The 56,998-nt window shown below is 74.3% G+C and carries 50 protein-coding genes (2 of these 50 running past the window's edge); 20 read left to right on the top strand and 30 right to left on the bottom strand.

Translation table 11 applies throughout. The features are described from left to right. The 5 genes from hisG to RMN57_RS08145 all read left to right on the top strand — a co-directional run. Positions 1–602: the 3' portion of an ATP phosphoribosyltransferase gene (gene hisG, locus RMN57_RS08165; RefSeq protein ID WP_313762719.1), read on the top strand. 247 nt of this gene lie to the left of the window's left edge; the window shows 602 of its 849 coding nt (coding positions 248–849); its start codon lies off the left edge, out of view; it ends in the stop codon at positions 600–602. Positions 603–763: 161 nt separating this feature from the next. Continuing rightward, on the top strand, positions 764–1,198 hold the full coding sequence (locus RMN57_RS08160) for a PH domain-containing protein (RefSeq protein WP_313762718.1): 435 nt from the start codon (positions 764–766) through the stop codon (positions 1,196–1,198). Positions 1,199–1,464: 266 nt separating this feature from the next. Next, the gene (locus tag RMN57_RS08155) at positions 1,465–2,808 is read left to right on the top strand and encodes a hemolysin family protein (RefSeq protein ID WP_313762717.1); all 1,344 of its coding nucleotides are present in this window, start codon (positions 1,465–1,467) and stop codon (positions 2,806–2,808) included. Beyond that, the gene (locus RMN57_RS08150; protein WP_313762716.1) at positions 2,805–3,851 is read left to right on the top strand and encodes a hemolysin family protein; all 1,047 of its coding nucleotides are present in this window, start codon (positions 2,805–2,807) and stop codon (positions 3,849–3,851) included. Before RMN57_RS08155 ends, RMN57_RS08150 begins: the two co-directional genes overlap by 4 nt. A 163-nt stretch (positions 3,852–4,014) precedes the next feature. Continuing rightward, positions 4,015–4,998 carry an NAD-dependent epimerase/dehydratase family protein gene (locus RMN57_RS08145; protein WP_313762715.1) on the top strand — a complete coding sequence of 328 codons (984 nt, stop codon included), beginning with the start codon at positions 4,015–4,017 and terminating at the stop codon, positions 4,996–4,998. 66 nt (positions 4,999–5,064) lie between these two features. On the opposite strand, the gene RMN57_RS08140 is transcribed toward RMN57_RS08145, so the two are convergent. Then, a complete protein-coding gene (locus RMN57_RS08140; protein ID WP_380233757.1) occupies positions 5,065–7,176 on the bottom strand; it encodes an AAA family ATPase in 2,112 nt (703 codons plus the stop codon). A gap of 371 nt (positions 7,177–7,547) precedes the next feature. Next, entirely contained in the window at positions 7,548–8,126 is a 579-nt protein-coding gene (locus RMN57_RS08135; protein ID WP_313767743.1) for a hypothetical protein, read from the bottom strand. Between the two features lie 321 nt (positions 8,127–8,447). Between RMN57_RS08135 and RMN57_RS08130 the strand changes: the two genes are divergently transcribed. Beyond that, positions 8,448–9,611 (top strand): acyl-CoA dehydrogenase family protein, encoded by a 1,164-nt coding sequence (locus tag RMN57_RS08130; protein WP_313762714.1) that lies wholly within the window; start codon positions 8,448–8,450, stop codon positions 9,609–9,611. Positions 9,612–9,881: 270 nt separating this feature from the next. On the opposite strand, the gene RMN57_RS08125 is transcribed toward RMN57_RS08130, so the two are convergent. Further along, positions 9,882–10,019, bottom strand: a complete 138-nt coding sequence (locus tag RMN57_RS08125) for a hypothetical protein (RefSeq protein ID WP_313762713.1) — start codon at positions 10,017–10,019, stop codon at positions 9,882–9,884. 658 nt (positions 10,020–10,677) lie between these two features. Here RMN57_RS08125 and RMN57_RS08120 point away from each other — a divergent pair. The 6 genes from RMN57_RS08120 to RMN57_RS08095 all read left to right on the top strand — a co-directional run bounded on the left by RMN57_RS08120 (position 10,678) and on the right by RMN57_RS08095 (position 19,954). After that, positions 10,678–11,496, top strand: a complete 819-nt coding sequence (locus RMN57_RS08120) for a methyltransferase domain-containing protein (protein ID WP_313762712.1) — start codon at positions 10,678–10,680, stop codon at positions 11,494–11,496. A 151-nt stretch (positions 11,497–11,647) separates the two neighbouring features. Then, the gene (locus RMN57_RS08115) at positions 11,648–13,489 is read left to right on the top strand and encodes an ABC transporter ATP-binding protein (RefSeq protein WP_313762711.1); all 1,842 of its coding nucleotides are present in this window, start codon (positions 11,648–11,650) and stop codon (positions 13,487–13,489) included. Then, positions 13,473–15,323, top strand: a complete 1,851-nt coding sequence (locus RMN57_RS08110; protein ID WP_313762710.1) for an ABC transporter ATP-binding protein — start codon at positions 13,473–13,475, stop codon at positions 15,321–15,323. Before RMN57_RS08115 ends, RMN57_RS08110 begins: the two co-directional genes overlap by 17 nt. Continuing rightward, on the top strand, positions 15,323–16,246 hold the full coding sequence (locus RMN57_RS08105; RefSeq protein WP_313762709.1) for a hypothetical protein: 924 nt from the start codon (positions 15,323–15,325) through the stop codon (positions 16,244–16,246). Before RMN57_RS08110 ends, RMN57_RS08105 begins: the two co-directional genes overlap by 1 nt. Before the next feature lie 132 nt (positions 16,247–16,378). Further along, positions 16,379–18,931, top strand: a complete 2,553-nt coding sequence (locus RMN57_RS08100; protein WP_313762708.1) for a beta-ketoacyl synthase N-terminal-like domain-containing protein — start codon at positions 16,379–16,381, stop codon at positions 18,929–18,931. A 78-nt stretch (positions 18,932–19,009) separates the two neighbouring features. Next, a complete protein-coding gene (locus tag RMN57_RS08095; protein WP_313762707.1) occupies positions 19,010–19,954 on the top strand; it encodes a transglutaminase domain-containing protein in 945 nt (314 codons plus the stop codon). A 104-nt stretch (positions 19,955–20,058) separates the two neighbouring features. Here RMN57_RS08095 and RMN57_RS08090 read toward each other — a convergent pair whose 3' ends face one another. The 18 genes from RMN57_RS08090 to RMN57_RS08005 form a co-directional block, all read right to left on the bottom strand. Next, positions 20,059–20,568, bottom strand: coding sequence for a chorismate pyruvate-lyase family protein (locus RMN57_RS08090; RefSeq protein ID WP_313762706.1), 510 nt, complete (start codon positions 20,566–20,568; stop codon positions 20,059–20,061). After that, positions 20,565–21,977: a class I adenylate-forming enzyme family protein gene (locus tag RMN57_RS08085; protein ID WP_313762705.1), complete on the bottom strand. Its 1,413-nt coding sequence runs from the start codon at positions 21,975–21,977 to the stop codon at positions 20,565–20,567. Before RMN57_RS08085 ends, RMN57_RS08090 begins: the two co-directional genes overlap by 4 nt. Then, on the bottom strand, positions 21,974–22,657 hold the full coding sequence (locus RMN57_RS08080; protein WP_313762704.1) for an HAD family hydrolase: 684 nt from the start codon (positions 22,655–22,657) through the stop codon (positions 21,974–21,976). Before RMN57_RS08080 ends, RMN57_RS08085 begins: the two co-directional genes overlap by 4 nt. After that, a complete protein-coding gene (locus tag RMN57_RS08075; protein ID WP_313762703.1) occupies positions 22,654–23,721 on the bottom strand; it encodes a nicotinate-nucleotide--dimethylbenzimidazole phosphoribosyltransferase in 1,068 nt (355 codons plus the stop codon). Before RMN57_RS08075 ends, RMN57_RS08080 begins: the two co-directional genes overlap by 4 nt. Then, a complete protein-coding gene (locus RMN57_RS08070; protein ID WP_313762702.1) occupies positions 23,714–25,015 on the bottom strand; it encodes a glycosyltransferase family 4 protein in 1,302 nt (433 codons plus the stop codon). The genes RMN57_RS08075 and RMN57_RS08070 overlap by 8 nt, the downstream gene beginning before the upstream one ends. Continuing rightward, positions 25,012–26,169, bottom strand: a complete 1,158-nt coding sequence (rfbG, locus tag RMN57_RS08065; protein WP_313762701.1) for a CDP-glucose 4,6-dehydratase — start codon at positions 26,167–26,169, stop codon at positions 25,012–25,014. The genes RMN57_RS08070 and rfbG overlap by 4 nt, the downstream gene beginning before the upstream one ends. Continuing rightward, a complete protein-coding gene (locus RMN57_RS08060) occupies positions 26,145–26,930 on the bottom strand; it encodes a sugar phosphate nucleotidyltransferase (RefSeq protein WP_313762700.1) in 786 nt (261 codons plus the stop codon). The genes rfbG and RMN57_RS08060 overlap by 25 nt, the downstream gene beginning before the upstream one ends. After that, complete coding sequence (locus RMN57_RS08055) at positions 26,927–28,573, bottom strand: carbamoyltransferase C-terminal domain-containing protein (RefSeq protein WP_313762699.1); 1,647 nt, start codon at positions 28,571–28,573, stop codon at positions 26,927–26,929. The genes RMN57_RS08060 and RMN57_RS08055 overlap by 4 nt, the downstream gene beginning before the upstream one ends. 101 nt (positions 28,574–28,674) lie before the next feature. Further along, positions 28,675–29,691: a 3-oxoacyl-[acyl-carrier-protein] synthase III C-terminal domain-containing protein gene (locus RMN57_RS08050; protein WP_313762698.1), complete on the bottom strand. Its 1,017-nt coding sequence runs from the start codon at positions 29,689–29,691 to the stop codon at positions 28,675–28,677. Then, on the bottom strand, positions 29,688–30,689 hold the full coding sequence (locus tag RMN57_RS08045; protein WP_313762697.1) for a 2OG-Fe(II) oxygenase family protein: 1,002 nt from the start codon (positions 30,687–30,689) through the stop codon (positions 29,688–29,690). The genes RMN57_RS08050 and RMN57_RS08045 overlap by 4 nt, the downstream gene beginning before the upstream one ends. A 47-nt stretch (positions 30,690–30,736) precedes the next feature. Continuing rightward, complete coding sequence (locus RMN57_RS08040; protein ID WP_313762696.1) at positions 30,737–31,984, bottom strand: cytochrome P450; 1,248 nt, start codon at positions 31,982–31,984, stop codon at positions 30,737–30,739. Next, complete coding sequence (gene mpaD / locus RMN57_RS08035) at positions 31,981–33,264, bottom strand: daptide-type RiPP biosynthesis aminotransferase (RefSeq protein WP_313762695.1); 1,284 nt, start codon at positions 33,262–33,264, stop codon at positions 31,981–31,983. Before mpaD ends, RMN57_RS08040 begins: the two co-directional genes overlap by 4 nt. 120 nt (positions 33,265–33,384) lie before the next feature. Continuing rightward, positions 33,385–34,482 (bottom strand): MupA/Atu3671 family FMN-dependent luciferase-like monooxygenase, encoded by a 1,098-nt coding sequence (locus tag RMN57_RS08030; RefSeq protein WP_313762694.1) that lies wholly within the window; start codon positions 34,480–34,482, stop codon positions 33,385–33,387. Positions 34,483–34,485: 3 nt separating this feature from the next. Further along, positions 34,486–34,842, bottom strand: a complete 357-nt coding sequence (locus RMN57_RS08025; protein WP_313762693.1) for a phosphopantetheine-binding protein — start codon at positions 34,840–34,842, stop codon at positions 34,486–34,488. 21 nt (positions 34,843–34,863) lie between these two features. Then, the gene (locus tag RMN57_RS08020; protein ID WP_313762692.1) at positions 34,864–36,117 is read right to left on the bottom strand and encodes an aminotransferase class I/II-fold pyridoxal phosphate-dependent enzyme; all 1,254 of its coding nucleotides are present in this window, start codon (positions 36,115–36,117) and stop codon (positions 34,864–34,866) included. Further along, positions 36,114–37,703 (bottom strand): AMP-binding protein, encoded by a 1,590-nt coding sequence (locus RMN57_RS08015; protein ID WP_313762691.1) that lies wholly within the window; start codon positions 37,701–37,703, stop codon positions 36,114–36,116. The genes RMN57_RS08020 and RMN57_RS08015 overlap by 4 nt, the downstream gene beginning before the upstream one ends. A gap of 52 nt (positions 37,704–37,755) precedes the next feature. Beyond that, positions 37,756–38,007 (bottom strand): acyl carrier protein, encoded by a 252-nt coding sequence (locus RMN57_RS08010; protein WP_313762690.1) that lies wholly within the window; start codon positions 38,005–38,007, stop codon positions 37,756–37,758. Between the two features lie 991 nt (positions 38,008–38,998). Beyond that, positions 38,999–39,457, bottom strand: coding sequence for a hypothetical protein (locus tag RMN57_RS08005; RefSeq protein ID WP_313762689.1), 459 nt, complete (start codon positions 39,455–39,457; stop codon positions 38,999–39,001). A gap of 229 nt (positions 39,458–39,686) precedes the next feature. Here RMN57_RS08005 and RMN57_RS08000 point away from each other — a divergent pair, with 229 nt between their 5' ends. The 5 genes from RMN57_RS08000 (at position 39,687) to fxsA (ending at position 44,789) form a co-directional block, all read left to right on the top strand. Further along, on the top strand, positions 39,687–40,127 hold the full coding sequence (locus RMN57_RS08000; RefSeq protein WP_313762688.1) for an Lrp/AsnC family transcriptional regulator: 441 nt from the start codon (positions 39,687–39,689) through the stop codon (positions 40,125–40,127). 29 nt (positions 40,128–40,156) lie between these two features. After that, positions 40,157–41,803, top strand: coding sequence for an amidohydrolase (locus RMN57_RS07995; protein WP_313762687.1), 1,647 nt, complete (start codon positions 40,157–40,159; stop codon positions 41,801–41,803). A 129-nt stretch (positions 41,804–41,932) separates the two neighbouring features. Further along, positions 41,933–42,388, top strand: a complete 456-nt coding sequence (locus RMN57_RS07990) for an N-acetyltransferase (RefSeq protein ID WP_313762686.1) — start codon at positions 41,933–41,935, stop codon at positions 42,386–42,388. Positions 42,389–42,505: 117 nt separating this feature from the next. Next, positions 42,506–44,155: an apolipoprotein N-acyltransferase gene (lnt, locus tag RMN57_RS07985; protein WP_380233774.1), complete on the top strand. Its 1,650-nt coding sequence runs from the start codon at positions 42,506–42,508 to the stop codon at positions 44,153–44,155. Between the two features lie 55 nt (positions 44,156–44,210). Further along, on the top strand, positions 44,211–44,789 hold the full coding sequence (gene fxsA / locus RMN57_RS07980; protein WP_313762685.1) for an FxsA family membrane protein: 579 nt from the start codon (positions 44,211–44,213) through the stop codon (positions 44,787–44,789). A 217-nt stretch (positions 44,790–45,006) separates the two neighbouring features. On the opposite strand, the gene RMN57_RS07975 is transcribed toward fxsA, so the two are convergent. From RMN57_RS07975 to RMN57_RS07965, 3 genes are all read right to left on the bottom strand, one after another. Continuing rightward, positions 45,007–45,381: an RNA polymerase-binding protein RbpA gene (locus tag RMN57_RS07975; protein WP_030396357.1), complete on the bottom strand. Its 375-nt coding sequence runs from the start codon at positions 45,379–45,381 to the stop codon at positions 45,007–45,009. Positions 45,382–45,659: 278 nt separating this feature from the next. After that, positions 45,660–47,303 (bottom strand): hypothetical protein, encoded by a 1,644-nt coding sequence (locus RMN57_RS07970; RefSeq protein WP_313762684.1) that lies wholly within the window; start codon positions 47,301–47,303, stop codon positions 45,660–45,662. Positions 47,304–47,451: 148 nt separating this feature from the next. Continuing rightward, positions 47,452–47,646: a hypothetical protein gene (locus tag RMN57_RS07965; protein WP_238861855.1), complete on the bottom strand. Its 195-nt coding sequence runs from the start codon at positions 47,644–47,646 to the stop codon at positions 47,452–47,454. A gap of 401 nt (positions 47,647–48,047) precedes the next feature. On the opposite strand from RMN57_RS07965, the gene RMN57_RS07960 reads away from it, so the two are divergent. The 3 genes from RMN57_RS07960 to RMN57_RS07950 all read left to right on the top strand — a co-directional run bounded on the left by RMN57_RS07960 (position 48,048) and on the right by RMN57_RS07950 (position 50,277). After that, a complete protein-coding gene (locus RMN57_RS07960) occupies positions 48,048–48,464 on the top strand; it encodes an ankyrin repeat domain-containing protein (protein ID WP_313762683.1) in 417 nt (138 codons plus the stop codon). A gap of 96 nt (positions 48,465–48,560) precedes the next feature. Next, positions 48,561–49,049, top strand: coding sequence for a GNAT family N-acetyltransferase (locus RMN57_RS07955; RefSeq protein ID WP_313767741.1), 489 nt, complete (start codon positions 48,561–48,563; stop codon positions 49,047–49,049). Positions 49,050–49,107: 58 nt separating this feature from the next. Next, entirely contained in the window at positions 49,108–50,277 is a 1,170-nt protein-coding gene (locus RMN57_RS07950) for a serine hydrolase domain-containing protein (protein ID WP_313762682.1), read from the top strand. A gap of 68 nt (positions 50,278–50,345) precedes the next feature. On the opposite strand, the gene RMN57_RS07945 is transcribed toward RMN57_RS07950, so the two are convergent. The 6 genes from RMN57_RS07945 to RMN57_RS07920 all read right to left on the bottom strand — a co-directional run. Next, positions 50,346–51,017, bottom strand: coding sequence for a vitamin K epoxide reductase family protein (locus tag RMN57_RS07945; RefSeq protein ID WP_313762681.1), 672 nt, complete (start codon positions 51,015–51,017; stop codon positions 50,346–50,348). A gap of 64 nt (positions 51,018–51,081) precedes the next feature. After that, positions 51,082–51,945 carry a thioredoxin domain-containing protein gene (locus tag RMN57_RS07940; RefSeq protein ID WP_313762680.1) on the bottom strand — a complete coding sequence of 288 codons (864 nt, stop codon included), beginning with the start codon at positions 51,943–51,945 and terminating at the stop codon, positions 51,082–51,084. Between the two features lie 221 nt (positions 51,946–52,166). Beyond that, positions 52,167–52,844, bottom strand: coding sequence for a hypothetical protein (locus RMN57_RS07935; protein ID WP_313762679.1), 678 nt, complete (start codon positions 52,842–52,844; stop codon positions 52,167–52,169). A gap of 262 nt (positions 52,845–53,106) precedes the next feature. After that, a complete protein-coding gene (locus tag RMN57_RS07930) occupies positions 53,107–53,313 on the bottom strand; it encodes a hypothetical protein (RefSeq protein ID WP_313762678.1) in 207 nt (68 codons plus the stop codon). Between the two features lie 248 nt (positions 53,314–53,561). After that, the gene (locus RMN57_RS07925) at positions 53,562–54,023 is read right to left on the bottom strand and encodes a hypothetical protein (RefSeq protein WP_313762677.1); all 462 of its coding nucleotides are present in this window, start codon (positions 54,021–54,023) and stop codon (positions 53,562–53,564) included. Between the two features lie 60 nt (positions 54,024–54,083). Further along, a protein-coding gene (locus RMN57_RS07920; RefSeq protein ID WP_313762676.1) for an RHS repeat-associated core domain-containing protein crosses the window boundary here: on the bottom strand, positions 54,084–56,998 show its 3' portion. It continues 4,189 nt past the right edge of the window; only the last 2,915 of its 7,104 coding nucleotides appear in the window; its start codon lies off the right edge, out of view — the gene reads right to left on this strand; the stop codon is at positions 54,084–54,086.

The raw sequence follows: 56,998 nt of genomic DNA, 5'->3' as shown, positions 1-56,998 counted from the left end.
TGGCCCTCGGTTTCGGCGGCTCCACCTTCCGGTTCGCCCGCCCGGAGGGCGTGGACGTCAAGGACGTGCAGGGCCTGGAGGGGCTGCGGATCGCGACCTCCTACACCGGCCTGGTCGAGCAGCACCTCGCCGACCACGGGGTGAAGGCCACCGTCACCAAGCTGGACGGCGCGGTGGAGACCGCGGTGCAGCTCGGCGTCGCCGACGTGATCGCCGACGTGGTGGAGACCGGCACCAGCCTGCGCAACGCCGGCCTGGAGGTGTTCGGCGAGCCGATCCTGGTCTCCGACGCCGTGGTGATCCGGCCCAAGGGCGCGGGCGAGGACCCGGCCGTCGACCAGTTCCTGCGCCGCCTGCAGGGCGTCCTGGTGGCCCGCCGCTACGTGCTGATGGACTACGACATCCGGGCCGAGAACGTCGGCGCGGCCGTCGCGCTCACCCCCGGTCTGGAGTCGCCGACCGTCTCGCCGCTGCACACCGAGGGCTGGGTGGCGGTCCGGGCGATGGTGCTCCGCAAGGAGGCCCAGCGGATCATGGACGACCTGTGGGGCATCGGCGCCCGGGCCATCCTGGTCACCAACATCCACGCCTGCCGCCTCTGACCCTCCCGCCTCTGACCCTCCCGCCTCTGAGCCTCCCGCCGGGAGCCGCCCGCCGATCCCGGAGGGCGGGCGGCAGCCGGGAGGTAAGCACCGGTTCAATGGGGCGGGGCCGCCGACTCCGGCGCCCCGCCCCCTTCCCTGAACGACCCCGGAGAACCCACGTGACCACCCCCGCCGAGCTCCCCGTCACCTGGGCCCCGCGCCGCACCCGTGCCGTGCTGCTGCCGGTCTGCGGCCTGCTGGTGGTGATGTTCGCGGTGATCGCCGTGGCGCTGCCGGCGAACTGGCAGCTCAACGACCGGATCATGATGGTGCTCAGCGGGCTGCTGTTCGCGGCCGCCGGCGTCATGCTGGCCCGCCCGCGGGTCAGCGCCGACGCCGAGGGAGTCACCGTCGTGAACTTCGTCCGCAGCCGCCGGCTGGCCTGGGCCGAGATCGTCCGGGTCAACTTCCGCCAGGGCGACCCGTGGGCGACCCTCGACCTCGCCGACGGCACCTCGCTCGCTGCCGTGGGCATCCAGTCCGGCGTCGGCAAGGCCCAGGCGATCGCGGACGCCCGGGCGCTGCGCGACCTGGTCGAGGGCCACGGCCGCTGAGCCGCCGAGCCGCCGGACCCCGCCGCCGGACCCTGCCGCCGAGCCCCGCCGCCGAGCCCGGCCGGCGGCCCCGCCCCGGTGGGTCCGAACACCGGGCCGACGGCCGTACGGGTATCGTCTACGCTGGTAAAAGCAGGGCAAAGGCGCCCACCCGGGCTGCGCCCTGCCCGAGAACGACCTGAGGAGTGACTCCCCCCGTCCATGGACGATCCGTCCGGTAGTACCTACGCCGCCCCACTTCCGGCCACCGGAAGGCAGGCGGCACTGTGATCACCGCCTGGCTGCTGCTGTTCGCGGCCTTCCTGCTCATCCTCGCCAACGGCCTCTTCGTGGCCGCCGAGTTCGCCTTCGTGACCGTCGAGCGCGGGGCCGTCGAACGCTCCGCCGCGGCCGGCGACGCCAAGTCCGCCCGGGTCTCCAGGGCCCTGCGGCACCTCTCCTTCGAGCTCTCCGGCGCCCAGCTCGGCATCACCGTCACCTCGCTGGTGGTCGGCATGCTCGCCGAGCCGGCGCTCTCCGTCATCCTGGGCCCGGTCTTCACCGGGATCGGCCTCTCCGAGGGTGCCGCCCGCGGTGCCGCGGTGATCGTCGGCATGGTGATGGCCACCGTCGTGCAGATGGTGATCGGCGAGCTGGTCCCGAAGAACTGGGCGATCTCCCGGCCGCTCCAGGTGGCCCGCTCGGTGGCCGCCCCGCACATGGCCTTCTCCTACGTCTGCCGCCCACTGATCAGCTTCCTGAACGGCTCGGCCGACCGCACCGTGCGCGCCTTCGGCATCGAGCCGCAGGAGGAGCTGGGCCACGCCCGCACCCCCGCCGAGCTGGTCTCGCTGGCCCGGCACTCGGCCAGGGCCGGCGCGATAGACGAGGAGTCGGCCACGCTGTTCGTGCGGACCCTCGGCCTGAGCGAGCTCACCGCCGAGTCCGTGATGACCCCGCGGGTCGACGTCGCCGCCCTCCAGCGCGACGCCAGCGCCGCCGACGTGGTCAACCTGACCCGGGCCACCGGCCTCTCCCGCTTCCCGGTCTACGCCGACAGCCTGGACGAGGTCACCGGCACCGTCACGCTCAAGGACGCCCTCGCCGTGCCGCCCGCCGACCGCGCCTCGGTGCGGGTCGTCGACCTCGCCGTGCCGCCGCTGCTGGTGCCCGAGACGCTCCCGGCCGAGCGGCTGCTCGACCAGCTGCGCCGGCTCCAGCCGATGGCCATCGTGGTCGACGAGTACGGCGGCACCGCCGGCGTCGTCACCGTCGAGGACATCGTCGAGGAGATCGTCGGCGCGGTGCAGGACGAGCACGACCCCGCCGACACCCCCGACCTGGTCCCGCTGCCGCCCGTCGACGGGCGGCCCGTCTGGGCGGCCGACGGCCGGGCCCGGATCGACCAGCTGGAGGGCATCGGCCTGCACGCCCCCGACGGGCCGTACGAGACGCTGGCCGGCCTGGTCGCCGACCTGCTCGGCAAGCTGCCGGCCCCCGGCGAGCAGGCCGAGCTGCCCGGCTGGCGCTTCACCGTCGAGGCGGTCGACCGCCACCGCACCAGCCGGGTCCGGGTCGAACGCACCGGCGAGCAGCACCGCACCGGCAAGGACGAGGACGGCACCCGATGACCGCGCTCCAACTGGCCGTCGCCATCCTGCTGCTGCTCGGCAACGCCTTCTTCGTCGGCGCCGAGTTCGCCGTCGTCTCGGTCCGCCGCAGCCAGATCGAACCGCTGGCCGAGGCCGGCAACCGGCGTGCCCGCACGGTGCTGCACGCGCTCTCCAACGTCTCCGCCATGCTCGCCGCCGCCCAGCTCGGCATCACCGTCTGCTCGCTGGGCCTCGGTGCCCTCGCCGAGCCGACCATCGCCCACCTGCTGGAGGGGCCGTTCCACGCGTTCGGCGTCCCGTCCGGCCTGATGCACCCGCTCTCCTACGGCATCTCGCTGGCGGTGGTGGTCTTCCTGCACATGGTGATGGGCGAGATGGTGCCGAAGAACATGGCGATGGCCGGACCGGAGAAGGCCGCGCTCTGGCTCGGCCCGCCGCTGGACCGGCTCGCCCGCTGGCTCGCGCCGGTCATCCGGGCCCTGAACGCCTTCGCCAACGGCGTGCTCAGGCTGTTCCGGGTCGACGCCAAGGACGAGGTCGAGTCGGTCTTCACCACCGAGCAGCTGATGTACCTGCTGGTCGACTCCCGGGACGCCGGCCTGCTCGACGAGGACCGCCAGGAGCGCCTGGAGGACGCCCTGGAGCTGGGCCGCCGCCCGGTGACCGACGTGCTGCTCAAGCCGGAGCAGCTGGTCACGGTGGACACCAAGGTCACCGCGGCGCAGGTCGAGGAGCTGGCGCTGCGCACCGGCTTCTCGCGCTTCCCGGTCACCGACGGCGACCCGGCCGGCCACGGCTACCTGGGGTACGTGCACCTCAAGGACGTCCTGGACGTCGAGGACCGGTCGGCCCCGGTCCCGGCCCGCCTCTGGCGGCCGATCACCGTGCTGCGCGGGTCGCTCCCGCTGGACGACGCGCTCGGCGCGATGCGCCGGGCCACCTGCCACCTGGCCGCCGTGCTCGACCAGGACGGGCGGACCCTCGGCGTGGCGATGCTGGAGGACGTGCTGGAGGAGCTGGTCGGCGAGATGCACGACCCGGACCACCGCACGATGGCCTGACCGGCGCTCCGTTCCCGGCCGCCCCCACGTGGGGTGCGCCCCCGGCGGTCGGCTCCCGGCCGGTCCGCCCCGCCACCCTTCGACCGCCGCCATCGCTCTGGGCGATTCTGCTCTGAGCATGAAGCCGTTCCCATGCCGACCACCCGCGTGCAGGGTGGTCGGCATGAGGCTTCTGCTGCTGGGCGGAACGGAGTTCGTCGGACGCGCCCTCACCGAGGACGCACTGGCACGGGGATGGGAGGTGACGATCTTCCACCGGGGGACGCACGCGCCGCCGCAGGGCACGCACGCCCTGCACGGGGACCGCACGGCCGAGGGCGGTCTGGCCGCGCTGGCCGAGGGGGAGTGGGACGCCGTGGTGGACACCTGGGCGGGCGCGCCCTCGGTGGTGCGGGACAGCGCCCGGCTGCTGGCCGACCGGGTCGGCCACTGTGCGTACGTGTCGAGCCGGTCGGTGTACGCCTTCCCGGTGCCGGCGGGGTCCGCCAGGGGCGAGGACGCCCCGCTGGTGGAAGGCTCGCCCGACGACGGCGAGATGCCGTACGCGGAGTCCAAGCGCGGCGGCGAGCTGGCGGTGCTGGACGCGTTCGGGGAGCGCGCGCTGCTGGTGCGGGCCGGGCTGATCGTCGGCCCGTACGAGAACATCGGCCGGCTCCCCTGGTGGCTCAACCGGGTCGCCCGCGGCGGCCCGGTGCTCGCCCCGGGGCCGCGCGACCTCGCGCTGCAGTTCGTGGACGTCCGCGACCTCGCGTCCTGGACCCTGGACGCGCTCGAAGCGGGCCGGTCCGGCCCCTACGACCTGGTGAGCCCGCCCGGGCACGCCACCATGGCCGAGCTGCTGGCGGAGTGCGTCCGGGTCACCGGCGCCGACGCCGAGCTCCGCTGGAAGGATCCGGAGGCCGTGCTCGCGGCAGGTGTCGAGCCCTGGTGGGAGCTGCCGTTCTGGCTCCCGCCGGGCGAGCTCCTCGACGGCATGTACGGCGCCGACGTCAGCCGGGCGCTGGCGGCGGGCCTGCGCTGCCGCCCGGTGGCGGAGACGGTCGCCGACACCTGGGCCTGGTTGCAGGCCATCGGCGGCACGGCTCCGCAGCGCCCGGACCGGCGGGTGGTCGGCCTGGAGCCGGAGCGCGAGGCGAAGCTGCTCTGAGGGCGCTGCCCGGCGGATCGGCCCCGGCCGGTGCGCACCGCCGACCGGCGGCCGGGGTGCGGTGGATCAGCCCCGGCCGTCGATCAGCTCGCCGTAGGCCTGGACGAGGTCCGGCAGCCGCAGGGTGGCCAGGTCCTCGCGGCCGGGCGGTTCACGCAGCAGGGTGAGCCGCAGGTCCCGGTAGGCGCAGGACTTCTCGTACAGGGTGCGGATGAACCGGCCGTTGCCGAGCTCGTCGATCCAGCCCTCGCGGACCACGTGGGTGCAGATGCTGGCCAGCTCCTCCGCGGCGTCCTCGTCCCAGCCGTCGCCGTCCCGGTCGGCCAGCGCCGCACCGATCGCGGTCAGCTCGCCGGGGCGGTAGCTGGGGAAGTCCACCCGGGTGGTGAAGCGGGAGTTGAGGCCGGGGTTGGTGGCGAGCAGCCGGTTCATCCCCTCCGGGTAGCCGGCCAGGATCACCACCAGCCGGTCGCGGTTGTCCTCGGCCCGCTTCAGCAAAACCTGCAGCGCCTCGTCACCGTACGCGTCGCCCTTGCTGTAGCCGGAGTTGGAGAGGCTGTAGGCCTCGTCGATGAAGAGCACGCCGTCCAGCGCGGAGTCGATGAGCTCGTTCGCCTTCACCGCCGTCTGGCCGAGGAACTCGCCCACCAGGTCGGCCCGTTGGGCCTCGACGAGGTGATCGCCGGAGAGCAGGCCGAGGGCGTGGAAAACCCGCCCGAGGATGCGCGCGACGGTGGTCTTGCCGGTGCCGGAGGGGCCGGAGAAGACGAAGTGCCGCTTGGGCGGCTGGACCGGCAGGCCCTGTGCGGCCCGCAGCCGGGACATCCGCAGCTGGGCGGAGAGCGCCCGGACCTGCCGCTTGACGGGTTCCAGGCCGACCATCCTGGAGAGCTCGGCCAGGGCGGCGTCCAGCTCCTGCTCGCTGCCGGCCCGGCCGGCGGGGGCGAAGGCGTCGGCCGTCCGGGGCAGCGCCTCGCCGCGGGCCGGGCCGGTGCCGCCCGTGGCCGCGGGGGCGAGCGGCGGGACGGCCGGGCCCGAGCGCTCGCCTGCGGGCGCGGCCTGGCCCGGCGGCAGCGGGGCGCCGGCCGCTCCGGGCGTACCGGGTCTGGGCGCCGGGTCGGCGCCGCCGGCGTCCTGCTCGGCCGGGAGCGGCCCGGACGGCGCCCCGCCGGCGTAGGCCTCCGTGGAGTAGGCCTCGGCGGGGCAGGCCTCGGCGGAGCCGGCCCCGCCGACGAACGCCCCGGGCTCGAACCCGGCGGCGTCCTGGCCCCCGGCCCCCACCACGTCCGGATCGGCCACGGAGCCCGGCCCGTCGGTGTCGAACGCGATGTCGCCGGCCGCCGTGCCCGCCTCGCGCCCGGCCGCGCCCACGGCGTCGAGCAGCGCGTCCCCCAGGCCGTCCTCGGCCGCGATGGCCGCGAGCCGCGTCGCGGTGTCCATGAACGCCGGATCGGCCCGGTGCACCGCCCGGTAGAGCGGTAACGCGGCGGCGCTGCGCCCGGCCCCCTCGTACGCCCGGGCCAGCCAGTACCGGAGCTCCTTGCGCTGCGGCTGCTCGGAGCGGCAGCGGGCGAGCGAGGCCGCCAGCGGAGCCTGCGCCTGCGCGCACATGTCCAGCCGGACCCGGGCCATGCCGGCGAACAGCCCGGCCTCGATGCCGAGCAGCGGGTCGTCCAGCAGCCGGTCGGTGTCGCGGATCAGCTGCTCCCAGTCCTTCAGCAGGTAGGAGCGGCAGGCGTGCAGGAAGCGGGCCGACGGGTCCTCGCCGGGGGACGGGCACTGCTCCAGCGCCTGGTCCAGCTCGGAGAGGTGGCGGCCGTCCAGCCAGTGCGAGGCGTGGGCCAGGGCGAGGTCCCGGGCGTCCTCCAGTACCGGCTGGACCCACCAGCCCAGCCAGTACCAGGAGCTGAGCGGCCGGCCGTGGCGGCGGCGCTGCTCGCCGAATCGTTTCTGGCTCCGGTACATCGCCAGCAGGGCGCCGGAGGTGTCGCTGCGCAGCGCGTGCAGGCCGAGCCAGGCGTCGGCCATCCCCGGGTCCAGCCGGACGGCGGTCCGGAACTCCTCCTCCGCGCGGGCGTACGCTCCCGCCGTGTAGGCGTCCATCGCGCGCAGCCAGGCGCGGTCGGCGAGCCGGTTCGGCGCCGGGCCGCCCGCGTTGTTGCTGTCGGAACTATCCACCGTCGTCACTCACGCCCCCCGCGGTGTGCCTCGGGGCTCGGCCGGCGTCGGAGTCGTCGCGCGCGGAGCCGGCCGGTGGTCGAACGCCCCCGGGACGCATATGCGCCTCCCGGAAATCGTACCGGCGCGGGGCTGATCCGGAAGGGTGCCGCGCGGGGTCAAATGCGATCGAGGGCGCGGGCGTTGGGCTTCCGCAGGGACCACGGGGGCCCGGGAGGGCGCACCGGCGCGTGCAGGCGGCGCACGCGGCGCGCGACGGGGGGACGGCACCCCCGGCTCACGGGGGAACAAGCCGGGGGTGCCGAGTCGAGGTGTTGCGCGATCCGTGGACGCGGCAACACCGGAAACCTAATTCCTGGCGATACCGCAGGTCAAGGGCTTGTTGAAGGTTCACCGACGGTGCTCGGGGTGATCCGCCCGGTCACTCCGTCGACCCGCGTCGCGGCGTACGGGCGGCTCGGGTCGGCGGCGAAATGCGCTGTTTCGGCCTGCGCCCAGCCCTCCCAGAACTCCGCCAGCGCCGGGCCGTCCCGCTGCTCGCCGCGCCGCCGGGCGTCCTCGGCGGCCAGCTCCATCCAGACCACCCGCGCGAGCCACGGCCGCACCGCGCGCCGCCCGGCGCCGACCCCCTCCACCAGGACCACCGGCGCGCTCGGCACCGCCGCCGTCGAGGCGAAGCGGCGCAGCGTCCAGTCGTACACCTCGTACGCGGCGTCCCGGCCGGCCGCCAGCGGCTCCAGCACCTGCCCGCGCAGCCGCCCGGTCCAGCCGAACGGCTCCGCGTGGGTGGCCAGGTCGTCCAGGTGCACCACCGGGGCCCCGCCGAGTGCGGCGGCCAGCCGGCCGGCGAAGGTGGTCTTGCCCGACCCGGCGTGGCCGTCCACCGCGACCAGCCGCACCGGCCCGCAGGACGGCGCGAGGGCGCGCAGCTCGGCCGCGAGCGCGGCCAGCTCCGCGGCGGACTCCCCGGAGCCGCCCCCCGCCCGCCGGGCGGCGCCGCCGGCGGTGCGGACGTCGGACCTGTCCCCGGACGGGGGTTCGAAGGTTTCGGAAGCAGCCACAATGGCCACCCTACGGCGGCCCACAGGCCGATACGGACAGTGATCCCCCGCAGGTCGTGACGGCAGCGCCGGGAATCGGGCATACTCGCATCGCCACGCTTGTGAACGGCCGTTCACCGCAATCCGGTGCCGGTCGGCCCGACCAGCCACACCCGCGTCGGGCCCGCCACTCCAGGGCCCGGTGCCCGAACGAGGAGGCGACCAGCCGCCATGACCACCTCCCCTGTGAAAGCCGTGGACCGTCAGCTCCCCAGCGAGGAGGCCCGCGAGCTGCTGGGCCTGACCCGCGAGCTGGTCCAGCGCGAGCTGCTGCCGCGCGCGGCGGAGGACGAGGCCACCGGCCGCTTCCCGCGCGAGGTCTTCCGCACCCTCGGCGCGGCCGGTCTGCTCTCGCTCCCGTACGAGGAGAAGTACGGCGGCGGCGACCAGCCGTACGAGGTCTACCTCCAGGTGCTGGAGGAGCTGTCGGCCGGCTGGCTGGCGGTCGGCCTCGGCGTCAGCGTGCACACGCTCTCCTGCCACGCCCTGGCCACCTTCGGCACCGAGGAGCAGCGCGCCGAGTGGCTGCCGGGCATGCTCTCCGGCGACCAGCTCGGTGCGTACTGCCTCTCCGAGCCGCAGTCCGGCTCGGACGCCGCGGCGCTGCGCACCCGCGCCGACCTGGACGGCGACGACTACGTCGTGAGCGGCACCAAGGCGTGGATCACCCACGGCGGGCAGGCCGACTTCTACAGCGCGCTGGTGCGCACCGGCGAGCCGGGCGCGCGCGGCATCAGCTGCCTGCTGGTGCCGGGCGTCACCGCCGGCCTCTCGGCGGCGCCGCCGGAGCAGAAGATGGGCATGCGCTCCTCGCCGACCGCCCAGCTGCACTTCGACGGTGCCCGGGTGCCCCGCGAGCGGCTGGTCGGCACGGAGGGGCAGGGCTTCCAGATCGCGCTTGCCGCGCTGGACTCCGGCCGCCTCGGCATCGCGGCCTGTGCGATAGGCGTGGCCCAGGCCGCGCTGGACCTCGCCGTCGACTACGCGCGCACCCGCCGCCAGTTCGGCCGGCCGATCGCCGACTTCCAGGGCCTGTCCTTCATGCTGGCCGACATGGCCACCCAGATCGAGGCCGGCCGCTCGCTCTACCTGTCCGCCGCGCGGCTGCGCGACGCGGGCCGCCCGTTCTCCAAGGAGGCGGCGATGGCGAAGCTGTTCTGCACCGACACCGTGATGCGGGTGACCACCGACGCGGTGCAGGTCCTCGGCGGCTACGGCTACACCCAGGACTTCCCGGCCGAGCGGTACATGCGCGAGGCCAAGGTGCTGCAGATCGTCGAGGGGACCAACCAGATCCAGCGCCTGGTGATCGGCCGTCACCTGACCAAGGGCTGATCCCGTCGCCGGCCGGCCCGACCGCGGCCGGCTGTCGTGCGCGACTGTGGCCCGTCCGGGAATCCCCGGACGGGCCACGGCCGTTCTGCGGGGATTTCGTGGGCGTCCCGGAGGGGGGCGGAACGTCCGCGTGGAATTCCGGGAACGCCGTGGGGTGCATTCCCGGAGCCGCCCCGGGAATCCCCGGTCCGGGGTAGCGGAAAGCGGCGGTTTCCGGGGCGGGGAGTACCCGCCCCGGAAACCGCCGGGGTGCCGCGGAGCGGCGCCTGGTCAGGCCGCGATCTTCCCCATCTGGAATTCACGGTCGGCGGCGTCGTCGCTCTGCAGCTCGGCCACCCAGGCCTCGAAATCGGCGATCTCCTCCAGGCTCGGCGCCGGACGGACCGCCTCGATGAGGGCAGTGCTCATGGAAATGTCACCCCCGTTCATCCTGAGTGCCCGATGTGGGCGAGAAGGGCCCTGATCAGGGCTTCTTCGTCAGGTTGATGTCGTACTCGGTCACCCAGGCCTCGAAGGCCGCGAGCTCCTCGTCGGTCGGAGCGGTACGCGTAGCCATGTTTGTCACCCCCGTTCGTGCGATATGTTCCGGAAATCGGGAGGGAACGCCCCGGAATGCCCGTCGGGGTCATGGGGGCGTCTCCCGGATCGGCGCTCAGATTCAGCGCATCTTCATCGAGTTGATGTCGTACTCGGTGACCCAGGCCTCGAAGGCCGCGATCTCCTCGTCGGTCGGAGCCGGACGGGTAGCCATGAATTTCCACCCCCTTTCCTTGATCGACTGCGGGGCGACGCTAGCACGTTGCATGTCCACATCAGCAACGTGATGCGGGTCACATGCCCGGAGCGTTTGCGGTGATCGTCACTCTCGACTGCGTACATGTCATGACGTAGAGTCTGGCGAAGATCATCCAGTCGACGCCGACGGGGTGCCGGAGTACCGCGCCCCAGGTCGGCCGGGCCGCAGCACGCCTGTGCGCGAGCCGGGACCGCGGACATCCGAGCGCCAGTGAAGCGCCGTCACCGGGCATACCGGTCCGTCGACCTGCACATCGGAGGGGGAGTCCCAATGCCTGTCGAGGCGATCGGAGCCGACCTGCGTGCCTTCGCGGCCGTGGACGAGGCCGAGGATCCGCTGCCGCTGATCCGGGCGCTGGACGAGGGCAAGGCCTACCCGGGCATGCGGACCGCCGAGGAGGCCATCGCGGCCGCGCTGCGGCTGGAGGGCGCCACGGCGGTGCTGGACGTCGGCTGCGGGCTGGGCGCCGACGCGATCGCGATGGCCGGGCGGGTGCCGCAGGGCGCCCGGGTCACCGGGCTCGACCTCAGCCGCACCATGGTCGCCGAGGCCCGGCTGCGCGCCGCCCGGGCCGGCGCGGCGGTCTCGTTCGAGGTCGGCAGCGCGCTCGAACTGCCCTTCTCGGACGGCGAGTTCGATCGTTGCCGGGCTCAGACGCTGCTGCAGCACGTGCCCGATGCGCCGCGCGCGATCGCCGAGATCGCCCGGGTTCTGCGGCCCGGCGGCCGAGCGGTGGCCTTCGAGTTCGACCTCGGCACGACCGTGCTCGACCACCCCGACCGGGCGACCACCCGGACGATCCTCGACTACGTCACCGACGCGGCGCTCCAGGGCTGGATCGGCCGTCAGCTGCCCCGGCTCTACCGGGAGGCCGGCTTCACCGAGGTCACGGTCCACCCGCACCCGGTCCCCAACGACTTCGCGTTCTTCCTGTTCACCATGCGGAGGCCACTCGCCCAGCTGGTCAAGGACCGGGTGCTGACCGCCCGCCAGGTGATCGCCTGGAAGGACCGGCTGGAGCAGCTCCACGAGGACGGTCACTACCTCGGCGGCACCACCGGTTACCTGGTGTCGGCCACCAAGGCCTGACCCCGCACCGGCGCCCCCGGCCCACCGCGCCCCCGCCGGCCCTCTGCCCGGCCCCGGCCCCGCCGCGCCCCCGAGACCTCCCGGCCCGCAGTTCCGTACCAGCGAGAGAAGTGTGCTTCCCGTGCCAAGACGGCAAGACGGCGATCCGCCCGTGACCGAGACACCCGAGACCCCCGCCGGGGCTGAACAGCGTTCCGGCCTCGCGGCCCTGGCCGCCCGGCTGCGCGACCGGGACGAGTGGAAGTTCTTCGCCGTCCTGCCCCGCGCCCACCGCGGCCTGGCCGTCGCCTGGTGGGCGCTGATCCTGGTGCGCGGCGCCCTGCCCGCCCTGTTCGCCGTCACCACCGGCCTGCTGGTGGACGCGATCGGCGACGGCACCTCCCTGACCGGCCCGCTCTGCGCCGCCGGCACGGTGTTCGTCCTGCTCCGCATGCTGGTGCCGCTGCACTCGCAGGTCGGCGTCGCCCTCGGGGAGCGTCTCTCCTGCCTGCTGCACGACCTGCTGGTCGAGACGACCACGGCACCCGGTGGCATCGCCCACCTGGAGTCGCGCGAGCTGGCCGACGAGCTGGCCGGTGCCCGCGACTTCGACCAGGGCACGGTCGGCCCGCCGATGGCCATCTCGGTCGGGCTGATCGCCGGTGGCCTGGTCGAGGCGGCCGTCGGTGCCGGCCAGGTGATCGTGCTCGCCGCCTACACCTGGTGGGCGCCCCTGCTGGTCGGAGGCGCCTGGCTGGCCACCCACTGGCTGCTGAAGGAGAGCAGCTTCTGGGACCGCAACACCGGCGAGGTGCTGGACGCCCAGCGACGCTCCGACTACACCTACAAGCTGGCCGTCGACGCTCCGGCCGCCAAGGAACTGCGGATCTTCGGGCTCGGCGACTGGACCGTGGCCCGATTCGCCGCCGCCCGCCGCCGCCTGGTGGAGCTGCGCTGGCAGACCACCAAGCTGCAGCAGCGGCCGCTGCGCTGGACCATCCTCGTCCTGGTCGCGGCCAACGGCGTCACCCTGTGGTCGCTGGCCCGGGACGCCGCTTCCGGCGCCGTCGGGACCGGCGAGGTCGTCGTCTTCGCCCAGGCCGCGGTCGGTGCCAGTGCGATCGCTTTCGGCGGTCTGAACTGGGCCCTGCCGCCCGCCGCCGGTTCGGTCGCCGCCGTCCTCGGCCTGCGCGAGAGCATGGCGGAGGCCGGCCGGCTCGGCGGCACCGGCGAGCTCCCGGCCGGCGAGGCGCCGCGGGACGGGATCCGCTTCCGCGAGGTCGGCTTCTCCTACCCGAACGACGACCGGCCGGTGCTCGACGGCCTCGACCTCACCATCGAGGCCGGGACGTCGCTGGCCGTCGTCGGCCTCAACGGTGCCGGGAAGACCACCCTGGTCAAGCTGCTCTGCGGGCTCTACGAGCCCACCAGCGGCACGATCGAGGTCGACGGCACCGCCCTCGGCGAGCTCGACCTGCCCTCCTGGCGCCGCCGGCTCACCGCGGTCTTCCAGGACTTCAACCGCTACGAGCTGCCGCTGCGGGACAACGTCGCACCGCTCGGCGCCCCCGACGAGGTCGTCGAGGCCGCGCTCACCGACGCCGGAGCGGCGGACCTCGCCGACCTCGACACCGTCCTGGCCCCCGGGTACGACGGCGGCCGGGACCTCTCCGGCGGGCAGTGGCAGCGGGTCGCCGTGGCCCGTGCGCTCTGCGCGGTGCGCCAGGGCGCCGGGGTCGTCGTCCTGGACGAGCCCACCGCGCAGCTGGACGTCCGGGGCGAGGCCGAGATCTTCGACCGGATCCTCACCGCCACCAAGGGGTGCACCACCGTTCTCATCTCCCACCGGTTCTCCACCGTCCAGCACGCCGACCGGATCTGCGTCCTCGCCGACGGACGGGTCGCCGAGCTGGGCACCCACGACGAGCTGATGGCGGCGAACGGCCGGTACCGGCAGATGTTCGACCTGCAGGCTTCCCGATTCGAGGAGGAACCCGATGGCATCGCCGGCTGACAAGACCAAGCCTGCCGACCCGCTGCCCTCGTCCGTCCGGGCGCTGGCGCGCTCGCTGCGGCTCGGCTACCAGGCGAGCCCGCTGCTGATCGTGGTGGCCTTCGGGACCACGGTGGCCGCGGCCGCCCCCGACGCGCTGTTCGCGGCCGGCCTGGCCGCGCTGCTGCACGGGGTGCTCACCCAGGACGACGGCCGGATCCTCGCCGCAGCGCTCTTCCTCGGCGCCCTCGCCACCGGCAGCTGGCTGCTCGGCACCGTCAGCGACCGGGCCAACCGCCGCTTCGCCGACCGGGCCGCGGTCTACGTCGAGTCGCACGTCGCCCGGCTTCAGTCGGCGGTGACCACCCTGGAGCACCACGAGCGGCCCGAGCACGCCGACCGCATCTCCGTGCTGCGCAACCACGCCGGTGCGCTGAGCTACCTCTACCAGGAGCTCTTCGGCACCGTCGGCGTCCTCGTCCGACTGGCCATCACCCTGCTGCTGCTGATGTCGGTCGACCCGCTGCTCGGCCTGCTGGGCGTACTGGCCGTCCCCGGCGTGCTGGTGTCCGGCTGGCGCTCCGGCGTCGACAAGAAGGCCGAGGAGGCCGGCGCCCAGCACGAGCGCCGGGCCCGTCACCTCTTCACCCTCGCCACCTCGGCCGCCGCCGGCAAGGAGATCAGGGTCGCCGGCGTCCAGCGCTGGCTGCACGACGCCCGGCACGACGCCTGGGACCGCCGCTACCGGCCGCTGGCCCGCTCCCGCTGGATCACGGCGCTCTGGCAGGCCGCCTCGCACGCGCTGTTCGGCGCCGCCTTCGTGTTGGCCGTCGCGCACGTCGCAGGAGGCTCCGGTTCGGCGGCCGCCGACAGCCTGCTGCTGCTCACCGCGGGCAGCCGGCTGGCCCAGTACGTCGGACAGACCGTCACCCAGGCCCAGTTCTACCGGACCATCTGGCTCGACGTGTCGCGCCGCCTGACCTGGCTGGAGGACCTCGCCGCCGCCGACCGGGCCGCGGCCGACCTGCCGGTGCCCGCCCGCCTCGCCGGAGGCATCAGGCTGGAGCGCGTCGGCTTCCGCTACCCCGGCTCCGAGCAGGCCGTCCTGGAGGACGTCACCCTCGACCTGCCGGCCGGCAAGGTCGTCGCCGTGGTCGGCGAGAACGGCGCCGGCAAGACCACCCTGGTCAAGCTGCTCTGCCGGTTCTACGCCCCGACCTCGGGGACGATCACCGTGGACGGCGCCGACCTCGCCCGGATCTCCCCGGCCGGCTGGCGGGAGCGGATCAGCGGCGCGTTCCAGGACTTCTTCAAGTTCGAGTACCCGGTCCGGCAGTCCGTGGGGCTCGGCGACCTCCCGCGCCTCGACGACCCCGCCGCCGCCCGGGCCGGCATCGCCCGCGCCGGGGCCGAGGAGCTGGTCGACGGCCTCCCCGACGGCCTGGACACCCAGCTCGGCCCGACCTGGGAGAAGGGCGTCGACCTGTCCCACGGGCAGTGGCAGAAGATCGCCCTGGCCCGCGGCTTCGTGCGCGAGGACCCGCTGCTGCTGGTGCTGGACGAACCGACCTCCGCGCTCGACGCCGAAGTGGAGCACGAGCTCTTCGAGCGCTACGCCGAGGCCGCCCGGACCGCCGCCGGCGACGGCTCCGGCCGGATCACCGTCCTGGTCTCGCACCGCTTCTCGACCGTGCGGATGGCGGACGTCATCGTCGTCCTGGACGGCTCCCGGGTGGCCGAGTACGGCTCGCACGCCGAACTGATGGCGCGCGGCGGCCAGTACAGCGAGCTGTACGGCATCCAGGCGGCCTCCTACCAGGCGGGCGCGCGCGCCGTCCCCGCCGAGGCGCACTGATGGCCGGGCCCGCCCGCGCCCCCCGGCCGGCGGCCGACGAGCGCACCCTGCGCGAGCTGGTCGGCCGGATCGGGCGCGTGCCCGACCGGTACCGGGAGTTCGGGCAGACCGCCGCCGAGGCCACCTGGCAGCACGGCATCGACGAGGCGCTGCTCGGCACGCTCACCGAGCTCGGCCTGCCGTGCCGGCCGGCCGCCGACGGCCCCCGCTACGACCAGCTCGACCTCGCCAACGTCTCGCTGTCGCTCGCCCTGCCCTCCGCGCGGTTCATGGCCATGCGCGGCTGGGCGGCGGCGATCCGCTCGGCCGCCCGGGCCTCCGGCGCCACCGAGTACACCGTGGACGTGCTGCCGGCCTGTCCGCCCGGCCCGCGCGAGCACGACTGCAACCTCGCGGCGGCACCGCTGCTGCGCGAGCAGCCGGGTTTCGCCGGACCGGCCGGCGGCCCCTTCACGCTGACCCGGCGGGTCCCGGCCCGGCCCGCCGCGGTCCACCCGGAACTGGCGGCGCTGACCGAGCTGGTCGCGGCGGTGCACTTCCACCACCTGCCAGCCGGACTGCGGCAGGACGTCGGCTTCCTGCGGGAGGCGGCCCTCGCCGACTGCGGGCTGGCGGCGACCTTCCTGGCCGAGGAGGCGCTCGGGCTCGGCCTGATCGCCCGCCGGTCCTTCGGCCTGTTCCTCTCCGCGCCCTACTCGATCGCCCATTCCTGGCTGGACGTCAGGGTGGACGACCGCTGGGTCTCCTTCGACCCGCACCTGGTGAACCTGCTCACCGGCTGGAACCTGCTGCCGGCCGAGGAATGGCCGTCCTACCGGTCGATCGGCGAGGGCGCCTGGCGGCTCGCGGCCCACGAGTTCGTGATGGCCACCCACGACGGCGCGGAGACGCCGGTGTCGTTCCCGACCCGCGCGGCGGCCTAGGACGGCCGTCCCCGGGGCGGACGTCCCAGGGGCGGGCAGCGTCCCCCGGCGGGAACGCTGCCCGCCGGGGGACGCCCGCGACCGGCAGCGCCCGTGACAGCAACCTCCCCGGACCCGGACGAAAGGATCACCATGGCAGCCGATTCCCCGAACGGCGACCCGTCGGGCGAGGGGCAGGTGCCCCCGATCGCAGCCGTGCGCGGCTACGTCCGCGCGGTCGTGGCGGAGGTCACCGGGGTCCCGGTGGAGGAGCTGGCGGCCCCGGACGCCCTGCGCGAGCTCGGCCTCTCCTCGCTGGCCAGAATGAACATCACCGTCCGCTTCGACCAGGACCTCGGCGACGTCGAGCCCACCCTGACCTTCGAGTACCCGACCGTCGCGGAGCTGGCCGACCACCTGCTGGCGACCAGGCCGGCCGAGCTGGCCCGGCTGATCCCGGTGTCCGGTGCCGCGACCGCCCCGCCGCAGGCGCGGCCGGACCTGAGCTTCCGGCCGGACCGGACCGAGCAGGCCGAACGATCCGCCGGGGCGCCGTCGGCGGACATCGCCGTCATCGCGGTGACCGGCCGCTACCCCGGCGCGCCGGACGTCGAGGCGCTCTGGCGCAACCTCCGCGACGGGGTGCGCAGCACCGGCGAGGTCCCGGCCGACCGTTGGGACTGGCGCGCGCACTTCGACCCGCACAGGGGGCGGCCCGGCCGCACCCACGGCCGCTGGGGCGGCTTCCTCGACGGCGTCGCGGAGTTCGACGCCGAGCTGTTCCACGTCCTGCCGCTGGACGCGGCCCACCTCGACCCGCAGGAGCGGCTCTTCCTGCAGACCTGCTGGCACCTGCTGGAGCAGGCCGGGATGCTGGGCCCCACCACCCACGAGCCGGAGACCGGCGTCTTCGTGGGCAGCATGAACCACACCTACGGCAAGATCGGCGCCACCCGCTGGCCGCTCGGCGAGCTCACCGGCCCCAACTCCGCCCCGTGGTCGATCGCCAACCGGGTCTCCTACTTCTTCGACCTGCACGGGCCGAGCTTCGCCGTCGACTCGGCCTGCTCCTCCTCGCTCACCGCCGTCCACCTGGCCTGCGAGAGCCTGCGCCGGGGCGAGTGCCGCACCGCGATCGCCGGCGGCGTCAACCTGATCCTGCACCCGGCCCACCTGGTCGGGCTCTCCGCGTCGTCGATGCTCTCCTCCGACGAGGCGTGCAAGGTGTTCGACGCCGCCGCGGACGGGTTCGTCCCGGGGGAGGGCGTCGGAGCGGTCCTGCTCAAGCAGCTCGCGGCGGCCGTCGCCGACGGTGACCACGTCTGGGGCGTCATCAAGGGCAGCGCGCTGAACACCGCAGGGCGCACCTCGGGCTACACCGTGCCCAACCCGGCGCGCCAGTCCGACCTGGTCACCGCCGCGGCCGAGCGGGCCGGGGTCGACCCCGCCACCCTCTCCTACGTGGAGGCGCACGGCACCGGCACCGCCCTCGGCGACCCGCTGGAGATCGCCGGCCTGGCCCGCGCACTGGCCCCGGGGCGCCCGGCGGACCGGCCCTGTCCGGTCGGCTCGCTGAAGGCGAACATCGGACACCTGGAGGGCGCGGCCGGCGTGGCCGGGCTCACCAAGGTCCTGCTCCAGCTGAAGTACGGACAGCTCGCTCCCTGCGTCGGGCTGGAGGAGCTCAACCCCAAGATCGACACCTCGGTGGTGCGGTTCCCCCGGGAGACCGAGGCGTGGGTGGCCGCGCCGGGGGTGCCGCGGCGCGCCGGGGTGAGCGCCTTCGGGGCCGGCGGAGCCAACGCGCACCTGATCCTGGAGGAGTACCGGCCGGCGGTGACCGGGCCCGAGGACGCGCCCGTCGCGGAGGAGGAGCAGCTGGTGCTGCTCTCCGCCCGCACCGGGGAGCGGCTGCGCGTGCTCGCCGGTGCCCTCGCCCGGGCCCTGTCCGAGGAGCCGGGCGGGCCGGTCGGGCTGGCCGGGCTCGCGTACGGCTCGCAGGTCGGCCGCAGGGAGCTGGCCGAGCGGCTCGCCGTCACCGCGCGCGACCGGGCGGGCCTCCGCACCGCGCTGGAGGCCTTCGTCGCCGGGCGGTCGGCGCCCGGGCTGCGGACGGGTGCCGTGCGCACCGACGCCGGGCCCGCCGGCCTGCTCGACGACGAGGACGGGCGCGCCTACCTGGACGCCCTGGTGGACAAGCGGCGGCTGGACCGGCTGGCCGCGCTCTGGGTCGACGGCGTGCCGGTCGACTGGGCCCGGCTCTGGCCGGCGCCCACCCCGCGCCGGGCGGCCCTGCCGCCGTACCCGTTCGAGCCGCGGCGCTTCTGGGTCGACCCGGCGGCACCCTTCGGCGCCACCGGGAGGGCCGGGGACGCCGGGGACGCCGCAGCGCCGGTAGGCGGCACCGCCGCGGACGGCCCCGCCACCGCCGTCGAGGAGGTCCTGCGGCAGGCGGCCGCCGGTTTCCTGCTGATCGATCCCGCCGAGGTCGACGTCGAGGCCGACCTGATGGAGCTCGGCTTCGACTCCATCGCCCTGGTCCTGCTGACCGCCCAGGTGGGCGAGGCGTTCGGCATCGAGCTGGACCCGCTGCAGGTCCTGGACCACCCGACGCTGGCCGCGCTGCGCACCCTGCTGATGACGGAACACCCGGATGCCGTGGCGGCCCGGCACGGCGGCACCGGCCTGCCCGGCGCCGCGGGCTGACCGCGCCCGACGGTGCCGACCGAGCCCGCCGCGGCGCCCGGCGACCGCGCCCCGACCGACGAGAGAGTGGAGAACCCGATGCACGACCAGGTGGCGCAGCTGCCGGACCGCGGCCGGACGATCGAGGAGGTGGTCGCCCGGGCGCTGCTGATCCCCGGGCGCCACCGGGAGTTCGACGTCCCGCGGGCGATGCTGGCGAAGGCCTACGCCATCGACGCCGACCTGCTGGCCGAGCTGCTCGACGCCGGCCTGCCGCACGAGGGCGGCGGCGAGGAGCTGCGGCTCAACTCGTTCGACCTGGAGAACGTCACCGTCGAGCTGGAGCTCAACTGCCCCAACTGGATGCTGATGAAGACCCTGGCCCGGGCCTTCGACGGCGAGCTCGGCAAGGACAGCAGCAGCGCGTACGCCTTCCGCACCACCGGGCGCTGCCCCGAACCCGGCCACTCCGGCGAGTGCGACTTCGCCCCCAGCGCCATGCTGGACGCCAACCCGGGCTCCGGGGAGGTGACGTGGGACAGTCCGCTCTCCTTCACCCGCCGGGTCCGGCTGCCGGAGGAGGAGTACTGGTTCGACGACACCGCGCGGGCGCTGTTCGAGCCCGTCCACCGGCTGACCTTCCACCTGCTGCCGCACGAGCTGTCCACCGACGTCGGCTTCGCCCGCGAGACCGGGCTGGCCGACTGCCGGCTGGCCAGCCACGTCCTGCTGGCCGAGACCCGCGACGCCGGCGTGGAGGTCCGCGGCGCGAGCGGCCTGATCATGGCCGCGCCCTTCCCGCTCCAGCACATGTGGATCGAGGTCAGGACGGCCGACGGCTGGACGGCCGCCGACCCCTTCTTCCTCCGTACGCTGGCCGGCTGGCGGATCCTCGACCCGCGGGTCTGGCCGGAGCACCGCTCGCCGCGGCGGATCTACTGGCCGATCGACGGCGCTCCCGCGCCGGAGGACATCGTGCTGGTCACCCACCGGGGCGAGCGGGCGTCGAGCTCCAGCCGGATCGTCAACTGGCAGGCGCAGTAGGCGCAGTGTGCGCACCGGCCGATACCCCGAGGGCCCGGGACCGTACTGGTCCCGGGCCCTCCGGCATCGGTGCGGGCGGTCGCCCGCAGCCCCCGCGCAGCGGATCAGCCGCCGGCCCGCAGGGACTCGGGCGCGAAGTGCTCGTCGATCAGCATCACCGGGACCCCGCCGGCGAACACCCGGTAGCGGCGGGCGGCACCCGCCCCGGCCGGGACGCTGTAGGAGAGGATCTCGCGGAAGGACTCCACCCGGTGGCGGCGCAGCAGCCGGCCGATCGGCTCCTCGCTGCCCAGCAGGTCCGCCCGGAGCGGCGCCGGCAGCGCGCCCACCGCCATCACGGTGGCCGCCCGTACGTACACCCGGCCCGAGCCGGCCCCCACCAGGTGGGTGGTGCGCGACAGCAGCGGTCCGGCGGTGGGCGCCAGCAGCTCCGCGACGTCCTCGGCGGGCGGGGCGGGCACGTGGGCCAGCCGGGCGGTGACGATGCGCTCGCCCACCACCTGCTCCACCAGCGGCGTCACGGTGCCGTCGCAGGTCAGGATCAGCCGGCCGACCAGGTCGAGCCGGGCCAGCTCCGGCGGCAGCGGGTGCGCGGGGGCCGCTGCGCGCCTCATCGGCCGGCCCCGGGGGCCAGCGCCTTGCCGGTGGCGGAGCGGGGGATCTCCGCGACCACGTCGATGCGGCGCGGCACCTGATGGGGGGCCAGCCGATCGCGGCACCACGGGACCAGGTCGGGGGCGTCCGCGCGGAGCACCACGGCGGCCACCGGCACCTGCCCGTGCGCGGTATCCGGGGCGGCCGTCACCCGCACGTCCGCCACTGCCGGGTGACGGGCCAGCACGCGCTCGATCTCGACCGGGGCGACCTTCTTCCCGGCAACGTTGATCAGCGTCCCGATCCGGCCGGCCAGCCGGATGCCGTGCTCGGTGGCGGTCAGGGCGAGGTCGCCGGTGCGGTACCAGCCGTCGGCGTCGAGGTCGAGCGGTACCAGGCCGTCCGGTCCGATCCGGCCGGCCGCCAGCGAGGAGGTCCGCAGCCGGAGTTCGCCGCTGTGCGGCCCGCCGTCGCCGAGCGGCACCACCCGGGTCTCGACGCCCGGGAGCGGTGTGCCCACCGCGCCGTCCTCCGCCTCCCCGGTCGCCGGGGCCAGCGTGACGGCGCCGGCCTCGGAGGAGCCGTAGCAGTTGTGCAGGCGGAAGGCGAACCGCTCGGCGATCGCGGCGGCCACGCCCGGGCCGAGCGGCGCCCCGGCGGACACGGCCGTGGCCAGCGGGGCCAGGGCGGCCGCCAGCGCGCCGTCCGGGTCGGCGGCCTTGGTGAGCAGCGCGTAGTGGAACGGAAGGGCGATCAGGCTCCGGGCGCCGTCGGCCCGGACGGCGTTCGCCAGCTGGGACGGCACCGAGCGCGCCGGTTGGAACCGCGCGGGGGCGCCGAGCGCCAGCGGGGCGATCAGGCCGTAGTTGAAGCCGTAGGCGTGGAAGAGCGGTGCGGCGACCGTCACCGGGGCGTCGGGCCGGTAACCGAGGAAGGTGCCGACCCGGCGCGCGTCCGCCAGCACGGCGGCGGCGGTGCGGACCACCCCGGTGGGCGTGCCGGTGGAGCCGGAGGTGAGGAAGACGTGGGCCCCGTCCGGGACACCGGCGGGCAGCTCCGAGCGGCCCGCTCCGGTGAGCCGCAGCGGCGGTTCCGCGCAGAGCACGGTGGTCGGGCCGGCCGGGCCGTCCGGATCGGTGTCGAGGACGGTCGGGACGACGGGGTCGGCGGGGGCGGGGGCCGCCGGGTCCTGATGGACCAACGGGACGCCGGCCAGGTCGCAGCCGAGGACGAGGACGGCGTACGCGGCGGGGGCCGACAGCCGCGCGGTCACGGGCTCGTCGGGCACCGCCCGGCCGCGCAGCGCGCCGGCGACCAGCTCGGCGGCGGCGAGCAGCTCGCGGTACGTCCAGGCCCGGCCCCCGGCGACCAGCGCGGTGGCGTCCGGCGGGGCCCCGTTGCCGCGCACTGCTTCGACGATGCTGCTCATGGGCCGGCCTTTCGGAGGACTGCGGGGAGGTCGTGGAGGGAGCGGAGGGTGCCGTCGGCGGGCGGGCCGCCGCCCGGCCGCAGGAGCAGGGTGGGGACCCCGGCCGCCGCGCCCTGCCGGGCGTCCGCGGGGCTGTCGCCGACGTAGCGCGCCCTGTCCGGCGTGAGGCCGAGCCGGCGCAGCGCCAGCAGCAGGCCGTCCGCGGCGGGTTTGGGGTGCGCGGCGTCCTCCCGGGCGACGGTCAGCCCGATCGCGAGACCGGCCGCGTCGAGCAGGGCCTGGGCGTGTGCGCGCGAGCGCCCGGTGCAGATGCCCAGCGTCAGGCCCGCGGCCCGCAGTGCGGCCACCGTCCTCCGCGCCCCGGGCATCGCCAGCCGGTCCGTCGGCTCCTCGGCCAGAAGTCGCCGCAGCTCCCGGTCGTAGCCGAGCGCGGCCTCGTCGAGCAGGTCGGGCGGTACGAGGGCGGCCAGGGTCTGCGCGTCGGTCGGCCGCTGCGCGGCGGCGAGCCGCGCGGCGCTCGGCTCGGGCAGGCCGGCGGCGTGCAGGCTGCGCCGCAGGCAGCGCAGGTGCAGCGCCCAGGAGTCCACCAGCGTCCCGTCCAGGTCGAACACCACCCCCGCCGGTGCGTCCGCGGCGCCGTGCGCGGGCTCGGGGCCGGCCGGGGTGGCGGCCGTGGTCACCGGTGCTCCGTGAGGCCGGCCGAGGCGGCGGTGGCGGTCGCGTCGGCGACGGCGAGGGCGCCGTTGAGCAGGCCGACGGCCATGGCCGCGCCGGACGCCATGCCGAGGCGCATCTCCAGGCGCAGCAGCGGGGGCTGCCCGAGGGCGGCCAGGACGTGCCGGTGCGAGGGCTCGGTGGACTCGTGGGCCGCGATCAGGTAGCCGGCCGCGGCCGGGCAGAGCCGGACGGCCAGCAGGGCGGCCACCGCGGTGATCGCGCCGTCGATCAGGACGACCTGGCGGCGGGCGGCCGCGGTGAGGATCACGCCGACGTTGCCCGCGATCTCGTAGCCGCCCAGGGCCGCCAGGACGGTCAGCGGGTCGTCGGGCCGCCCCGCGCACCGGGCGAGCGCGCGGTCCACCAGGGCGGCCTTCTGCCGGACGGTGTCGTCGGGCACGCCCGAGCCGAGGCCGGTGACGTCGGCAGCGGGCCGGCCGAGCAGCCGGGCGGCGAGCGCGGAGGCGGCGGTGGTGTTGCCGACGCCGATCTCACCGACGGCCACCAGCTCCACGCCGGCCAGCCGCTCGGCGGCGTACCGGGCGCCGGCCAGTACCGCCGCGACGGTCTGGTCGGGCGTCATGGCGTCCTCGACGGAGATGTCCCCGGTGCCCGGGCCGATCTTGTAGCGCTGGTCGCCGACCGGCTCGGCCAGGCCGAGGTCCGCGGTCTCCACCCGGGCGGGCAGGCGGGCGGCCAGGATGCTGACCGGGGCCCGACCGGCGTCGATGAGCCGGAGCACGCCGCCGGTCAGGCCGTGCCGGAACCGCGAGGTACCGTGCACGGCGACGCCGTGGTCCCCGGCGAGCACGCTGACGGCGGCCGTCAGCGGGCCCGGTGCGGAGGTCCGGCGGATCGCGGCGACCCGCTGCACGAGGGTGTCGAGCTGCCCGAGGCTGCCGCCCGGCCGGGCCAGCGTCAGCTGCCGGACCTGCGCCAGCCGGGCGTACCGCCGCTCGGGAGCGGCCACGCCCGCGCAGAGCGCGGCGACGCCGTCGCGGCCCGCCGCGGAGCCGGTCTCAGCCATCGGCCCGCGGCCCGGTCGTCGGCCGGCCGGCCGTCAGGCGTTCGCCGAGCGCCGCGATGCCCCGGGCGAAGCGCTCGTTGGTGAAGTGCTCGGCGATCCGCCGCTGCGCGGCCCCGCCCCGCAGCCGGGCCTCCTCCGGCCGTTCGAGCGCCCGGCGCAGCGCCGCCGCGAGGTCGGCCGGGTCGAGGGTGCGGTCGCCCGAGGGGCCGCTCACCGGGACGGGGTAGCCGTACTCGGGGCCGGGGATCAGCTCGCGCAGCGAGTCGACCGCGCTGGCCACCACCGGGTGGCCGAAGGCCATCATCTCGGCGCAGACGTAGCAGAAGGACTCCCAGAGGCTCGGCACCACGTTGACGTCGGCCACCGACATCCAGCCGAGGGCCTCCCGCCGGGGCACGTCGCCGAGGAAGGTCACCCGCTCGGACAGCCCGGACGCGGCGGCGAGCCCGCGCAGCTCCGCCTCCTCGGGGCCGACGCCCACCAGGGCCAGGTGCGGCAGCACCGCCTCGGCCGTGCCCGGCCGTTCGACCGCCCCGAGCAGCTCCAGCGCCCGGAGCAGCTGGGCGAAGCCCTTGACCGGGACCAACCGGCCGCAGCCGACCAGCAGCGGGGCCGGGCCGAGCGCCAGCTCCTCCCGGCGCAGCAGCCACTGCGGGTCGCCGGCCACGGAGTCGATCTCCGCCGGGTCGACGCCGAGGTGGACCACGCTGTGCGGGGCGGTGCTCTCCGGGTAGTAGCCGGTGATCGCGTCGGACAGCGCCCGGCTGATGAAAACGGTGTGGTCGCCGCCCAGCACCGACTTGCGCTCCAGCTCCAGCAGGTGCGACCGGTCGGCGGTCACCCCGCTGGTGACGCGGTGCTTGTCGCGGTCGTACGGGGTGATCGCGCGGAAGTCCTGGAGCAGGACGTTGACCAGCGGCACGCCGTGCCGGCGGGCGAACATCGCTGCCTCGGGGTAGCAGAAGAGGTCGGGCAGGGCGACCAGCGCGGGGGCGCCCAGCTCGGCGGCCAGCGCTTCGGCGGCCCGGTGGAAGCGCCGGTGGATCAGCAGGCTGTCGTCGGCGAGCCCGCTGCCCGCGTTGTAGACCACCTCGGTGCCGACCCGGTGCACCGTCACCCCGTCGACCCGCTCGCGCAGGTCCTCGGCCGCGCCGGGACGGGAGGTGACCACGACGGCCTCCCAGCCCTCGGCCACCAGACCGGCCGCGAGGTTGCGGGCGACGGTGCTGGTGCCGCCCACCGTGGTCGGCGGGTACTCCCGCGAGAAGACGAATACGCGTCGTGCGTCGGTCACTGCTGCCCGTCCGTCCGTTCGTTCTGGTTCTGGTGGTGCTGCCGGCCGGCGGGGTAGTGGTCCCGCAGGAAGTCCCCGACCTGCCGCGCGGTCTGATCGACGGGCGGGGTGCCCGCGGTCACCGCCCGGTGCCAGGCGACGACCGCGGCGGCGGAGCCGTCGAGGTCGTAGCGGTGCTGCCAGCCGAGGGCGGTGGCGGCCCGGCGGCCGTCCAGCCGCAGCAGCTCGTCCTCGGTGAACTGCGCCGCGGCGGCGTCGGCGGACACCTCGACCGCGGCCCCGCCGGCCGCGGTCCAGGCCGCGGTGAGGGCGCTTGCGAGGTCGAGCACGGTCGCGCCGTCCCCGGGCGGGGCGAAGTTGAGGACCTCCCCGCCGGCGACCGACCCGTCGGCCAGCCGGTCGGCGAGCAGCAGCAGGCCGTGCACGACGTCCAGGACGTGCTGCCAGGGCCGCACCGCGTTCGGGCGCCGCAGCCGGACCGGCCGGCCGGCCTCCAGGGCGGAGAGCAGGTCGGGCACCAGGCGGTTGGCCGCCCGGTCGCCGCCGCCGATGATGTTCCCGAACCGCACCGAGGCGCCCCGGGTGGGGGCGTCCTGGTCGCGCAGCAGCGTCGCGTACGCCTCGAAGACCAGCTCGGCGGCGGCCTTGGAGACGCTGTACGGGCAGCCGCCGCCCAGCTCGTCGATCTCCCGGTACGGCCAGGCCCAGTCCCGGTTGCGGTAGCACTTGTCGGAGGTGACGTGCACCAGCACCCCGGGGCGGCAGAGCCGGACGGCCTCCAGCACGTTGAGCGAGCCGGCGATGTTGGTGCCGAGCGTGCCGTGCGGGTCGGCCAGACCGACGCTGACCAGCGGCTGGGCGGCCAGGTGGAACACCGCGTCGAAGGGCTGTGCGGCCATGGTCCGGTGGACGACGGAGAAGTCCCGGACGTCGCCGGTGACGATCCGCGCGCCCAGGCCGGCCAGGCCGGCGCTGCGGTCCCGGGTCTGCTCGTCGGCGTCCGCCGCGAACCCGGTCACCTCGGCGCCGAGCCGGAGCAGCGCGGTGGTGAGCCAGGAGCCGACGAAGCCGCTGTGGCCGGTGACCAGGACCTTGCGGCCGTACCAACCGCCGTGCTCGGCGGTGGGGTTCAGACCCGGACGGGGGTCGGCCATGGGAAGCCCTCCTGTGCCGCCAGCGCCTCGGCGTCGACGAAGTCCTTGTAGGTGTCGAACGGCAGCCACCGCCCCTCGTGCACCACCGCGTCCACCTCGCCGCGCGCGGCGAGGGCCGGCAACACGTCCTCCTCCAGTCCCAGTTCGGGGGAGAGGGCGGCCAGCAGGCGGGGCGAGCAGGCGAAGTACCCGGCCGAGATCAGCGCCGGCTGGAGCGGCTTCTCGACGAAGGCGGTGACCTCCATGCCCGGGCCGACGACCAGTTCGCCGTAGCGGGACCGGACCCGGGTGGCGGTCATCGTCACGGTGGCGCCGGACTCCTCCCGGCGCTCGGCGAGCCGGCCCAGGTCGAAGTCGGAGAGCACGTCCCCGTAGCCGAGCAGGAACGGCCCGGGTCGCAGGTGCCCGGCGGCGTCCAGCAGCCGGACGCACTTCTCGGCGTACGGGCCGCTGTCCACCAGGGTGACCCGGATCCCGTCGGCGCTCAGCCGCAGCCAGCCCGGGCCGGTCGCGATGTCCGCGGCGGGCAGCTCGCCGAGCAGCAGCTGCTCCATGGCCCGCGCGCCGTAGCCGGTGCAGAGCACGAAGTCGTCCAGCCCGAACGACCGGTAGTAGTCCAGGACGTGCAGGATCAGCTCCCGGCCGTCGGGCAGCGGGCGCAGCGGCTTGGGCAGGTCGTCGCCGTCGCTGCGCTGGCGCAGCCCGAGGCCGCCGCAGAGCAGGACCACCGTCGGGCGCCCGGGGAACGGCCGGGCGTTCACGCGGCCGCCTTGCGGATCACCAGGTCGTGCAGGACCAGTACGTCCAGGTCGGTGGAGAGGAAGCAGCGCAGGGCGTCCTCGGGCGACTCCACGATCGGCTCCTCGTTGTCGTTGAAGGAGGTGTTGAGCAGCACCGGCACGCCGGTGAGCCGGTCGAAGGCGCCGAGCAGTTCGCACAGCCGCGGGTTGAGCTCCGGGGTGGCGGTCTGCAGCCGGGCGGAGCCGTCCACGTGGGTGACGGCGGGGATCACCGCGCGCTTGTCCGGGCGGACCTGCGGCACCAGCAGCATGTAGTAGGCCGGAACGGCGGAGGCGAAGTACTCGGTCTGCCGCTCCTCCAGGACCACGGGGGCGAACGGGCGGAACGCCTCGCGGTGCTTGACCTTGGCGTTGATCCGGTCCTTCATCCCGGGGTCGCGCGGGTCGGCGAGGATGCTGCGGTTGCCCAGGGCACGCGGCCCGATCTCGGAGCGCCCCTGGAACCAGCCGACCACGGCGCCGTCGGCGAGCTCACGGGCCACCGTCGCGCAGAGGTCCTCGGGGCGCTCCACCGTCAGCCGGTCGGCCCGGGCGGCCACCGCCGCCTCGACCTCCTCGGCGTCGTGCAGCCGGCCCAGGTAGGGCGAGAACAGCCCGGCGGCGGGGGCCCAGGGGTGGCCGCCCAGCGCGTAGTGCCCGTGCAGCGCGGCGCCGATGGCGGTGCCGTTGTCGCCGGCGGCGGGCACGATGTGCACCCGCTCGAAGGGCGTCTCCCGGAGGATCAGGTGGTTGGCGACGCTGTTGAGGGCGACCCCACCGGCCAGGCAGAGGTCGGTGGCGCCGGTCTCCCGGTGCAGCCAGCGGGCCAGCTCGACGACGATCCGCTCGGTGTTGGCCTGGACGGCGTACGCGAAGTCCGCGCGGACCTGCTCGGCGGCCTCCGTGCCGTCGGCGCGCGCGAGTTCGCCGGCGATCAGGGCGCGCACGGCCTCCTGCTGGGCGAGCGACTGGCGGAAGTCGCCGTCGGCCAGGTCGTACAGCCCGGCCAGCGCCTCGACGTAGCGCGGGGTGCCGTACGGGGCCAGGCCCATGGTCTTGCCGGGGGCGCCCATGCCGCCGACGGTGAAGAAGCCGATCTCCTTGGAGACCGCCTCGTACATCCAGCCGATGGAGTTCTCGTAGGTGTCGTCGAGCCGCTGTTCGGCGGTGGCGATCCGGCCGGTCAGGCCGCGCAGCAGGGTGAGCCCCCGGGCGTCGCCGGTGTAGAAGCTGATCGTCTCGCCGTGCCGCTCGCCGTCGCGTTCGACCTCGGAGCCCCGGCCGTCCATCACCATGACCGCCGCCCGCTGGAACGGAGAGGTGTAGAAGGTGCTGGCGGCGTGCGAGAGGTGGTGGCCGATCCACTCGATCCGGTCGCGGTAGCGCAGCGAGTACACCGGGTTGAGGAAGTCGTTGGCCACGATCAGGTCGACGTCCTCCGGCCCGAGGCCGGCCTCGGCGAGGACGTAGTCCGCCGCCAGGCAGCGCTGCAGGCGCGGCCCGAGGCCGAAGGCGATCTTCACCCGGGTGAGGCGTTCCTCCTCGACCGCGGCCACGATCCGGCCGTCCTCCACCAGGCAGGCGGCGAAGTCGTGGTGGGACCCTCCGAGTCCGAGAATGCGCACGGGGGTTGTTCTCCTTACTAGTTCGGACGCGCGGTACGGGTTCGGCGGCGCCGGCCCGAGGCCGTTGCTACGGCGGCTCGGCGACACTCGGCGGAATCCGCTCAGACGCGCAGCAGGGTGCAGGCCCAGTGCATGCCGTTGCCGGTGCTGGTGAGGGCCACCGGCTCGCCCGCGGGGAGCGCGCCCGCCTCCAGCAGCCGGCCGAGGCTGAGCAGTTGGTCGGCGCAGCCGAAGTGGCCGTGGTCCAGGGCGATGGCCGCGTTGGTGTGCTCCAGCGGGACGCCGTAGTCGCGTGCGGCCTCGGCGAGGCCGTCCGCGGTGCCGTTCATGTGCAGGACGTGCCGGACGTCCTCCACCGGGACGCCGGCCCGCCGGCAGGCGGCCGCCAGCACGGCCAGGTTGTTGTCCCTGGTCTGTCGCATGAAGCGGAGCTTGGCGCGCAGGTCGCCGCCGAGGAACGCGTCCATCAGGGCCACCGGGTTGCCGAGCACGCCGGGGTCGGGGTGCTCGGGGGTGACCGGCCGCGCCGCACCGCCGCCGGGCAGGTACGCCACGTCGACCCACCGGCCGTCGGTGATCACCTCGGTGGCCAGCCAGCGGCACCGCTCGTGCCCGCGCCGGAGCACGGCCGCGACGGCGCCGTCCGAGGTGATCGCGGTGCTGGACTCCATCCGGTTCCAGTACTGCTCGCAGACCCGGTTGACGGTGATCAGCAGGGCGGTCCGGTAGTCCGGGTGGGTGGCGAACTTGCCGGCGGCGGCGTCGAAACCCATCACCCCGCTGCTGCACGCCTGGTTGACCAGCAGGGCCTCGGCGCGCCGGGCGCCGAGCTTGGCCTGCGTGGCGGCCGCCGGGTCCCAGTAGAGGTACTCGGGGATGTCCGCCATCGCCAGCACCACCAGGTCGACCTCCTCGGCGGCCACCCCGGCGCGCTCCAGCGCGTCCCGGCCCGCCCGCTCGGCGAGGTCGGTCAGGCCGACGCCGTCCGGCGCGCGGTGGAAGCGGTGGTAGCCCGAGTCGCGGATCCGCTTGAGGTCGCCGGTGTAGCGCGGGGCGTGCTCCTCGACCTCGCAGGGCTCGCCGAGGGCGTAGCCGAAGGCGGTGATCCCGTACGTCACGGCGCCGCGTCCAACCGGCCCATGCTGCGCAGCACGTAGGCCCGCCGGGACTTCGACAGGAAGTAGTCGCCGGAGCGCACCGGGGGGTGGTGCGGCGGGTCGTCCGGCCCGGTGCAGGTGGGGATGCACGCGATCTCGGCGTCCGGGTTCGCCTGGTAGAAGAAGGCGATCGAGATCCGGTCGAGGTGCTCCTGCTCCGCGGGCGGGTTGACCACCCGGTGCACGGTGCTGGCCCAGCGGTCGTTCGTCCAGCGGGTCATCAGGCGCCCGAGGTTGACGACGAAGGAACCGGCCAGCGGCGGCACGTCCAGCCACTGTCCGCGCTGGTCGCGGACCTGGAGGCCCCCGGGCGCGTCGTCCTGGTAGAGGACGGTGAGGCTGCCGAAGTCGGTGTGCGGGCTGTTGCGCAGCTTGTCGTGGACGACCCCGGTGCGCGGCGGGTAGTAGTTGACCATCATCGGCGTCATGTGCCGGTCGAACTTGTCGTCGAACCAGGTCTCCGGCAGCTCCAGCCCGAGCGCGAACAGCCGCATGATCTCCCGGGACAGCCCGGTGGCGGCCTCGTAGTACGCCAGGAAGGCGTCCCGGAAGCCGGGCTGCCCGGGCCACCGGTTGGGGCTGTCCAGGCCGGGGAACCGCCCCTCGGTCCGCTCGCCGAGCAGGCTGCCGCCGAACAGCTGCATCCGGTCGTTGGCGCTCCAGCCGTGCTGGAGAGGGTCCTCGAAGTCGTTGGCGGCCTGCTCACGGACCTCCGCGGGCCCGCGGAAGAACGCGCCGGCGGCGTCGTACAGGCCGGTGACGGTGGCCTCGGGTACGCCGTGGCCGACCACGACCAGGAATCCGCTGGTCTCGCAGGCCTTGCGCACGGCCTGGGCGACGGCGGCCCGCCGCTGCGGGTCGGCCGGCTCCTCCAGCCCGAGGTCGATGACGGGCACGTAGCCGTGCAGCAGGGTGATGCCGTCCGCGTCCGGCTGGACGGCGGGCTCTGTCGTCGGCATGCCGGGCATCCGACCCCCCTCCGTTGGTAGTGGCTCCCGGTGACGGGTCACCAGGTGACGTTCAGGTTCCGCAGGCCGTAGATGAGCATCTCGGCCAGGAAGGCGGGTTCGGCCTGCGGTTCGGCGAGCCGGAGCCCGGGCAGGCGCCGCATCAGCACGGCGACGGCGAGCTCGGTCTGGGTCTGGGCGAGGAAGCTGCCGAGGCAGCGGTGGATGCCGTGCCCGAAGGCCAGCTGACTGCGGACGCCCCGGGTGAGGTCGAAGCGGTCGGGCTCCTCGAAGACGGACCGGTCCCGGTTGGCGGTGGCCAGGTGCACCACCACGCCGTCGCCGGCCCGGATCAGCCGGCCGCCGAGCTCGACGTCCCGGGTGGCGACCCGGGCGACGCCGTGCTGGACCAGCGTCCAGTAGCGCAGCGCCTCGGCGACCGCCGGGCCGGCCCAGCGCTCCGGGTCCTCGCGGACCAGGTCGCCCTGCCGCCGGTCGGCGAGCAGCGACAGCATGGTGAGCGAGAACAGTCCGGCGGTGGTCTCCAGTCCGGCGACGACGATCAGGTTGGCCACGCCCACCAGCTCGGCCATGGTCAGGACGCCGTCGTCCAGGCTGCGGGCGAGCCGGCTGAAGAGGTCCTGGTCGGTGCCGGTGCGCTTGGCGGTGAAGAGCTGCTCCAGGTACTGGTTCATCTTCCCGGCCGCCAGGACCCGCTGGGCGACCGTGGCGTCGTGGGTCTGGAGGTCGCGGGTGCAGGCGAGGAAGAAGTCCCGGTCGGCGAGCGGCGTGCCGAGCGTCTGTGAGGCGCTGAGCGCGGGCAGCGGGACGGCCAGGGCGGAGACGAGGTCCTGCGGGCCGCCCGCCGCGGTCATCCGGTCGATCAGCTCCTCGGCCGAGGCGGCCAGGGCGGGCCGCAGGGCGCGGACCCGGGATCCGCTGAACTCGGCGGCGACCAGCTGGCGCAGCCGGGTGTGCTGGGGCGGGTCCATGGAGAGAAAGTGGCCGGGGACGGTCCGCTTGGAGGAGAGCGGGAAGGCCGGGTAGCCGGGCAGGGTGGAGTCGGAGCTGAAGCCGTGGTGGTCGGCCAGGACGGCCCGCGCCTGCTTGTAGCCGGTCACCAGCCAGGCCTCGCCGCCGTAGCTGAGCGGCACCCGCCGGAGTGGCTCGCCCTCCTCGGTCCGGTACTCGGCCGGCGGGTCACAGGGCTGTGCGCGCGGCACCGGGAAGCTCCAGCCCACCGCGGCGGCGGGCGGGCGGGCCGGGTCCGCGGCCGGGGGCGGCGTGTCGGTCAGAGCGTCGGTCATGCGCCGGTCGCCTCCCCGGCGAGCAGCCACTCGGCGGCGCGGTCCAGGCCGGTGCGCAGCGCGGCGGCGAGCAGCTCCAGGTCGGCGTCCTGGTACACCAGGGCGGGGGCGAGCTGGAGGCGGCTGGGCCCGGCCGACACCAGCGCCCCGGCCTCCCGGACCTCCTCGACGACCTGCCGCACGGCCTGGTCCGGCAGGTCGGCGCCGTGGGCGCCGAGCCGCAGCGCCCGGAAGCAGCCGAGGCCGTTGTCGCCCGCGACCAGCGGATGGGCGGCCAGCTCGGCGAGCAGGCCGTCCAGCTTGGCGCTGACGGCGGTGGCCTGCTCCAGCGCCCGCAGGCGCTCCATCTCCTCGATGGTGGCGAGGATCGCGGCGCAGGTGGGGGGCGCCCCGGCCTGGGTCTCGGCGTGGGTGAGGGCGGCGTCGTGCCGGTCGAAGACGTCGCAGACGGCGTGCGAGACGACCACCGCGGCGGCGGCGCAGGTGCCGTTGGTCATGCCCTTGGAGGCCAGCATGATGTCCGGCGGCTCCGGCCAGTTCTGTGAGGCGAAGTACGAGCCGGTGCGGCCGAAACCGGTGGCGACCTCGTCGGCCACCAGCAGGAAGCCGTACTCGGCGCGGAGACGGGCCAGAGCGGCGAGCATCGGCTCGGGCAGCGGCAGCGCCCCGGTGCCGAGCACCGGCTCGACCACCACGGCGGCGATCTGCTCGCCCTCGGCCCGCAGCAGCTCCTCCAGCTCGGCCGGGTCCTCGTGACTGACGTGCCGGATCAGCCGCTGGTCGACGCCGTAGTAGCTCTGGCCCAGCGACATGCCGGTGAGGCCGTGGCTGCCGTACGTCAGACCGTGGTAGCTGCCCTTGAGGCCGACGATGACCCGGCGCCGGAACTGGCGGTGCAGCGCCCAGTACTGACGGGCCAGCTTCATGGTCAGGTCGTTGGCCGCGCTGCCGGAGGTGGAGTGCACCACCCGGCCGAAGTGCTCGGGCCCGCAGACGTCCAGCAGGGCCCGGGAGGCGGCGACGGCGGGCTCGTGCCCGGAGCGGAAGAGCGAGAAGTAGGAGGTCTCCAGCAGCGCCGTGTGGACGGCCTCGGCGACGGCATGGTTGCCGTAGCCGAGGTTGACGTTCCACAGCCCGCTGGTGGCGCACTGGCGCCACCGGCCGTCGGCGAAGAGCACCCGGGTGCCCTCGGCGCGCACCGCGGAGTGCGCCCGGCGCCCGAACGTGCTGGGGCGCTCCAGGAGCTCCCACAGCGGATAACGCCCGGAATTGTTGCCCACGGATTTCCCCCGACGTGCTGGTAGGTGCGGACGGAACTCGGCGCCCGCCGCCGCGCGCGGAATTCGTGATAACACGGGAAGGCGCGGCGAAATGACTCTGATCATGTACCGTACAAGAGATTAGGGGTGCTGACCAGCCCTGTTCTCCCCGGCGCCGGAAGAATTCCCGGAAATTTCGCCGGCCGGAGCCGGTGCGGCGATCCGCCGGCGCAGTTCGGCGAGGTGCTCCAGGCCGTCCAGCACCGCGTCGGCGGGCAGACCGAAGTCGATCAGGCAGGCGATCTCGTCGACGCCGGCCCGGCGGTACTGCTCGACCAGTTCCTCGGCCCGCTCGACCGTGCCGAACAGCCCGCTGCCCTGCCGCAGGTACCGCTCCATCGCCGGGCGGACGGCGGCCCGGGCGCGGGCCGGGCTCCAGGAGGCCGCGTCCGGGGGGCCGAACAGGGTCAGCGCGCTGACCAGGTAGTCCTGCAGCGGCCCGCGCACCTCGGCGGTGACGGCCTCGGCGTCGGTGCCGAGCCGGGTGTGCACCATCAGCACGACGTGCCCGCTCCCGGTGTGGCCGGCCGCCGCGTACGCGCGCCGGTACTCCGCGGTCCGCTCGGCCAGGCCGGCGAGGTCCTGACCGGCCAGGTGCGTCAGCACGCCGACCCCGGCCCGGCCGGCCGCCCGGAAGGTCTCCGGGTTGCCCGAGCTGGTCAGCCACATCGGCAGCTCGCCGCGGACCGGCAGCGGGTAGATCCGCGGGCCCTCGCCCCGGCCGTCCGCGTCCGGCAGGTGCTCGCCGCGCCAGAGCCGGCGCAGGGTGTCGATCGACTCGACCACGGTGCGGGCGCGGTCGGCGAAGCCCTCGGGCCGCAGCACGAAGTCGTCCTCGTTCCAGCCCGAGGCCAGTGAGAGGCCGGCCCGGCCGCCGGAGAGGCCGTCCACCACGGCCCAGTCCTCGGCGATCCGCAGCACGTGGTGGAGCGGGGCGACGACGCTGCCGGCCCGGATCGCGATCCGCTCGGTGCACGCCGCGACGGCGGCGCCGGTGACCGCCGGGTTGGGGTAGTTGCCGCCGAACCGGTGGAAGTGCCGCTCCGGCGTCCAGACCGCGGTGAAGCCGTGCGTGTCGGCGAACCGGGCGCCCTCCAGCAGCAGCCGGTAGCGGCCCGCCGGGTCGGGCCCGGTGCCGCCGCCGGCGTCGTCGGCGAAGTAGAAGAGGCTGAGGTCCACCGTTCAGCTCCCCGGGCGGACGGCGTGTCGCAGCCCCGCGGCGACGATCGCGCTGATCCCGTCGATGCTGCCGAAGGACGGGTCCGCCAGCGCGTCGTCGTCGAGCTCCAGCCGGAACCGCTCCTCGATGTGGTTGATCAGGTGCACGGTGCCCAGCGAGTCGAGGTAGCCGGAGGCGAAGAGGTCTACCTCCCGGGTGAAGTCGGGGTCGCCGTCCTCGATCCGGCCCTCGGTCCGGACGAAGCGCTCCAGGATCTCCGCAACGGCGGCGGCGTCCACGGCGGATTCCGGGTCGGATCCGGCGGTGGATTCCGTGGATTCCGTGGATTCGACCTCGCGGACGGTGGTGATGGTTTCCATGCTTTCCCTGCCTTGCTCGGTTCAGTTCTTCGGGGCGTGCTTCGGCGCGGCTCGGCGGAGCGCCGGCGAACCGTTCGCGGTGGCGATTTCGAAGGCCGCGCGCAGGCTCCGGGCGATTTCCCCGAAGCGCTCCGGGCCGACGTTCAGGGCCAGCCGGAAATACCCCTCTTCGTGGAACAGTGACGACGGCATCGCGATCACACCCCGGCCGGCGAGGAGTTCGGTGAACTCCCAGTCGCCGAGCCCGCCCGGGCAGCCGGCGTAGAGGAACGCCGTCGCCTCTCCGGGGACGATCCGGTAGCCGAGGCCGGTCAGCAGGGCGCGCAGCGCGTGCTGGTCCTTGCGCAGGGCCGCGCAGTCCGGGGTGAGCCCGGCGATCCGCTCGACCAGCCGCTGCATCAGCGCGGTCGGAGCGCAGTGTCCGAGGGAGCGTAGTGCCCGTTCGGCGCGTACCCGGACCTGCGCCGCGTGCGCCAGTCCGGGCCCGAGGGCGAGGTAGCCGGTGCGCTGCCCCTGGAGCGACCAGGCCTTGCCGTAGGAGTAGAGGCTGACGGTGTCCGGGTACAGCCGCATCGGGCTGGTGAAGGCCGTGCCGCCCCAGTTCTGGTCGCGGTGCACCTCGTCGCTGATCAGGACCGGGCGCCGGCCCCAGCGGGCCGCCGCCGTCTCCAGCACCCGGGCGAGGGCTGCGAGTTCACCGGCGTCGTGCAGGACGCCGGTGGGGCAGACCGGCTGGCTGATGATCACCCCGGCGGTCCGCGGGCCGAGGGCGGCGGCGAGCGCGTCGAGGTCCAGCCGCTTGTCCGGGCCGGACGGTACCGCCGTGGCCCGCAGCCCCAGCCGGCGCAGGTACAGGAAGTAGTCCATCCAGCACGGGGTCACCACCAGCACCTCGTCACCGGGGGCGAACAGCGCGGCCAGCGCGGTGTTCAGAGCGGCGGTCGCACCCGGGGTGAGCAGCAGGTCGCGGTACCCGAGCGCCACGCCGGTCCGGGCGGCGAGCGCGGCGGCCGCCTTGCGCCGGGCCACCGTTCCCCCGCCGAACGGCGTGTACTGCAGCGCGTCCTGACCCGTTCCGTCGAGCAGCCCCCGCAGCAGCTCGAAGGCGCGCGGATCGCGGTGGACCAGCGGGTTGGGGTAGGAGAGGTCGATGACGCCGCCGGAGCGCCGCAGGGCGGCGGCGTGCAGCGCGCCGAACCGCTCCAGCGGCTCGGCGAGCAGCGCTTCCTCGTCCGCGGCGGTATCGGTCGCGGTCACGGTGTCGGTCGCGGTCACGGTCGCCTGCCCTTCGGCGAGGCTCCCGCCGATGCGGCGTCCGGCCCGCCCGCGTACCCGGCCTTGATCAGGGCGCGGTCGGCCTTGCCGGAGCCGGTGCGCGGCAGCGTCTCCAGCACGTGGAACCGGTCCGGCTGCTGGTAGCCCGGCAGGTGGGCGCGGACGTGCGCGGCCAGGTCGTCCGGCCGGAAGGCCGCCGGGTCGACCGGCACCACCGCGGCGACGATGCCCGGGTCCGGCTCCCCGGAGGCGTCGGCGAAGACCACGGCCGCCGAGAGCAGCCCGGAGGCGAGCAGCCCGGCCTCGATCTCGGTCGGATTGACCCGGAACCCGCGCGACTTGAACTGCTCGTCGCGCCGGCCCAGGTAGCTGAGGAACCCCTGTTCGTCGCGGCGCACGTAGTCCCCGGAGTGGACCACGTACTCCGTCACCGCGCCCTCGGGGGTGAACGGGTACGGCCGGAAGACCCGCGCGGTGGCCTCCGGGTCGCGCCAGTACCCGGCGGCCACCGTCGGCCCGCGGTGCACCAGTTCACCGGTCTCGCCGGGGCCGCACCGGCGCCCGTGCTCGTCGAGCACCAGGATCTCGGTGTCGGGGACGGCCCGGCCGATCGAGTCGGGGTGGGTGTCGACCAGCTCCGGCGGCAGGTAGGTGGAGCGGAACGCCTCGGTGAGCCCGTACATGAGGTAGACGTCGGTGCCGGGGTGGGCGGCGCGGATCCGCGCCAGGGTCCCGGTGCGCAGCGCCCCGCCGGTGTTGGTGACGTACCGGAGGTCGGGCAGGTCCAGGCCGAGGAACGGCGAGGGCCGGTTGACCAGCAGCTCCCAGAGCGGGGGGACGCCGGCCAGGCCGGTGATCCGTTCGGTGGCGAGCTCGCGGCAGATCCGGGGCGCGAACACGGCGTCGCCGATCACCACGGTGCCGCCGGCCCAGAACGTGGCGAGCACCTGGTTCAGCCCCGCGTCGAAGCTCCAAGGCAGCAGGGACAGAGTGCGGTCGGCCGGGGTCAGCCGCAGGTAGTCGGCGACGATCCGCGCGCCCGCGACCAGGTTGGCCTGGGTGACCATGACGCCCTTGGGGCGGCCGGTCGAGCCGGAGGTGTAGATGAGCGCGGCGAGGTCGCGTCCGGTCGGCCCGCCGTTCCCGGGTACGAGGAGGCCGTCCCGGTCCCGGCCGATGGCACCGGCGGGCGCGTCGGGCACGGCGGCGTCGAGCACCGGGACCTCCCCGGCCAGAGCGCCGAGCAGCCCCCGCAGCCGCCCGCCGGTCACCACCGCCTTCGCGCCGCTGTGCCGGACGATGTGCTCGATCTGCTGGGCCTTCAGCGAGTCGTTCACGACGACGGCCACCGCGCCGAGCCGCTGGGCCCCGAAGAACCAGGCCAGGCACGCCAACGAGTTGGGCAGCAGGATCGCGACCCGGTCGCCCGGCTCCACACCGCGCTCGGCCAGCGCCGCGGCTGCGCCCTCCGCGAGCACCGACAGGCCGCGGTAGTCCAGCGCCTCCCCGCGGTGGCGCACGGCGGGGCTGGCGCCGTGGGTCACCGCGCGGACCGCGAGCAGGTCCGCGAGGGTGAAGATCTCCATCGTCCGACTCCAATGACGGGCGGGCCGGCGGCGACCCGCCGGCGATCGAGGGCTACTTGTGGGCGACGACGTAGTCGACGATCTTCCCGATGGAGTTGAAGTTGTCGACGCTCAGCTCCTCGTCCGGGATGGTGACGCTGAACTCACCCTCCAGCCAGACCAGGACCTCGAGAATGCCCAGCGAGTCGAACTCCGGGTAGTCGCGCAGGTCCTTGTCCTCCACCACACCGCCCTCGCCGAGGCTGGGCAGGATCTGGCGCAGGCGCAGCACCACGGAATCGGTGATTTCCTGACGGGAGGTCATGGTTGGTCTCCAAACTTCGTCATGGCGAAAAGGGAGGTAAGGCGAAAACGGAAAGCAGGGCGGCGCAAGGATGCCGCGGTGGCGGGGCCGGATGGCCTGGCACCGGCCGACGGGCCGGTGGTGCCGCCTTTCGCTCCGCGCCGGGTCGATTGCGGCGGAGGCGGCGAGCCGCAGGGCGTAGGACGACGCCCCGGGCGGTGCAGCGAGAGTAAAGCATGACAGGTACATGCACAACCGCTGACCTGGGCAGTGTGACTCGCGTGACAGTCGTCGCTCCCCGGCCGACCGGCGGCGGGTGGGGCGGTGGGCGCCCCGCTGACGGCGGGTCAACGCGGCGGTGGGCCATAGGCGGTGGGGCCGGGCGCCGGTGCGGGGTGGTGAGCCGCCGCGGCTCACCCGGGCGACATCGGGCGAATATAGCCCAGGCCGTCTGACCTGGGAAGAGTCGCTCCGGATCGGTCCGGCCGCGCCGCCGGCGATACCCGGCGCGGTGGGGGGTGGGCTGCGGCGTCGACCGTTGACGATCTTGTCATGTGCCGCGTAGAGTCCGGCTCGGGTCGATCGAGGGGCCGGTTTTCGCCATCGCGTGGAAACGGCCCCCGTTTCGTTCACGGGGGTGACTATCGGGGGATCGACGGGATTCGCACAGGGCGGTCCCATTGTCTTGCGCGGGATTTCCCGCGGGGCGGAACTGCGCGCCATTCCACCGGAATTCCACTGCAATTCCGGTTCCGGGGAATGCGGCGGGCGGTCCCGCGCGGAACCGGGCACCGGGCGGCCCCGGCGCGCTCGGCGGGATCCGAAAGCGGGAGTTCGGGCGCGCAAGTGGCCCGCCACCGGCGATCGGTGACGGGCCTACGGGTTCGGGCTGCCGGGCGGGCCGCTCCGCCGATCTCTCGCGTTGCCGTCGCTCGCCCGGGTCGTGCGTCCGGCGCACCGCCGGGTCACCGGGGCCGCGCCGGGGTGGCCCCGGCGCGGTCGGCCGGGAGCCTCAGCGGCGGGCCAGCCGGGCGCGCGAGCGCTGCTCCGGGATGCTCGGTGCCGTCGCCGCCCGCACCGGGCGGTGCGCCACCGCGTGCGAGAACGGCTGGGTGCGCCAGTCGAGTTCGGCCGGAAGCGTCAACAGGCCCTCCAGGCCGGTGGGTTCGGCGTCCTCCGCGGTCTCCACCTCGGCCAGGTCGTCCGTCGGCGCACCCGAACCCGGGCAGAGCGCGGGGGAGAAGGGGTGCCAGGCGGTCGGCAGCACCGCGTGCTGCGGCAGCCGCTCCTCGTCGCCCACGAGGGCGATCGGGCGCCGGCACTCGGGGCAGTGCACCCGGATGATCTCCCAGGTGTCCCCCTCGCCCGGGTCCATCCCCGGCGCGGGGTCGGACGGGACCGCGAGGTCCTCGCGGTCGGTCATATCGTGGGTGTCGTCTGCGCTCAACGAACGCTGGTCAGTGGCACGCATGGTGATCCCCCTCGGATCGGGCCCGGCGTGGTCGCCCGGGGCCACAACCAGCACTTCCCTGCGACGCGGACTCATAACCCTGCAGGCTGTCGCACCGTGATGCACCGGGTGTGTCCTTCGCCACATTCGCCGGGCATGTGCCCGCCCGGCACCCCGTGCGACCGCGCGTGCCACCGCACGCTCCCGCCCTGGCGCCGCACGCGCCGTCGACCGGGTAGGTTTGCGCCTTGTGGAGGATCTCGACCAACGCATCGTCCAGCTGCTCCTCCAGGACGGCCGGATGAGCTACACGGACCTGGGCAAGGCCACCGGCCTGTCCACCTCGGCGGTGCACCAGCGGGTGCGCCGTCTGGAACAGCGCGGCGTCATCCGCGGCTACACCGCGATCATCGACGCGGACGCCGTCGACCTGGCGCTCACCGCGTTCATCTCGGTCAAGCCGTTCGACCCCAGCGCCCCCGACGACACCCCCGAACGCCTCGCCGGGCTGCCGGAGATCGAGGCCTGCCACAGCGTCGCCGGCGACGAGAACTACATCCTCAAGGTCCGCGTCGGCGCCCCCGGCGACCTGGAGGACCTGCTCGCCCGCATCCGCAGCGCGGCCGGCGTCTCCACCCGCACCACCGTCGTCCTCTCCACCCCGTACGAGGCGCGGCCCCCGAAACTCTGAGCACGACCGACGGGTGCAGACTTAGCCCCATGACCGAACGCACCCTCCCTCCTGGCCCGCCCTCGGGCAGGAGGGGCCCACGGACCGTCCTGCTGCGCGGCGGCGCCGTCTACAGCCCCGCCGACCCCTTCGCCACGGCGATGCTCGTCGAGGGCGAGCACGTCGCCTGGGTCGGCAGCGACGGCGCCGCCGAGGCGTACGCCGATCTCGCGGACGAGATCGTCGAACTGGACGGCGCCCTGGTCACCCCCGCCTTCGTCGACGCCCACGTGCACGCCACCTCCGCCGGACTGGCGCTCACCGGCCTCGACCTCACCGGCAGCCCCTCGCTGGCCGCCGCCCTGGCCGCCGTCACCGCCTTCGTCGCCGCGCAGGAGGAGACCGGCGGGGTGCTGATCGGCCACGGCTGGGACGAGACCGGCTGGCCCGAGGGCCGCCCGCCCACGCTCGCCGAACTGGACGAGGCCGCCGGGGGCGCCGCCGTCTACCTCTCCCGCACCGACGTGCACTCCGCGCTCGCCACCGGCGCGCTGCGCGCCCTCACCGAGGGCCTGGCCGACCGCCCCGGCCACAGCGCCGACGGCCCGCTCACCCGCGACGCCCACCACGCCGTCCGACGGACCGCGCTCGCCCACCTCACCCCCGAGCAGCGCCGGCGCGCCCAGCGCGCCACCCTGGCCCGCGCCGCCGAGCTCGGCATCGGCGCGCTGCACGAGTGCGCCGGCCCGGAGATCTCCTCCGAGCAGGACCTGGCCGCCCTGCTGGACCTCGCCGCTGCCGGCGACGGGCCCGAGGTCTTCGGCTACTGGGGTGAGGCGGGCGGCGTCGAGACCGCCCGCCGGCTCGGCGCGGTGGGCGCCGGCGGCGACCTCTTCGTCGACGGCGCGCTCGGCTCGCACACCGCCTGCCTGCACACCCCCTACGCCGACGCCGACCACACCGGCACGTCCTACCTGACCGCCGAGCAGGTCGCCGACCACGTCGCCGCCTGCACCGAGGCGGGCCTGCAGGCCGGGTTCCACGCGATCGGCGACGCCGCGATCACCGCCGTCCTGGACGGCGTGCGGGCCGCGGGTGAGCGGGTCGGCGCCGACCGGGTCAAGGCGCTGCGCCACCGGGTCGAGCACGCCGAGGCGCTGGACGAGAAGTCCGTCGCCGCCTTCGCCGAGCTCGGCCTGACCGCCTCCGTCCAGCCCGCCTTCGACGCCGCCTGGGGCGGGCCGGACGGCATGTACGCCCAGCGGCTCGGCGCCGAGCGCGCGGCCGCGCTCAACCCGTTCGCCGCCCTGCTGCGGGCCGGCGTCCCGCTCGCCTTCGGCTCGGACGCCCCGGTCACCCCGCTCGACCCGTGGGGCACCGTCCGCGCGGCCGCCTTCCACCGGACCCCGGAGCACCGGATCTCGGTCCGCGCCGCGTTCACCGCCCACACCCGCGGCGGCTGGCGTGCCATCGGCCGGGACCAGGACGGCGTCCTCGTCCCCGGCGCGGTCGCCAGCTACGCGATCTGGGCCGCCGACGAGCTGGTCGTCCAGGCCCCCGACTCCCGGGTGGCCGGCTGGTCCACCGACCCCCGCTCCGGCACCCCGGGCCTGCCCGACCTCACCCCCGGCCGCCCGCTGCCGGCCTGCCTGCGCACGGTCGTCCGCGGCCGGACGGTCCACCGGGCGGCCGAGTAGCGGCCGCCACCGGGCCCGGGTGAAGGCGAGCCCGGCCGAACACGGGCCCGGCCGAACCCACTCCCGGGCGGGCGCGGGCCCGGGCAGAACCGGGTGTGGCGGCCCGCCGGCGTCCGTAGGCTGATCGGCATGACCGATCATCCGCTGGTCCCCGCCGACTTCGCCGTCCCCCGCACCCTCGTCGCCGAGGGGTTCCGCCTGGAGCCCCTCGGCGAGCAGCACAACGAGTCCGACCACGCCGCCTGGACCTCCAGCATCGAGTACATCCGGGCCGACGCCGGCTTCACCGGCGGCTGGCCGCCCGCCGGGGGCATGACGCCCGAGCAGAACCTCGCCGACCTGCGCCGGCACGCCGCCGACTTCGAGCAGCGCCGCGGCTTCACCTACACGGTGCTGGAGCCCGACGCGGACGTCGTCGTCGGCTGCGTCTACATCTACCCGGACCGGGCGGACCCGTCCGTCACCAAGGTCTGCTCCTGGGTCCGCGCCGACCGCGCCGAGCTGGACGCGGTGCTCCGCCGGACGGTCTCCGCCTGGCTCGCCGAGAGCTGGCCGCTCCGGGAGGTCCGGTACAGCCCGCGCTGATCCGGGGCCGAGCACCCTGACCTCACGACCGGATGTCATTCCGGGGTACCTTCTTCGGACAGCGTCCGAACAGTCGGCCCCGCACTCGCGGCGCCGCGCCGAGAGAAATGGTGCGCCGTGGCACTGCCCTTCCAGGCCGAGCGGTCGGAACCCAGGCCGGTCACGGTTCCGGCCCCGTCCGGCCGTGCCGCCCGTGCCGCCGCCAAGGTCCGGGCCGGGCTGCCGCGCACCGGGCTGGCCGTCCTGGCCGGCCTGCTGCTGGCGCTCGCCTTCCCGCCGTTCGACCTCTGGCCGCTCTCGCTGGTCGGCGTCGCCGCGCTCTCGCTGCTCACCCTGGGCCGCACGGCCCGGCAGGCGGCCTGGACCGGCTTCGCCTTCGGCCTGCCGTTCTTCCTGCTGCTGCTCAGCTGGCTGCGGGTGGTCGGCTGGGACGCCACCATCGGCCTCTCGGTCGTCGAGGCGCTCTTCCTGGCGGCTCTCGGTGCCGGCCTGGCGCTCACCTCCCGGCTGCCCGGGTGGCCGCTCTGGGCGGCCTGCCTCTGGGTCACCCAGGAGTGGGCGCGCGACCGGCTCCCGCTGGGCGGCTTCCCCTGGGGCCGACTGGCCTTCGCCAACACCGCCACGCCCTTCACCCCGCTCGCCGCGCTCGGCGGCGCGCCGCTGGTGACCTTCGCCGTCGCCCTGGCCGGCGCCCTGCTGGGCTGGGCCGCCCTGCGGCTGCGCGGCCCGCGCCGGGCGCCGAAGGCCGCCGCGCTGGCGGCCCTCGGCGCGGTCGCCACGCTGCTCGCCGGTTACGTCGTCCCGGTGCCGACCGCCGCGGCCGACACGGTCAAGGTCGCGGTGATCCAGGGCAACGTGCCCAATCCCGGCATGGACTTCCTCGGCCGCCCGATGATGGTCCTCAACAACCACGCCGCCGCCACCGAGAAGCTCGCCGCCGACATCAAGGCGGGCAAGGCCGAGAAGCCGGACATCGTGATCTGGCCGGAGAACTCCTCCGACCTCGACCCGTTCAGCGACCCGCTGGCCTACCGACGGATCGACGACGCCGTGAAGGCGATCGGCGTGCCCACCCTGGTCGGCACCCTGGTGGACGGCCCGGACGAGCAGCACGTCCAGAACGAGGGCATCGTCTGGGACCCGAAGACCGGCCCCGGCGCCTCCTACACCAAGCAGCACCCGGTTCCGTTCGGCGAGTACGTGCCCTTCCGCGACCAGCTGATGAAGGTGATCACCCGCCTCCAGCGGGTCGCCCGGGACTTCTACCCCGGCGACCACAACGGCGTCATGCAGCTCGGCCCGGCCCGGATCGGCGACGTGATCTGCTTCGAGGTGGCGTACGACGAGATCGTCCGCGACACCGTCGACAAGGGCGCGCGGGTGCTGGTCGTCCAGACCAACAACGCCACCTACGCCAAGACCGGCCAGCCCGAGCAGCAGCTGGCAATGTCCCGGCTGCGCGCGGTGGAGCACGGCCGGGCCGTGCTGATCGCCGCCACCAGCGGCATCAGCGCCGTGATCGCGCCCGACGGCACCGTGCAGCAGCGCACCGAGGAGCTGACCGCGGCCGAGCTCTCCGCGACCGTCCCGCTGCGCGACGGCACCACGGTGGCCGACGAGGTCGGCGCCGCGCCGGAGTGGACGCTGGCCGTCGGCGGCCTGCTGGCCTGCGGCGCCGCCGTGCTGATCGGCCGCCGGAGGGGGACTCGCCCACTCGCCGCCGGAACACCGGCCGAGCGGGGATCGTTGGACCAGGTGGTGCCGTAGCCGGCCCGGACCTCCCGTGCGGCGCGCAGAGCACCGCTTGGAGTGAGTTCGTACCGTGACCCAGCAAGCTACCCCCGTCCGTCCGGCCCAGCGTGGAAGGCTCCGGCGGATGCTGCCGCTGCTGATCACCGCCTGGCTGGTCCTGGAGATCTGGCTGCTGGTCCAGGTGGGCTCGTGGCTGGGCGGCCTGACCGTGGTTCTGCTGCTGCTCGCGGGCGCGCTGATCGGCGGCTCGCTTATCAAGCGGGCCGGGGCGAAGGCGCTGTCCGCGGCGATCGACCAGAGCCGGGACCCGAAGTCGCAGCAGCCGCAGACCGGCACCAGCCTGACCGTACTGGCCGGCCTGCTGCTGATCGTGCCGGGCTTCCTCTCCGACGTCCTGGCGCTGACGCTGCTGTTCCCGCCGACCCGGGCGCTCTGGCGGGCCGCCGGGCGGCGCTTCGTCGACAAGGCGCTGCGGAGCACCTCCGCCGCCGGCACCGACCCGTTGGCCGACGCGATGCGGCTGCAGGAGCAGCTGCGCATCCACCGCCCGGACGGCAAGGTGATCCAGGGCGAGGTGGTCGAGCCGGGCGCCGGACCGGGTGCTCCCCAGGGCCCGGACACCACCTACCGCCCGCCGCTGGGCGGCTGAGCCCCGGGCCGTCCGGCCCCCGGCTCCGCGGCCTCGTTCCGCGTCCCGCCCTCTTGCGCCCGTCCGGTCCCCGCGACCGGGCGGGCGCCGCCGTTGCGCCTGCCCGTCCCGACCGGGGCCGGCGTTCACCCGACCCGACCGGCTCCGGGCAACGCGAAAGGGACCCTGGTGACCAGGGTCCCTTTTCGCGTGCTCCCGCCGGGTGGCGGGGGCGGGGTCAGGCGCTCTTGCGGGTGTCCCGCGGGTGCACCGCGAGGTTCATCCCACCGGAGCGGAGCACGGCCAGCCGCTCGGCCAGCACCTCCTCCAGCTCCTCGCGCGTCCGGCGCTCCATCAGCATGTCCCAATGGGTGCGCGTGGGCTTGGTCTTCTTCTCCTCCGGCTCGTCACCGTCGAGAAGCACCGCTTCCTGTCCGCAGAAGCGGCATTCCCAGGCCGAGGGGATCTCCGCCTCGACCGAGAAGGGAACCTCGAATCGGTGTCCGTTCTGACATGCGTACTCGACGGTCTGGCGGGGAGCCAGATCGATACCACGGTCGGTCTCGTAGCTAGTGGCCCCGAGTCGCGTGCCGCGGAGAGCTCGCTCGCTCATGAATCGTGCCTCCCGGGCTTATGGCCCACAGGACTAGTGGTCGCTGTTCTTCGTCGTTCGGTCAACGCTCGGCTTCCGACGAAGATTCCCGTCCCGGGACATGCGTCGTCTGTTGTGCCGCCCCTGTTTGTACCCACCGGCGCCCGATTTGTCACATCTGGCCGGTGATATCACCCCAGGTGTCACCTATTTCACATCCGGTGATCCGGCGGCGGTCTCCTCCTGAGCCTACCGGGACGGCTTCCGGCGGCGGGCGGCGCCCCGGGCCCCGGCGCCGCTCAGGCGAGCGGACGGAACCGCAGGGCGGGGTGTTCCTTGCCCAGGTCGACGCCGGAGCGCCCCTCCGCCGACGGATCCACCGGAGGGATCGGGACCACCGGGATGACCGCCGGCGGGACGGCCGGACGCGGCGGCACCTCGGTCGGCGCGGCCGCCTCGGTCCGGGTGTCCCGGTGCGGCAGCAGCGCGATCACCGCGTCGCGCAGCACCGCCGGCGCCTCCTCGTCGAGCGGGTCGACGGTGGCCGGCACCTGGAGCCGGACCGGCGCGCTGTTGCCGATCCTGGCGTAGCCGCGGCCCGCGGGGGCCTGCGCTGCGGGCACGATGTCCAGCGGTGCGCCGAGTGCGGCGTGCCCCTCCGCCGGGCCGGTCGGGCCGAGCAGCACCCGGGCCCGGGTAGTGGCCCGGACGGTCGGGGTGATCCGGTCGCGGGCCTCGACGTCGTCGGCGATCACCACGGTGACCCGGGCGGCGCGGCCGTGCCGCAGCGGCAGCTCCAGCAGGTCCTGCGGATCCGGCCGGCCCTCGGCGTGGGCCAGCTCGCTCAGCTCGGTCGGGTGGTCGAGCAGCAGCCAGAGCGGCCGGGTGACGTCCTCGGGCGGCGCGATCCCGGCGTGCCGGGAGGCGTTCAGCGCGGTCAGCCGGCGCTCGGTCTCCTGGGCGGCCCACTCCAGTGCGGCCAGCGCGCCGTGCAGGCTGGTCTCCACGGTGTGCACCCCGGGCCGGTTCACCAGGCAGGCGTGCTCGCCGGTGCCGGCGCCGTCGATCACCACCAGGTCGGCGAAGGGGAGGGCCTGCAGCGCGATCGAGCGGATCAGACTGGAGGTGCCGTAGCCGGCCGCGCCGAGGGCCAGCAGGTGCGGTTCGGCCGAGCGGGGGCCGGTCCGCCAGACCACCGGCGGCTGCTGGGTGACCGCCCCGCCCTGGCCCACCGGGATGGTGCGGGCGCTGCCGTCCTCGTCGGTGAAGCCGAGCACGATCTCGCCGGGGGCGGCGACGAAGCGCTGCACCGCGATGTCGGTGGGCAGCGGGGCGAGGGCGGCGATCCGCAGCTTGTTGGACTCCTCGTCCCAGTCGAAGCGGTACTCCCGGGCCCGCCCCGCCTTGCCCTGGACCACCTGCTCGATCCGGGCCCGGGCGGCGGGCTCGGTGTCGGTGAAGTACGCCGGGTAGGCCAGCTCCAGCCGGGAGAGGCGGCCCTCGCCGTCGAACTCCCAGGAGCGGAAGACGTCCTTGTAACTGCCCTCGTGGCGGTAGAGCGGGTTGAGGTCCTCGGGCCCCGCCAGGTACGGGGTGAGGGCCGCGTAGAGGGCGGTGAGCTTGATGTCCGCGACGTCCGGCTCGGGCGCCGCCGGCGCCGCCTTGGGTGCCCGGCCTACCCAGGCCGCGCTCGCCATCAGCGCCACCAGGGCGAACAGCAGCCCGTGCGGCAGCAGGTAGATGCCCAGGCCCATCGCGGCGACCAGGAAGATCGTCGGCCCGCGCCGCTCCTTCGGGGTGGCCTGCCAGCGGGCCTTGGCCCAGGCGCTGTGGTGGCGCAGGCCGCGGCCGATGACGGTGAGCGGCGCGAACATGTCGGAGGCGTGGTCGCCGGCCGTGCGGGCGAGTTCGCGGCCCTTGCTGAGACGGAGGTTGAGCGGCATTCCTTGACTCCCCGGGCGAGTGGGACGGTCGGGTTTCGGGGGACGGTTCTTCTGCGGTTCAGCGGTCCTGTGGTCCTGTGGTCCACCGGTACGACGGGGCCCGGGGCGGTGGGATCCGCGCCCGGGCCCGTACGGGGGAGTGGCGGCGCTAGAACTTGATGCCGCCGAGCAGGCTGGCCAGGCTCGCGCCGCCCGCGGTGATGCTGGGGGCGATGGAGGAGCCGGCCACGTAGAAGCCGAAGAGGGCGCAGACGATCGCGTGGGAGACCTTTAGTCCGTCCCGACGGAAGAAGAGAAAGGCGATGGTGCCGAACAGGACGATGCCGGAAATCGAGAGGATCACGTTCTGCTCCTCGGGGAGGGGGACAGGGACGGTGTCACGGAAAGTGCCACAATCGTGACAAAAAGTAATAGATGATGGAACGGTGCAAATGGGTGGTTTCTCCCGGCAATACCGGCCCGGGAGCCGGGCGGAGGTATGCGAACCGCCCCGACGGGGGCGGTCCGCCGCTTCCTTGCGGCGCGGCGAGGCATTCCCGCCGGGCGGGCGGGAGGCTTCCGGTGACCTCCGGAAGTTCGCCCGAATGGCTGTGCGACCCTTCCGCCCGTGTGTCGTGCCGGGGAGCGGCGCACCGGCCGTACATCCGCAATCCGGACGAGTGCTGGATCAAGGCCGGTCCGGCCGTTACGGTGCGGACAGACCGCAGCACGGCGGACAGACCGCACACGCCAGAGAGGCCAGCCATGACCGACGCCGCCAGCCAGCAGCCCGCCGACGCCCCGGACGCCGAGGTGATCGCGCTCGCCGGCAGGCTGTTCGACGCCGCCCGGGCCGGTGACACCGAGACCCTCAAGGCCTACGTCGACGCCGGCGCCCCCGCCGACCTCACCAACGACCGCGGCGACACCCTGCTGATGCTCGCCGCCTACCACGGCCACGCCGCCACCGTCACCGCGCTGCTGGACCGCGGAGCCGACCCGGACCGGGCCAACGACCGCGGCCAGACGCCGCTGGCCGGCGCCGTCTTCAAGGGGGCCGATGACGTGCTCGACGCCCTGCTGGCCGCCGGTGCCGACCCCCGGACCGGCACCCCGTCCGCCGTCGACACCGCCCGGATGTTCGGCAAGGAGGAGGTGCTCGCCCGGTTCGAGGGCCGCTGACCCGGGGCCGTAGGCTCTTCCACCATGGAGAGCACCTCGGCCATGGAGACCGGCACCACCGACACCACCGTCCTGCGCGACGCCAAGGGCGACGCCGTGGAGATCCGCGTCACCGGCTACGGCCACCCCGACGCGCAGCGCCTCTCGGCGGAGGTGCAGGAGGAGTACGTCCGCCGCTACGGCGACGGGGACCTCACCGTGCTGCACCCGGACGACTTCGAGCCGCCGGCCGGCCTGTTCCTGATCGCCTACCTCGGGGACCGGCCGGTCGCCTGCGGCGGCTGGCGCGCCAAGCGGGCCGACCCGCACGGCCTGCGGGACGGCGACGCCGAGCTGAAGCGGATGTTCGTGGTTCCCTCCGCCCGGGGCCGCGGCCTCGCGCGGGCGGTGCTGAGCCGGCTGGAGGAGACCGCGGCCGCCGCCGGGCGGACCAGGATCGTTCTGGAGACCGGCACCGAGCAGCCCGAGGCGGTCGCGCTCTACACCTCCGAGGGGTACGGGCCGATCCAGAAGTTCGGCATCTACCGCGAGCACCCGCAGAGCATCTGCCTGGGCAAGGAGTTCGGCGGCGAGTCCGCCGTCTGACCCGGCGACCGCTGGGTAGGCTCCCGGCGGACCGACGGCCGAGCGGGCGGGGGCAGGCATGGACGAGCAGACGCGACCGGACGCCTCCGGCCGGCAGCCCGAGCCGGCCTCGCCCGCCGGGTCGGCGCCGTTGCCCCAGCCCACCCGGCCGTCCGCGCCGGCCCGGGTGCCCGCGCCGGCTCCGTTGCCCGTTCTCGCGGCGCCCGGCGGGCCGCTGGAGCGGCTGGTCGCGGACGGCGCGCGCACCGTCGGCTCCGGAGCGGTCTGGGCCGTCGGCGACGCCCGCGGCACCCGCGGCCGCGGCAGCACCGGGGCCCTCGGCCAAGGCCCGTACGCCCGGCAGGAGATGGGCCCCGAAACCCTCTTCGACCTGGCCAGCGTCACCAAGATCGTCGCACTCTGGCCGTGCGTCGGCGCCCTCCGGCAGGTCGGCCGGCTCCCGCTCGACCGCCCCCTCGGCAGCTACTGGCCGGCCGCGGCCGGCCAGCCGGTCGGCGGGGTGACGGTCCGCCAGCTCCTCACCCACACCGCGGGCATGCCGCTGCGCACCAACTTCGAGGCGCTCTACGGCCGGGACCGGGCCGCCGTGCTGGCCGGCGTCGTCGCCGCCCCGCTGCACCGGCCGGCCGGGACGGCCGTCGAGTACACCGACCGGGCCGCCGTCCTGCTCGGCCACCTGGTCGAGTCGCTGGCCGGCGCCCCGCTCGACGAACTCGCCGCGCGGCAGGTCTGGCGGCCGCTCGGCATGGCCGACACCTGCTTCGGCCCGCTCGGCCCGGCCGACACCGCCCGCACCGCGCCGACCGAGTACGACCGGGCGGCCGGCGCCCACCTGCGCGGGGTCGTCCACGACCCGTCCGCCCGGCTGCTCGGCGGCGTCTCGGGCAACGCGGGCGCCTTCTCCACCGCCCGGGACCTCGAACGGTTCCTCACCGCCCTGCTGGACCCGCCGGGCGCGCTGGACTGGGCCGGACCGTGGACCGCCGAGTCGCTGTGCGAGCAGACCGGCGGCCTGACCCCGGCCCGCGGACTCTCCTGGCTCTGCGCCCCCGGCACCGATCCCGCCGGGGGCACCTTCGTCCACTACGGCTTCACCGGCACCGGGATCTGGCTCTCCCGGCGGCTCGGCCGCTGGGCGCTGCTGCTCACCAACAAGGTCCACTACGGGCGCGAGCTGCAGCCGCTCACCGACCTGCGCAACGCCTTCCGCCGGGCGGTCTTCGGCTGACCCGGCGGAGGGCGTCGGCGCGGGCGGAGGCGTTTGGCGGATGAGCGGGTGCCGGCCGCGGGGGCGGCTCAGAGCAGGGTGCTCCAGTAGTACCAGAACCGGTTGAGGACCAGCAGCGCGATCACCGCCGCCCACAGCACCGGCAGCGCCCAGTGGTAGCGCGCGGCCTCGCGGACCACCACCGCCGTCCGCGGCCCGACCGGGATCGCCCCGGAGCGCAGGTTGTGCAGGGTGGTGTACCAGCACATCACCACCACCGCCGCCCAGACCACCATGCAGTACGGGCAGAGCGCGCCGATGTCGTACAGCGCCTGGTCGATCAGCCAGTGCACGAAGACGACGCCGAGCACGGTGCCGGCCTGCAGGCCCCACCAGAACCAGCGGCGGAATGCCGCGCCCGCCAGCAGGCCCGCGCCGATCGCGGCCAGTGCGCCGAAGGCGGCCAGGCCGAGCAGCGGGTTCGGGAAGCCGAAGACCTCCGCCTGCTCGGTGCGCATCACCGAACCGCAGCTGATCACCGGATTGAGGTTGCAGCTGGGGACGTACGAAGGGTTCTCCAGGATGCGGAGCTTGTCGAAGGTCAGGACGGCCGAGGCGGCCAGTCCGAGCAGGGCACCGAGGAGGAGGAGCAACGAGAAGGCGCGGCTCGCGCCGATCGTGGTGCCGGGCGCCGCAGCGGCGTCGGCACGGGCACCGGCGGGTGCGGGGCGGCGGGGGTTCACAGCGGTCGGGGCGGTCATGGCAGAACACTCCGGTGGGTGAGAAGGGCCGGCCCGGCCGGGAGTTCGGCCGGGCCGGTGGTGCTCACTGCAAGCCCGCGGCCTGCTTCACCTGCGCGGTGAACTGCTCCGGCGTCACCGGGCGGTTCGCGCTGAACAGGGTGATCGGCTTGTCGTCCAGCTTCACCGTCGGCGTGCCCGTCACCCCGCTGCTGTTGAACGCCTCCGCGACCTTCGCCGCCCACGGCGCGTAGGTGCGCTCGGTGACCGCCTTCACGAAGGCGTCCGTCTTCAGCCCGGGGACCTGCTCGGCGAGGTCCAGCAGGTGGTTGACGCTGCCGAAGCCGTCCTCGCGCTCGTCCGGCTGGTTGGCGTAGAGCACGTCGTGGTACTGCTTGAACTTGTCCACGCCCTCGTTGAGCGCGGCGCCGACCGCGGCCAGCGCGGTGCGCGAGCCCTTGCCGCCGAGGTTCTTGTCCAGGAACGCGGCCAGGTGGTACTCCACCTTGACCGTGCCGTCGTCGGTGAGCTTCTTGACCGTCTCGCCGTTGGTCGACTCGAAGGTCTTGCAGACCGGGCAGCGGAAGTCCTCGAACACCTGCAGCGTGTGCGGGGCGTCCGCCTTGCCGTAGGTGATCACCGTCCCGTCCGGGCCGGTGGCGTTGGCGGGCACGACCAGCGCGGTCGGCTCGCCGGCGGCGGAATCGGCGGACGGCTTGCCGTCGCCCGCCGCACTGATCGCCAGCGTCGTCCCGCCCGCCAGGGCGAGGACGGCGACGACGGAGACGGCGACCACGATCCGGCGGCGGCGCTGGGCGGCCAGCCGCTCCAGGCGCTGTGCCTCCTGGATCCGCTGGCGGGCGCTGATCTTCTCGGCGTACTTGCGGCTGGGCTTCTTGTCGGCGGGCTGCTTGCCGGCGGTCGTCTGGGTGCTGTCGGTCTGGGCCATGGTGGGTCAACTCCGTGACGCGGCGCGCGGGTGCGCGCAGGGGTGCCCGCCTCGGCGCGGCGGCGGCGCGGGGCGCTCGCGGCTGCGCAGGGACGAGGGGGCTCGGTCGGTGAACGCGGGAGTCGTGCGCGCTGCCTGCGGGGGGCTCCACCGGGCGGTGGGCCGCAGCCGGCCGACCGGGCGCGGCCCCGAGGGGGCGGCGCGTCAGCGGTGGCGGTCCGTCAGCAGGCAGGCGCGAAGGCGGGCGGACCGCGGCGCGGCGCCGGGGCGACCACCACGTCCTCGCGGCGCGGCCGCGGGAGGTCCGAGACCGGCAGCGGCACCCGCAGCACCGGACGGACCGGCACCGGCGCCAGCAGCGCGAACAGCGCCCGCAGCGGGGCCGCGAGCGACTCGCTCAGCACCCGCAGTGCCCGGGCCAGGCCCGACAGCGCGGAGTCGCCCAGCCGCAGCCAGACGGCGGCGGCGAACGCGACCAGCAGGTGGACCACCAGGACGAGCAGCTGGGTCAGCGCCGGCGGGAACGGCCCGCCGTGCCCCAACTGCCCCGAGAACAACGAGCCGTCCACCGAACCGCCGCCGCACACCAGCAGGTTCATGCCGCGTGCGGAGACGTGCTCCGGCCCGAGGACCGGACCACAGCCCGTCTGGCCGAGGTTGAAGGTCGTGTTCAGCAGCAGCTCGACCGGCACCAGGACGGCCGAGATGTGCAGCAACCGCCGCTCCCCGCCGGCCAGCGCGGCCGCGACCAGGAAGACGACGCCGGTCGCGGCGACCACCAGGGTCAGCGGCAACGGGCGACCGGTGATGACGACCTGCCCCAGCGCGGAGAGTGGCACGGCGAGCGCGGTGAACACCGCGGCCCGCAGGGCCCTCGTCGCACGCGTGGAAGTCGTCATGCCCGGAGTATGTCACGAGCCCTCCACCGCGCACGAGGGCACATCGGCCCTTGCGTTCCTGACGACCGAACAGGTTCCCTGCCGGCGGACGCCCGTCGCGCCCCGGGGGTGGGACGTTCACCGCTGCGATGGGTTTGCGGCGGGTGCGCGGCCCGAGGGGCCGCCATCCAGCTCCGCCCGTAGGAGTAGCACGGAGCACAAACGGGGGTGCCCCGTCCGGCAGCCCGGACGGGGCACAGGGAACGATCCCGGTCGCGCTCGCTCAGCCCCTGGCGAGGTCGATCCCGCCATAGACAAGGCCGTACACCGAGATGGCGATGAACACCCACCCCGCCAGAAGGTGAACGCGCGTAGGCCCGTTCGCCGAGGACCTATTACTCGGTTGCATGAAGAACCTGCTGATCCCGCGAAAGTCCGTGATGACGGCTATGCCCAGGAACAGGGGAATCAGGCAGACCAGGAACGACACGAGAACTCCTCAACCGTGGTGGATGTTCGCCCGGACATCGGTGGACCGCCTTCTCATGTTCCCTCGGGCCGCACGTGTCGTGCGGTAGCCCGTGGCCTTCGTAGTCTGCAGGTGAGACTCCTGCACAAAAGCGAGAGCGCCCCGCCCGAAGTGTCGGACGGGACGCTCTCAGCGCGGCGCTTTCGGGCCGTCCGGGATCTCCCCGGCGATCAGCCGGACGGGCCCGGGACGGCTGCCGTAAGGCCAGGTCAGCCGGTTGAGGACTTGCGAAGCAGTTGTTCGTCTCCGCAGGTCTGGTCGGGATCCTCGACCAGGCACAGGTTCATCCCGTCGTCGTCCTTCTGGACGCTCGCGGAGATGCTGCACCCGCGCTGCTCGTCGCTTCCACCATTTCCACTGGGCATCAGGCTGATGGCCGATCCCTTGGGGGCGCTGGTCGTCGCCACACGCGTCTGATCCCCCAGGAGCAGCCACTTCCCGGTGGTGAGGGCCTGGTCGCATCCGCCGTGGAGCGAGACCGCTTTGGTGATCTTCTCCGTGCGGAAGGTCCCTCCCGACTCGATGACGAGATGCGCCCCCTTCTGGTTGGTCCACGTCCCGAGAATGTCGTCCTGGGACGCCTCGAAGGACGATCCGCCGGCCGAGCAGCCGCTGATCAGCAGCCCTGCAAACCCCAGCGTGAATGCAAGCCGGGAAGGTCTAAGGACCATGGTCCTCCGTTCAGAGTGAAACACTGCGCACATCTTGAACTCCCCACATACAGCTCGACCTTACCGTATGTAGGACAGCGAGTTCACGCACCGGTCGATTGGCCAATACTCGTCCCAGGCGAGGCGCTCGTAGACCGACTGCCCCGGAAGTGGCGCCTCGATCCAGTTCTGCCAGGATTCCGGAATGATATGGGTGGCAGAATTCCAACCCGAGGTGTTCCTGATCTCGAAGTGAAGCTTTGCCAGATTGGCCCCGGCGTCGATCTCCTTCACCCATGCGTCTCCGCTGTAGGAGCCCAGGAAGGCAGCAGAAGGGTTGCTGGTCCCCAGCCTCCCATTGGTGATGATGCCCAGTATGTCGAGGACGCCGCCCCTGGGGCTGTTCAACAATGTGCCCGGCTCCGGGCCCGCGTCCTTGTAGCGCACGGGGGCCATATCCATGACGTCCGGCGCTCCTGTCTGGACGCGCGTCATGAGCGTGTTTCGCACCTGGTTCACCACGTCGTGCTTCGCGAGGTCGGTGACCAACTGTGAGTTCCCGCCGAAGGTCTGGGTCCGGCCCAGACCGTTCAGGAACCAGCCGCCCGTCAACTGCAGTGCACTCATGTTGTTGTTGGCCGGCCCGGACCCCTTGTCGATGCCCCACTTGTCCGACCCGGGTGTCCTCGTCCCCTTGGCCCCGGGCAGCGGTGGGACCCCGCCCTTGCCGCTGTAGTTCTGGCATGCCGGGCAGTACGTGCTGAAGGGCGACTGGGCCTGGAGGAAGCGCTTGTACCCGGCCTGCCTAATCGGCGCCTCTGCCTGGATCTGGGCGACGATCTTCTGGTGGTTCGGACCGTCTCCCTCGACCTTGGTTCCGTTGTTCGAGCACCGGTACATGCCGCTTGCGCACTCTTCCAGGGCGAGGCCACTGGGGTCGGCCTTGTTGATCGGATTGTTGTTGCTGTATCCGTAGGCGTTCCACTGCTGCGGATCCTCAGGAGTCATGATCGGGTCCGGGCTGAGGAATCGGCCGGTGGTGGGTTGGTACTGGCGGGCGCCGAGGTTGGTGAAGCCGGTGTTGTCGTCCTTGAGCCCGTTGACGTAGCCCTTGTCGCCGGCCCAGGGGGTGGTGAGGGAGGCGGGGCCGCGGGTGACGCCGAAGGGGTCGGTGGTGCGGCGGGTCTCGGCGAGGGTGTCGTGGTCGATTGAGAGGGAGTTGGTGCCGTGGTGGTCGGCGAACTGGTAGGTGAGCTTGTCCGGGCCCTGGCGGACGAGGGTGATGCCGCCGGGGATGGTGTAGTAGCGGGTGCCGGTGCTGGTCTTGCTGTTGGTGTCGTAGGTGAGTTCGTCGCCGCCGCCGAGGTTGACGGTGATCCTGCCGGGGTTGCGGCGGATCAGCTGGTTGCCGTCGGCGTCGTAGACGTAGCTGGTGGTGGCGCCGCCCTGGGTGAGTGAGGCGAGCTTGCCCTCGACGTCCCAGGTGAGGGTCGCGCCGTTGGCGGCGTCGACGGTGTTCCACGTCGAGGTGCCCCACTTGGCTTGCCAGCCAGGGGCGTAGACCATGAACTTGCCGTCGTCCTGGACGACCGCGAAGTACCCGCTGTTGTTGCCGACCCAGGTCTGGGAGGACCAGAGCGGAACGCGCTGGGGGTCGTAGACGACGAAGTTGCCGTCGTCCTGCATGGTCGCCCAGGCGCCCGGGTGGTCCTGGGTGTTGGTGGCCCACACGGCCTGGCCGGAGCGCAGGGAGGTGAGGACGAGGTTGCCGTCGGCCTGCATGGTGAGCTGGGCGCCGTTGGAGCGCACCGACTCACCGGACTTGAGGGTGAACCCGGCCTTGAGTTCCTTGTTGCCGCCGGGGTTGGTGATCTTGGTGGTGTTGCCGGCGGCGTCGTACTGGTCGCTGCCCTGGGTGCCCGGGCTCCAGCCGAAGGTGTTCTTGGCGGTGGTGAGGGCGTGGGGTCCGCCGGTGCCGCCGCCGGTTCCGGCCGCGGTGGTGGGGGTGTTGCGGGTGCCGGGGGCGGGGAAGGTCTGCTCGGTCTTGAGGTCCTTCGCCACGTCGCCGGCGGGGTCGTGGTTGATCAGCTTGGTGCGGTTGCCCGTCAGGTCGTAGGAGTAGTCCTGCCAGTAGGCGGCGCTGCCGCCGACCGTGGTCTTCGCCGGGGCGAGCGCGCCGCTGGTGGGGGTGGTGTTGGCGCAGGTGCCCTGTCCGGTGAGGGAGGGGGTGGGCTGGTTGAGTCGGCCGGTGTCGCTCCACGCGGTGGTGAGGCGGCCGAGGTGGTCGTAGGTGAAGCACTGCAGGTCGGTGGCCGCGGGGGTGTTGTTGGGGATGGTGCGGATCGCGGTGATCTGGCCGGCCTGGTTGTAGGCGTAGGTGGTGTTCTGGACGGTGCCGTTGGTGGCGGTCTGCTTGTCGATGTACTGGGTCAGCAGACGCCCGGTGGACTCGTCGTAGGTGTTGGTCGCGACGATCTGCCAGCCGAACGGGTTCACCGTCGAGCGGATGTTGCGCCCGTAGGCGTCCCAGTCCGACTGACGCAGATAGACGTCACCCGCTCCACTCATGTCGTGCAGCAGCCCGTAGGCCTCGTACTTGTAGTTGATGGACTCGTCGGCGAGGTTGCCGGCGGCGGCCCGGTACTCGTTGGTCACCGCGCCGGTGATCGGGTCGTAGACGGCCTCGTACTCGAAGGTCTGCTGCCCGCTCTGGCCGATCTCGCTGCCGGGGATGGACACGGTGGTCTTGGTCGGCCGGTAGGCGTCGTCGATCGTGGTGACGGCCTTGGTGTAGGCGGAGCCGGTGGCGCCGCCGACGTAGCGGGTCGAACTCGCGGGCTGGCCCTTGGCGACGGTGTCGTAGGTGTAGCCGGTGAGCTGGTTGCCGGGGGCGACGGTGCCGTTGTAGGTGCCGGTCTTGCGGCCGAGCAGGTCGTAGGTGACGGCGATGGTCTGGTTACGTGCGTCCGTGGTGGTTGCCAGGCGCCCGGCGCCGT

The sequence above is a fragment of the Kitasatospora sp. CM 4170 genome (assembly GCF_032110285.1).
Taxonomy (GTDB): Bacteria; Actinomycetota; Actinomycetes; order Streptomycetales; family Streptomycetaceae; genus Kitasatospora; species Kitasatospora aburaviensis.
The sequence above is the reverse complement of the archived record's forward strand: the minus strand, read 5'-3'. Positions and strand labels throughout refer to the sequence as shown.

Bases quoted from the DNA above. Each gene is read 5' to 3' on its own strand.
- RMN57_RS08150 (WP_313762716.1), top strand. From the start codon at position 2,805: ATGACCGCGCTCCAACTGGCCGTCGCCATCCTGCTGCTGCTCGGCAAC.
- RMN57_RS08145 (WP_313762715.1), top strand. From the start codon at position 4,015: ATGAGGCTTCTGCTGCTGGGCGGAACGGAGTTCGTCGGACGCGCCCTC.
- RMN57_RS08130 (WP_313762714.1), top strand. From the start codon at position 8,448: ATGACCACCTCCCCTGTGAAAGCCGTGGACCGTCAGCTCCCCAGCGAG.
- RMN57_RS08125 (WP_313762713.1), bottom strand. From the start codon at position 10,019: ATGAGCACTGCCCTCATCGAGGCGGTCCGTCCGGCGCCGAGCCTGGAG.
- RMN57_RS08120 (WP_313762712.1), top strand. From the start codon at position 10,678: ATGCCTGTCGAGGCGATCGGAGCCGACCTGCGTGCCTTCGCGGCCGTG.
- RMN57_RS08110 (WP_313762710.1), top strand. From the start codon at position 13,473: ATGGCATCGCCGGCTGACAAGACCAAGCCTGCCGACCCGCTGCCCTCG.
- RMN57_RS08105 (WP_313762709.1), top strand. From the start codon at position 15,323: ATGGCCGGGCCCGCCCGCGCCCCCCGGCCGGCGGCCGACGAGCGCACC.
- RMN57_RS08100 (WP_313762708.1), top strand. From the start codon at position 16,379: ATGGCAGCCGATTCCCCGAACGGCGACCCGTCGGGCGAGGGGCAGGTG.
- RMN57_RS08095 (WP_313762707.1), top strand. From the start codon at position 19,010: ATGCACGACCAGGTGGCGCAGCTGCCGGACCGCGGCCGGACGATCGAG.
- RMN57_RS08090 (WP_313762706.1), bottom strand. From the start codon at position 20,568: ATGAGGCGCGCAGCGGCCCCCGCGCACCCGCTGCCGCCGGAGCTGGCC.
- RMN57_RS08085 (WP_313762705.1), bottom strand. From the start codon at position 21,977: ATGAGCAGCATCGTCGAAGCAGTGCGCGGCAACGGGGCCCCGCCGGAC.
- RMN57_RS08075 (WP_313762703.1), bottom strand. From the start codon at position 23,721: ATGGCTGAGACCGGCTCCGCGGCGGGCCGCGACGGCGTCGCCGCGCTC.
- rfbG (WP_313762701.1), bottom strand. From the start codon at position 26,169: ATGGCCGACCCCCGTCCGGGTCTGAACCCCACCGCCGAGCACGGCGGT.
- RMN57_RS08045 (WP_313762697.1), bottom strand. From the start codon at position 30,689: ATGCCGACGACAGAGCCCGCCGTCCAGCCGGACGCGGACGGCATCACC.
- RMN57_RS08040 (WP_313762696.1), bottom strand. From the start codon at position 31,984: ATGACCGACGCTCTGACCGACACGCCGCCCCCGGCCGCGGACCCGGCC.
- RMN57_RS08025 (WP_313762693.1), bottom strand. From the start codon at position 34,842: ATGGAAACCATCACCACCGTCCGCGAGGTCGAATCCACGGAATCCACG.
- RMN57_RS08015 (WP_313762691.1), bottom strand. From the start codon at position 37,703: ATGGAGATCTTCACCCTCGCGGACCTGCTCGCGGTCCGCGCGGTGACC.
- RMN57_RS08010 (WP_313762690.1), bottom strand. From the start codon at position 38,007: ATGACCTCCCGTCAGGAAATCACCGATTCCGTGGTGCTGCGCCTGCGC.
- RMN57_RS08005 (WP_313762689.1), bottom strand. From the start codon at position 39,457: ATGCGTGCCACTGACCAGCGTTCGTTGAGCGCAGACGACACCCACGAT.
- RMN57_RS07995 (WP_313762687.1), top strand. From the start codon at position 40,157: ATGACCGAACGCACCCTCCCTCCTGGCCCGCCCTCGGGCAGGAGGGGC.
- RMN57_RS07990 (WP_313762686.1), top strand. From the start codon at position 41,933: ATGACCGATCATCCGCTGGTCCCCGCCGACTTCGCCGTCCCCCGCACC.
- RMN57_RS07975 (WP_030396357.1), bottom strand. From the start codon at position 45,381: ATGAGCGAGCGAGCTCTCCGCGGCACGCGACTCGGGGCCACTAGCTAC.
- RMN57_RS07970 (WP_313762684.1), bottom strand. From the start codon at position 47,303: ATGCCGCTCAACCTCCGTCTCAGCAAGGGCCGCGAACTCGCCCGCACG.
- RMN57_RS07960 (WP_313762683.1), top strand. From the start codon at position 48,048: ATGACCGACGCCGCCAGCCAGCAGCCCGCCGACGCCCCGGACGCCGAG.
- RMN57_RS07950 (WP_313762682.1), top strand. From the start codon at position 49,108: ATGGACGAGCAGACGCGACCGGACGCCTCCGGCCGGCAGCCCGAGCCG.
- RMN57_RS07945 (WP_313762681.1), bottom strand. From the start codon at position 51,017: ATGACCGCCCCGACCGCTGTGAACCCCCGCCGCCCCGCACCCGCCGGT.
- RMN57_RS07940 (WP_313762680.1), bottom strand. From the start codon at position 51,945: ATGGCCCAGACCGACAGCACCCAGACGACCGCCGGCAAGCAGCCCGCC.
- RMN57_RS07935 (WP_313762679.1), bottom strand. From the start codon at position 52,844: ATGACGACTTCCACGCGTGCGACGAGGGCCCTGCGGGCCGCGGTGTTC.
- RMN57_RS07925 (WP_313762677.1), bottom strand. From the start codon at position 54,023: ATGGTCCTTAGACCTTCCCGGCTTGCATTCACGCTGGGGTTTGCAGGG.